52 protein-coding genes (2 of these 52 cut by a window edge) are annotated in these 55831 nt (G+C 70.6%); 31 read left to right on the top strand and 21 right to left on the bottom strand.

Annotation, left to right across the window (positions count from 1 at the left end):
- From recC to ACYVAQ_RS08025, 4 genes are all read left to right on the top strand, one after another.
- A protein-coding gene (recC, locus tag ACYVAQ_RS08040; RefSeq protein ID WP_460788039.1) for an exodeoxyribonuclease V subunit gamma crosses the window boundary here: on the top strand, positions 1–687 show its 3' end. The gene continues 2646 nt to the left of window position 1, outside the view; the window shows 687 of its 3333 coding nt (coding positions 2647–3333); its start codon lies off the left edge, out of view; its stop codon occupies positions 685–687.
- A complete protein-coding gene (locus ACYVAQ_RS08035; protein WP_460788036.1) occupies positions 684–4031 on the top strand; it encodes a UvrD-helicase domain-containing protein in 3348 nt (1115 codons plus the stop codon). The genes recC and ACYVAQ_RS08035 overlap by 4 nt, the downstream gene beginning before the upstream one ends.
- A 77-nt stretch (positions 4032–4108) precedes the next feature.
- The gene (gene recD / locus ACYVAQ_RS08030) at positions 4109–5890 is read left to right on the top strand and encodes an exodeoxyribonuclease V subunit alpha (protein ID WP_460788033.1); all 1782 of its coding nucleotides are present in this window, start codon (positions 4109–4111) and stop codon (positions 5888–5890) included.
- Positions 5891–5899: 9 nt separating this feature from the next.
- Positions 5900–6517 carry an ACT domain-containing protein gene (locus tag ACYVAQ_RS08025; RefSeq protein ID WP_460788030.1) on the top strand — a complete coding sequence of 206 codons (618 nt, stop codon included), beginning with the start codon at positions 5900–5902 and terminating at the stop codon, positions 6515–6517.
- Position 6518: 1 nt separating this feature from the next.
- Here ACYVAQ_RS08025 and ACYVAQ_RS08020 read toward each other — a convergent pair whose 3' ends face one another.
- Both ACYVAQ_RS08020 and ACYVAQ_RS08015 read right to left on the bottom strand, forming a co-directional pair.
- Positions 6519–6962, bottom strand: coding sequence for a nitroreductase family deazaflavin-dependent oxidoreductase (locus ACYVAQ_RS08020; protein WP_460788028.1), 444 nt, complete (start codon positions 6960–6962; stop codon positions 6519–6521).
- Positions 6963–7040: 78 nt separating this feature from the next.
- A complete protein-coding gene (locus tag ACYVAQ_RS08015; RefSeq protein ID WP_460788025.1) occupies positions 7041–7646 on the bottom strand; it encodes a malonic semialdehyde reductase in 606 nt (201 codons plus the stop codon).
- A 154-nt stretch (positions 7647–7800) separates the two neighbouring features.
- On the opposite strand from ACYVAQ_RS08015, the gene ACYVAQ_RS08010 reads away from it, so the two are divergent.
- Positions 7801–8202: a DUF4870 domain-containing protein gene (locus tag ACYVAQ_RS08010; RefSeq protein WP_460788022.1), complete on the top strand. Its 402-nt coding sequence runs from the start codon at positions 7801–7803 to the stop codon at positions 8200–8202.
- A gap of 34 nt (positions 8203–8236) precedes the next feature.
- Positions 8237–9181: a 1,4-dihydroxy-2-naphthoyl-CoA synthase gene (locus tag ACYVAQ_RS08005; RefSeq protein ID WP_460788020.1), complete on the top strand. Its 945-nt coding sequence runs from the start codon at positions 8237–8239 to the stop codon at positions 9179–9181.
- Between the two features lie 165 nt (positions 9182–9346).
- On the opposite strand, the gene ACYVAQ_RS08000 is transcribed toward ACYVAQ_RS08005, so the two are convergent.
- The 3 genes from ACYVAQ_RS08000 to ACYVAQ_RS07990 are packed head-to-tail and all read right to left on the bottom strand — an operon-like array spanning position 9347 to position 13142.
- On the bottom strand, positions 9347–10894 hold the full coding sequence (locus ACYVAQ_RS08000; RefSeq protein ID WP_460788018.1) for a long-chain-fatty-acid--CoA ligase: 1548 nt from the start codon (positions 10892–10894) through the stop codon (positions 9347–9349).
- The gene (locus ACYVAQ_RS07995) at positions 10888–12396 is read right to left on the bottom strand and encodes a flavin-containing monooxygenase (RefSeq protein ID WP_460788015.1); all 1509 of its coding nucleotides are present in this window, start codon (positions 12394–12396) and stop codon (positions 10888–10890) included. Before ACYVAQ_RS07995 ends, ACYVAQ_RS08000 begins: the two co-directional genes overlap by 7 nt.
- Before the next feature lie 53 nt (positions 12397–12449).
- Positions 12450–13142, bottom strand: a complete 693-nt coding sequence (locus tag ACYVAQ_RS07990) for a hypothetical protein (RefSeq protein ID WP_460788012.1) — start codon at positions 13140–13142, stop codon at positions 12450–12452.
- A gap of 163 nt (positions 13143–13305) precedes the next feature.
- On the opposite strand from ACYVAQ_RS07990, the gene ACYVAQ_RS07985 reads away from it, so the two are divergent.
- A complete protein-coding gene (locus ACYVAQ_RS07985; RefSeq protein ID WP_460788008.1) occupies positions 13306–13929 on the top strand; it encodes a TetR/AcrR family transcriptional regulator in 624 nt (207 codons plus the stop codon).
- A 25-nt stretch (positions 13930–13954) separates the two neighbouring features.
- Here ACYVAQ_RS07985 and ACYVAQ_RS07980 read toward each other — a convergent pair whose 3' ends face one another.
- Entirely contained in the window at positions 13955–15328 is a 1374-nt protein-coding gene (locus ACYVAQ_RS07980; RefSeq protein WP_460788006.1) for a flavin monoamine oxidase family protein, read from the bottom strand.
- A 98-nt stretch (positions 15329–15426) separates the two neighbouring features.
- Here ACYVAQ_RS07980 and ACYVAQ_RS07975 point away from each other — a divergent pair, with 98 nt between their 5' ends.
- Genes ACYVAQ_RS07975 through ACYVAQ_RS07965 form a run of 3 tightly spaced genes read left to right on the top strand, consistent with a single transcriptional unit; the run spans position 15427 to position 19608 of the window.
- Positions 15427–16674 carry a saccharopine dehydrogenase family protein gene (locus ACYVAQ_RS07975; protein ID WP_460788004.1) on the top strand — a complete coding sequence of 416 codons (1248 nt, stop codon included), beginning with the start codon at positions 15427–15429 and terminating at the stop codon, positions 16672–16674.
- Entirely contained in the window at positions 16674–18209 is a 1536-nt protein-coding gene (locus ACYVAQ_RS07970; protein ID WP_460788001.1) for a flavin monoamine oxidase family protein, read from the top strand. The genes ACYVAQ_RS07975 and ACYVAQ_RS07970 overlap by 1 nt, the downstream gene beginning before the upstream one ends.
- Positions 18210–18237: 28 nt before the next feature.
- Entirely contained in the window at positions 18238–19608 is a 1371-nt protein-coding gene (locus tag ACYVAQ_RS07965) for an MFS transporter (RefSeq protein ID WP_460787997.1), read from the top strand.
- Between the two features lie 409 nt (positions 19609–20017).
- On the opposite strand, the gene ACYVAQ_RS07960 is transcribed toward ACYVAQ_RS07965, so the two are convergent.
- From ACYVAQ_RS07960 to ACYVAQ_RS07940, 5 genes are read right to left on the bottom strand one after another with little or no spacing between them, the layout of a single operon-like run.
- A complete protein-coding gene (locus ACYVAQ_RS07960; protein ID WP_460787994.1) occupies positions 20018–20728 on the bottom strand; it encodes a response regulator transcription factor in 711 nt (236 codons plus the stop codon).
- A 5-nt stretch (positions 20729–20733) separates the two neighbouring features.
- Positions 20734–23331, bottom strand: coding sequence for an FtsX-like permease family protein (locus ACYVAQ_RS07955; protein WP_460787991.1), 2598 nt, complete (start codon positions 23329–23331; stop codon positions 20734–20736).
- Positions 23328–24008 (bottom strand): ABC transporter ATP-binding protein, encoded by a 681-nt coding sequence (locus tag ACYVAQ_RS07950; RefSeq protein WP_460787988.1) that lies wholly within the window; start codon positions 24006–24008, stop codon positions 23328–23330. Before ACYVAQ_RS07950 ends, ACYVAQ_RS07955 begins: the two co-directional genes overlap by 4 nt.
- Complete coding sequence (locus tag ACYVAQ_RS07945) at positions 24005–24730, bottom strand: ABC transporter ATP-binding protein (protein ID WP_460787985.1); 726 nt, start codon at positions 24728–24730, stop codon at positions 24005–24007. Before ACYVAQ_RS07945 ends, ACYVAQ_RS07950 begins: the two co-directional genes overlap by 4 nt.
- A complete protein-coding gene (locus ACYVAQ_RS07940; protein WP_460787983.1) occupies positions 24727–25419 on the bottom strand; it encodes a hypothetical protein in 693 nt (230 codons plus the stop codon). The genes ACYVAQ_RS07945 and ACYVAQ_RS07940 overlap by 4 nt, the downstream gene beginning before the upstream one ends.
- Between ACYVAQ_RS07940 and ACYVAQ_RS07935 the strand changes: the two genes are divergently transcribed.
- Positions 25418–26809 (top strand): sensor histidine kinase, encoded by a 1392-nt coding sequence (locus ACYVAQ_RS07935; RefSeq protein WP_460787981.1) that lies wholly within the window; start codon positions 25418–25420, stop codon positions 26807–26809. The genes ACYVAQ_RS07940 and ACYVAQ_RS07935 overlap by 2 nt on opposite strands.
- Positions 26810–26970: 161 nt before the next feature.
- Here the strand turns inward: ACYVAQ_RS07935 and ACYVAQ_RS07930 are convergent, their stop codons facing one another.
- The gene (locus ACYVAQ_RS07930; protein WP_460787977.1) at positions 26971–27831 is read right to left on the bottom strand and encodes a uracil-DNA glycosylase; all 861 of its coding nucleotides are present in this window, start codon (positions 27829–27831) and stop codon (positions 26971–26973) included.
- A gap of 121 nt (positions 27832–27952) precedes the next feature.
- Here ACYVAQ_RS07930 and ACYVAQ_RS07925 point away from each other — a divergent pair, with 121 nt between their 5' ends.
- Entirely contained in the window at positions 27953–28966 is a 1014-nt protein-coding gene (locus ACYVAQ_RS07925; protein ID WP_460788104.1) for a cytochrome c oxidase assembly protein, read from the top strand.
- A 3-nt stretch (positions 28967–28969) separates the two neighbouring features.
- Here ACYVAQ_RS07925 and ACYVAQ_RS07920 read toward each other — a convergent pair whose 3' ends face one another.
- Together ACYVAQ_RS07920 and ACYVAQ_RS07915 are read right to left on the bottom strand one after the other, a co-directional pair.
- Positions 28970–30052, bottom strand: coding sequence for a PLP-dependent cysteine synthase family protein (locus ACYVAQ_RS07920; protein ID WP_460787974.1), 1083 nt, complete (start codon positions 30050–30052; stop codon positions 28970–28972).
- A gap of 26 nt (positions 30053–30078) precedes the next feature.
- Positions 30079–30600, bottom strand: a complete 522-nt coding sequence (locus tag ACYVAQ_RS07915) for a hypothetical protein (protein ID WP_460787972.1) — start codon at positions 30598–30600, stop codon at positions 30079–30081.
- Between the two features lie 324 nt (positions 30601–30924).
- Between ACYVAQ_RS07915 and tuf the strand changes: the two genes are divergently transcribed.
- A complete protein-coding gene (gene tuf, locus ACYVAQ_RS07910) occupies positions 30925–32112 on the top strand; it encodes an elongation factor Tu (RefSeq protein WP_460787969.1) in 1188 nt (395 codons plus the stop codon).
- Positions 32113–32201: 89 nt separating this feature from the next.
- On the opposite strand, the gene ACYVAQ_RS07905 is transcribed toward tuf, so the two are convergent.
- Together ACYVAQ_RS07905 and ACYVAQ_RS07900 are read right to left on the bottom strand one after the other, a co-directional pair.
- Positions 32202–32399 carry a hypothetical protein gene (locus ACYVAQ_RS07905; RefSeq protein WP_460787968.1) on the bottom strand — a complete coding sequence of 66 codons (198 nt, stop codon included), beginning with the start codon at positions 32397–32399 and terminating at the stop codon, positions 32202–32204.
- A 93-nt stretch (positions 32400–32492) separates the two neighbouring features.
- Positions 32493–32822 (bottom strand): ArsR/SmtB family transcription factor, encoded by a 330-nt coding sequence (locus tag ACYVAQ_RS07900; protein WP_460787967.1) that lies wholly within the window; start codon positions 32820–32822, stop codon positions 32493–32495.
- Positions 32823–32917: 95 nt separating this feature from the next.
- Here ACYVAQ_RS07900 and ACYVAQ_RS07895 point away from each other — a divergent pair, with 95 nt between their 5' ends.
- The 5 genes from ACYVAQ_RS07895 (at position 32918) to ACYVAQ_RS07875 (ending at position 38228) form a co-directional block, all read left to right on the top strand.
- Positions 32918–34108: an MFS transporter gene (locus ACYVAQ_RS07895; protein WP_460787966.1), complete on the top strand. Its 1191-nt coding sequence runs from the start codon at positions 32918–32920 to the stop codon at positions 34106–34108.
- A gap of 212 nt (positions 34109–34320) precedes the next feature.
- Positions 34321–34545, top strand: a complete 225-nt coding sequence (locus ACYVAQ_RS07890; RefSeq protein WP_460787965.1) for a hypothetical protein — start codon at positions 34321–34323, stop codon at positions 34543–34545.
- Positions 34542–36068 (top strand): sodium:solute symporter family protein, encoded by a 1527-nt coding sequence (locus ACYVAQ_RS07885; protein WP_460787964.1) that lies wholly within the window; start codon positions 34542–34544, stop codon positions 36066–36068. Before ACYVAQ_RS07890 ends, ACYVAQ_RS07885 begins: the two co-directional genes overlap by 4 nt.
- A 31-nt stretch (positions 36069–36099) precedes the next feature.
- A complete protein-coding gene (locus tag ACYVAQ_RS07880; protein WP_460787963.1) occupies positions 36100–37440 on the top strand; it encodes a M20 family metallopeptidase in 1341 nt (446 codons plus the stop codon).
- An 11-nt stretch (positions 37441–37451) separates the two neighbouring features.
- Positions 37452–38228 (top strand): SDR family NAD(P)-dependent oxidoreductase, encoded by a 777-nt coding sequence (locus ACYVAQ_RS07875; protein ID WP_460787962.1) that lies wholly within the window; start codon positions 37452–37454, stop codon positions 38226–38228.
- A 24-nt stretch (positions 38229–38252) separates the two neighbouring features.
- On the opposite strand, the gene ACYVAQ_RS07870 is transcribed toward ACYVAQ_RS07875, so the two are convergent.
- Together ACYVAQ_RS07870 and ACYVAQ_RS07865 are read right to left on the bottom strand one after the other, a co-directional pair.
- The gene (locus ACYVAQ_RS07870) at positions 38253–39257 is read right to left on the bottom strand and encodes a helix-turn-helix transcriptional regulator (protein WP_460787961.1); all 1005 of its coding nucleotides are present in this window, start codon (positions 39255–39257) and stop codon (positions 38253–38255) included.
- Positions 39258–39434: 177 nt separating this feature from the next.
- A complete protein-coding gene (locus tag ACYVAQ_RS07865; RefSeq protein WP_460787960.1) occupies positions 39435–41030 on the bottom strand; it encodes an APC family permease in 1596 nt (531 codons plus the stop codon).
- Positions 41031–41261: 231 nt separating this feature from the next.
- Between ACYVAQ_RS07865 and ACYVAQ_RS07860 the strand changes: the two genes are divergently transcribed.
- The 10 genes from ACYVAQ_RS07860 (at position 41262) to ACYVAQ_RS07815 (ending at position 49234) form a co-directional block, all read left to right on the top strand.
- Positions 41262–42551: a class-III pyridoxal-phosphate-dependent aminotransferase gene (locus ACYVAQ_RS07860; protein ID WP_460787959.1), complete on the top strand. Its 1290-nt coding sequence runs from the start codon at positions 41262–41264 to the stop codon at positions 42549–42551.
- On the top strand, positions 42548–44125 hold the full coding sequence (locus ACYVAQ_RS07855; RefSeq protein WP_460787958.1) for an aldehyde dehydrogenase family protein: 1578 nt from the start codon (positions 42548–42550) through the stop codon (positions 44123–44125). The genes ACYVAQ_RS07860 and ACYVAQ_RS07855 overlap by 4 nt, the downstream gene beginning before the upstream one ends.
- Positions 44126–44128: 3 nt before the next feature.
- On the top strand, positions 44129–44728 hold the full coding sequence (locus ACYVAQ_RS07850; RefSeq protein ID WP_460787957.1) for a BMC domain-containing protein: 600 nt from the start codon (positions 44129–44131) through the stop codon (positions 44726–44728).
- On the top strand, positions 44728–45249 hold the full coding sequence (locus ACYVAQ_RS07845; RefSeq protein WP_460787956.1) for a hypothetical protein: 522 nt from the start codon (positions 44728–44730) through the stop codon (positions 45247–45249). Before ACYVAQ_RS07850 ends, ACYVAQ_RS07845 begins: the two co-directional genes overlap by 1 nt.
- Complete coding sequence (locus tag ACYVAQ_RS07840) at positions 45249–45503, top strand: EutN/CcmL family microcompartment protein (protein ID WP_460787955.1); 255 nt, start codon at positions 45249–45251, stop codon at positions 45501–45503. Before ACYVAQ_RS07845 ends, ACYVAQ_RS07840 begins: the two co-directional genes overlap by 1 nt.
- Positions 45504–45589: 86 nt before the next feature.
- On the top strand, positions 45590–45871 hold the full coding sequence (locus ACYVAQ_RS07835) for a BMC domain-containing protein (protein ID WP_460787954.1): 282 nt from the start codon (positions 45590–45592) through the stop codon (positions 45869–45871).
- Positions 45872–45951: 80 nt separating this feature from the next.
- The gene (locus tag ACYVAQ_RS07830; protein WP_460787953.1) at positions 45952–46599 is read left to right on the top strand and encodes a hypothetical protein; all 648 of its coding nucleotides are present in this window, start codon (positions 45952–45954) and stop codon (positions 46597–46599) included.
- On the top strand, positions 46599–47597 hold the full coding sequence (locus tag ACYVAQ_RS07825; protein ID WP_460787952.1) for a phosphotransferase enzyme family protein: 999 nt from the start codon (positions 46599–46601) through the stop codon (positions 47595–47597). Before ACYVAQ_RS07830 ends, ACYVAQ_RS07825 begins: the two co-directional genes overlap by 1 nt.
- 18 nt (positions 47598–47615) lie before the next feature.
- The gene (gene fabG / locus ACYVAQ_RS07820) at positions 47616–48389 is read left to right on the top strand and encodes a 3-oxoacyl-ACP reductase FabG (RefSeq protein WP_460787951.1); all 774 of its coding nucleotides are present in this window, start codon (positions 47616–47618) and stop codon (positions 48387–48389) included.
- Positions 48390–48454: 65 nt separating this feature from the next.
- On the top strand, positions 48455–49234 hold the full coding sequence (locus tag ACYVAQ_RS07815) for a GntR family transcriptional regulator (RefSeq protein WP_460787950.1): 780 nt from the start codon (positions 48455–48457) through the stop codon (positions 49232–49234).
- A 3-nt stretch (positions 49235–49237) separates the two neighbouring features.
- On the opposite strand, the gene ACYVAQ_RS07810 is transcribed toward ACYVAQ_RS07815, so the two are convergent.
- Positions 49238–49807, bottom strand: coding sequence for a hypothetical protein (locus ACYVAQ_RS07810; protein ID WP_460787949.1), 570 nt, complete (start codon positions 49805–49807; stop codon positions 49238–49240).
- An 81-nt stretch (positions 49808–49888) separates the two neighbouring features.
- Here ACYVAQ_RS07810 and ACYVAQ_RS07805 point away from each other — a divergent pair, with 81 nt between their 5' ends.
- Positions 49889–50578, top strand: coding sequence for an NAD-dependent deacylase (locus ACYVAQ_RS07805; protein ID WP_460787948.1), 690 nt, complete (start codon positions 49889–49891; stop codon positions 50576–50578).
- Here the strand turns inward: ACYVAQ_RS07805 and ACYVAQ_RS07800 are convergent.
- Entirely contained in the window at positions 50575–51336 is a 762-nt protein-coding gene (locus ACYVAQ_RS07800) for a TetR/AcrR family transcriptional regulator (RefSeq protein WP_460787947.1), read from the bottom strand. The two genes, ACYVAQ_RS07805 and ACYVAQ_RS07800, sit on opposite strands and share 4 nt — an antisense overlap.
- A gap of 141 nt (positions 51337–51477) precedes the next feature.
- On the opposite strand from ACYVAQ_RS07800, the gene ACYVAQ_RS07795 reads away from it, so the two are divergent.
- Together ACYVAQ_RS07795 and ACYVAQ_RS07790 are read left to right on the top strand one after the other, a co-directional pair.
- A complete protein-coding gene (locus ACYVAQ_RS07795) occupies positions 51478–53649 on the top strand; it encodes an MMPL family transporter (protein ID WP_460787946.1) in 2172 nt (723 codons plus the stop codon).
- A gap of 58 nt (positions 53650–53707) precedes the next feature.
- Complete coding sequence (locus ACYVAQ_RS07790) at positions 53708–54349, top strand: LuxR C-terminal-related transcriptional regulator (protein WP_460787945.1); 642 nt, start codon at positions 53708–53710, stop codon at positions 54347–54349.
- Here ACYVAQ_RS07790 and ACYVAQ_RS07785 read toward each other — a convergent pair.
- A protein-coding gene (locus ACYVAQ_RS07785) for a sensor histidine kinase (protein ID WP_460787944.1) crosses the window boundary here: on the bottom strand, positions 54339–55831 show its 3' portion. The gene runs 658 nt beyond the window's last position; only the last 1493 of its 2151 coding nucleotides appear in the window; its start codon lies beyond the right edge, outside the window — the gene reads right to left on this strand; its stop codon occupies positions 54339–54341. The two genes, ACYVAQ_RS07790 and ACYVAQ_RS07785, sit on opposite strands and share 11 nt — an antisense overlap.

The raw sequence follows: 55831 nt of genomic DNA, 5'->3' as shown, positions 1-55831 counted from the left end.
GTCCCTCCCGGCGAGCTGGGCGAGCGCCTCCTGCGCAAGGTCATCGAGCGCGCCAAGCCGCTGGCGCGCGAGGCCCTCGGCCACACCGCCTCCCCGCCGCGGGCGGTCGACGTGGACGTCGACCTCGGCGGCGGGCGGCGCCTGCGGGGCACCGTCCCCGAGCTGTACGGCGACCTCCTCGTGCGGGTCAGCTACTCCCGGCTCGGCCCCAAGCACCGGCTGCACAGCTGGGTGAAGCTGCTCGCCCTCGCCGCCAGCGACGAGGACCGGCCCTGGCGCGGCCTCACCATCGGCCGACCCGAGGGCTGGGGTCGCGCCGACGTCGAGGTGTCGCGCATCGCGCCGCTGGACCAACGCGCGATCACCTGGCTGCGCGACCTGGTCGCGATCCGCGACGACGGCCTGGTCGAGCCGCTGCCGCTGCCGCTGAAGACGTCGCTGCAGTACGCCCGCGCCCGTCGTACCCGCACCGACGCGGACGCCGCCCTCGACCGCGCCGGTTTCCTGTGGCGCAAGGACGGCAGGTTCGAGGGCGAGATGGGCGACGCCGAGCACGTCCTGGTGTGGGGTGCCCGCGCCCCGCTCCCGGGCCGGGAGCCGGTCGACGGGCCCGAGACGAGCCGCTTCGGCGACCTGGCGATGCGGGTCTGGGGACCGCTGCTCGAGAGCGAGGTGGGGAGCTGGTGATCGACCCGACCCCGTTCGACATCCGCGGCGCCCTCCCCACCGGCACCACCCTGCTCGAGGCGAGCGCCGGCACCGGCAAGACCTTCACCGTCGGCGCCCTCGTCACGAGGTACGTCGCCGAGGGGCTCGCCACCCTCGACGAGATGCTCGTCATCACCTTCAGCCGCGCCGCCACCCAGGAGCTGCGCACCCGGGTCCACGAGCAGCTGACGAGCGCCGAGCGGGCGCTCGCCCGGCAGCTGGCCACCGGCGACGCCGCGGCCGACAACGAGCTGCTCGAGCACCTGCTCGATGCGACGCCCGCAGAGCTCGCCACCCGTCGGGAGCGGCTCGGCGACGCGCTCGCCGCCTTCGACAGCGCGACCATCGCGACCACCCACCAGTTCTGCCACGTGGTGCTGCGTTCCTTGGGCGTGGCCAGCGAGAGCGACACCTCGGCCACGCTCGTCGAGAGCCTCGACGAGCTCGTGCTCGAGGTCGTCGACGACCTCTACCTCGCCGACAACGGACGGCAGCAGGCCACGCCGCTGATCGACCGCGCCACCGCCGCCGCGATCGGTCGCGAGGCCGTCAACCACCAGAACGTCGACCTCGCCCCCGCCGACCCCAGCCACCCGGTCGCGGCGGCCCGCACCGACTTCGCCCGACGCGTGCGCGAGGAGGTCGAGCGGCGCAAGCAGCGCCTCGGCATCCAGTCGTACGACGACCTGCTGGCCCGCCTCGCGCACGCGCTCGAGGACGAGGCGGCCCCCGCCCGTACGCGGATGCGGACCCGGTGGCGGATCGTGCTCGTCGACGAGTTCCAGGACACGGACCCGGTGCAGTGGCAGGTCATCGAGCGCGCCTTCCACGGCCACTCCACGGTGATCCTGATCGGCGACCCGAAGCAGGCCATCTACGGCTTCCGCGGCGGCGACGTCGACACCTACCTGGCGGCGGCCGACCGCGCCACGAGCCGCTACACGCTCGCCACCAACCGGCGCTCCGACGCCGACCTGGTCGCCCGGCTGAACGCCTCGATCGGCAACGCCGGCCTGGGCAGCAGCGAGATCGTGGTGCATCCCGTCGAGGCGTTCCACCAGGAGAGCCGGCTCGTCGGCGCCCCGCATCCCGCGCCGTTCCGGCTCCGCCGGATGCCGCGCGCCGACCTCAAGCTGACCCAGGGCAAGGTGTCGTGGTGGGCCGCCCGCGACCGGGTCGCCGACGACCTGGCGGCCGACGTCGCCGAGTTGCTGAAGGCGCGGCCGTGCTGGTCCGACGTACCTCTCGAGGCGCACCAGGTCGCCGTCCTCGTCTCCGACCGCACCCAGGGCGAGGTCGTCCAGAGCGCCCTGCAGAAGCGGGACGTGCCGGTCGTCCTCAACGGCGGCGGCGACATCTTCCGCACGCCGGCGGCCGACGACTGGCTCACCCTGCTCAAAGCGCTCGAGGCGCCGCACCGCGCGCCGCTGGTGCGCTCCGCCGGGCTGACCTGCTTCTTCGGCCTCGGTGCCGCCGATCTCGTGGCGGGCGGCGACACGCTCACCGGGGAGATCGCCGACGCGCTGCGCGACGGGGCGATCCTGGTGCGCAGCCGCGGCGTCGCGGCGCTGATGGAGGCGTTCGAGGAGCGCGGCCTGAGCGACCGGATCCTCGGCCGGGTCGGGGGAGAGCGGCTGCTCACCGACGTCCGGCACCTCGGCCAGGTGCTCCACGACCGCGCGGTCCGCGACCGGCTCGGCCTCACCGCGCTGCTCGAGTGGTTCCGCGACGAGCGGCTGCGCACGGCCGCGGGGGAGCGGCCGCGGCGGCTCGACTCTGACGCCAAGGCGGTCCAGATCGTCACGATCCACGGCAGCAAGGGCCTGGAGTACCCCGTCGTCTACCTGCCGTACGCCTTCAACTTCTACGACCGCCCGACCACGACCGCGCTCTTCCACGACCGCTCCGACCCGGCCGCGCTGCGCCGCGTCATCGACGTCGCCGGCAGCGGCCGGCAGTGGAACGACAACCTCGAGGCGCACCGCTCCGAGGAGGCCGGCGAGGACCTCCGCAAGCTGTACGTCGCCCTCACCCGCGCCCAGTCCCAGGTCGTCGCCTGGTGGGCGCCGGCCGACGGTTCCGAGCGCGGCGCGCTGAGCCGGATGGTCTTCGGTCGCCGGCCCGGCGACCGCGACGTGCCCGCGACCGCGCAGGTCTACCCCGACGACCGGGCCGGCGAGATCCTGCACCTCATCGAGACGCAGTACGCCGGACCCGCGGCCGAGGTCGCCGCCCCGACCCGTGCCCGGCTGGATCCGGCTCCGCCCGACGACGAGGTGCTGGCCGCCCGGGTGTTCGGCCGGTCGATCGACACCGAGTGGCGGCGCACGTCGTACTCGGGGCTGATCCGGGTGGAGGAGCAGGCGATCGCGACGAGCGAGCCGGAGGTCAGCCCGAAGGACGACGAGGGTGACGACGACGCGGTCGTCGAGGACGTGGCGCCCCCGCCACCGCGCGAGGTCGAGGGTGACCTGCCGTCCCCGATGTCCGACCTCCCCGCCGGCGCCGGCTTCGGCTCCCTGGTCCACGCGATCCTCGAGCACGCCGACCCGTCCGCACCCGACCTGCGCGCCGAGCTCGCGCTGCGGGCCGAGGAGCAGCTGCGCTGGTGGCCGTCCGAGGCGACGCCCGAGCAGCTCGCCGACGCGCTGCTGCCGATGAACGCCACGTCGCTCGGCCCGCTCGCCGACGGGCTGACCCTCGCCGACGTCCCGCTGTCCGACCGGCTCCGCGAGCTCGACTTCGAGATCCCGTTGGACGGCGGCGACCTGGTCCGCGGAAGCCATGACGTCCGGCTCGGTGACCTCGCCCCGCTCCTGCGCGGGCATCTCGGCGACGACCCGTCGCCGAAGGCGCCGGGGAGCGCAGCGACCGACGGCATGGCGGCGTACGCCGACCGCCTCGAGCAGCAGCCGCTCGCCGACCAGTCGCTCCGCGGCTACCTCTCCGGCAGCGTGGACGTCGTGCTGCGGCTGCCGAGCGGCCGGTTCGTGGTCGTCGACTACAAGACGAACCGGCTCGGCGAGATCGGCCGGCCGGTGACCGCGGCCGACTACGCGCCGGCGTACCTGACTGAGGCGATGCTGCACTCGCACTACCCCCTGCAGGCGCTGCTCTACTCGGTCGTCGTCCACCGTTACCTGCGCTGGCGCGTGCCGGGCTACGACCCGGACACCCACCTCGGCGGCGTCCTCTACCTCTACGTCCGTGGCATGTGCGGTCCCGAGACGCCCGAGGTCGACGGGGTGCCGTGCGGGGTGTTCAGCTGGCGGCCGCCCGCCGCGCTGGTGGTCGCGCTCTCGGAGAGGTTGGCGGGCCGATGACACAGCCGGCAGCGCGGCGGGAGCAGCGCGATGGAAGCTTGCTTCCCCCTCATCGCAGCGGAGACGCGCTCGGCGCGATGGTGGAGCTCTTCGAGGCGGAGGCGTACGACGCGCGGATCGCCCGCGGCGCGACCGGGCTGCTGGCGACCTTCAACGCGGCCGGCCTGCTCACCGCGGCCGACGTGCACACCGCCGCCCGGATCTGCTCCCTGGCCGGCGAGCGCGACGACAGCGTCGCCCTCGCGGTCGCCGTGACGGTCCGCGCGGTCCGGCACGGGTCGGTCTGCGTCGACCTCGCCGAGCTCGCCGCGAGCGAGGGCGTGCAGGAGCTGCCCTGGCCCGCCGCTCCCGCGTGGCGGGAGGCGATCGCGGCCAGCCCGCTGACGACCACCGGCGTCCTGCGGCGGGAGGGCGCCCTGCTCTACCTGGATCGGTTCTGGCGCGAGGAGGGCCAGGTCCGCGACGACCTGCTGACCCGGCTGACGGTGCCCCCTCCGCCGGTCGACGAGGCCGCGCTCGCCACCACCGCCGACCGCCTCTTCCCCGAGGGGTACGACGAGCAGCGGGCTGCCGCCCTGGCCGCGGCCCGGCAGTGGACGACCGTCCTCACCGGCGGCCCGGGCACCGGCAAGACCACCACGGTCGCCGGTCTGCTGGCCCTGCTGACCGAGCAGTCCGACCGCCCGCTGCGCATCGCGCTGACCGCGCCTACCGGCAAGGCCTCGGCGCGGCTGCAGCAGGCGGTGGAGGAGGTGCAGCGCGAGGAGCGCTTCACCGACGCCGACCGGGCCCGCCTCGACGGGCTGTCCGCCTCGACCCTGCACCGGCTGCTCGGCTGGACCCCGGACGCCCGCAACCGCTTCCGGCACCACCGGCGCAACAAGCTGCCGCACGACGTGGTCGTCGTCGATGAGACCTCGATGGTGTCTCTGACGATGATGGCGCGCCTGCTCGAGGCGGTGCGTCCTGATGCCCGCCTGATCCTGGTCGGCGACGCCGACCAGCTCGCCAGCGTCGAGGCGGGCGCGGTGCTCGCTGACCTGGTCCAGGGTCTCGCCGAGCGCGCGCCCGGCGCCGTGACCGGCCTGCGCACCACCCACCGGTTCGGCGAGGGCATCGGCGCTCTCGCCGAGGCGCTCCGCGTCGGCGACGCCGACGAGGTGCTGACGATCCTCACCAAGGGCGGTGACCGGGTCAGCCTGGTCGACCCTGTCGAGCACGCCGAGGCGCTCCGACAGCGGCTGCTCGAGCACGCGATCGCCGTACGCACGGCGGCGCTGACCGGTGATGCCGACGGCGCGCTGCAGGCCATGGATGCCCATCGTCTGCTGTGCGCCCACCGCGACGGCCCGTACGGCGTCAGCCACTGGAACCGGCTCACCGAGCGGCTGCTCACCGACAGCCCGGTGGGCGATCCCACCGTCTGGCAGGAGTGGTACGCCGGACGCCCGATCCTGCTCACCGCCAACGACTACGGCCTCGGCCTGTTCAACGGCGACACGGGCGTGGTCGTGCGGGACGGCGACCGGCTGCGGGCGGTCATCGCCGGGGTCCGCGAGCACCTCTGGCTGGCCACGGCGCGGCTGGGCGCGATCGAGACCCTGCACGCGATGACGATCCACAAGAGCCAGGGCAGCCAGGTCGGCGAGGTGACCCTGCTGCTGCCGCCGGAGGACTCGCCGCTGCTCACCCGCGAGCTGTTCTACACGGCGGTGACGCGCGCTAAGGAGCGGGTGCACGTGGTCGGCACCCCGGAGTCCGTGGTGGCCGCTGTCGAGCGGCGTGCGCAGCGGGCGACGGGCCTGCGCGCGCGGCTCAGCGACCGACCGCGGAATGCCGACGTAACACGTCCGGGTTAGGTTGGGCTCATGTCGTACCTGATGCGCGTCGAGCTCCCCGACGTCCCCGGCTCCCTCGGCCGGGTGGCGTCGGCGATCGGTATGGCCGGAGGCGACATCGAGGCCATCGAGATCGTCGAGAAGCGCCCGAACGGCACCGCGCTCGACGACGTGCTGCTCGAGATCCCCAACGGCACGATGCCCGACTCGGTGGTCTCCGCCTGCAGCGCTCTCGAGGGCGTCAAGGTGCTCTGGATCAGCCACTACCCCTCGGGCGGCAACCTGGTGCTCGACCTCGAGGCGGTCGAGGAGATCACGGGCAATCCCGAGCAGGCCTTCGACCGGCTCGTCGACCTCCTGCCGGCCACCTTCCGCGCGGACTGGGGCATGCGCGTGCACCGCGCGAAAGGCGTCGACTACGGCACCAGCGCGGCGCCGGAGGAGTTCGACTTCATCGAGCTCGAGAACGCCGAGCGGATCGAGGTCGACGGCGACGAGAACACGCTCTACGCCGCCGCCCGCCTCGACGGCAACGACATCGTGGTGATCGGCCGCCGTGGCGGGCCCGACTTCCTCGACTCCGAGCTGGCCCGCCTCGGCCACCTGGCCGCGCTGGCGGTCACGATCTCCACCGCCCGGGCGCGGTAGGTCACTCCACCGGCTCCAGCAGGAACACCGGGATCTCGCGGTCGGTCTTCTCCTGGTACGACGCATAGGTCGGCCAGGTCGCGACGGCGTGCTCCCACCACTCCCGGCGCTCCTCGCCGCTCAGCTCGCGCGCCCGGTACGACCGCGGCTCGGGGCCGTCCTGCAGGTCGACCTCGGGATGGGCGCGGAAGTTGTCGGCCCAGGCGGGGTCCTCGGGCGCGCCGCCCTTGGAGGCGATGGCGACGTACTTCCCGTCCTTCTCCACCCTCATCACCGGGTTCTTGCGGAGCTTGCCGGACGTCGCGCCGACCGAGGTGATGACCACGATCGGGTCGCCGGTCGCGCGGAGGGTGTTCGCCTCCGCACCGCCGGAGGCCTCGTACGCCGCGACCTGGTCGCGGACCCACTGCTGGCTGCTGGGGACGTATTCACCGAGAAGAGTCATGCCTTCCACAACAGCACACCGCCGCGGGCTGTTCCAGGGAACGGCCTGCGGCGGCGGTTGATGCGGTGGGAGCGACGATCAGGCGAAGCTGACCGCGTCCTCCTGCTCGAGGCGGGGGAGCCGGTCGAACCAGGCGTTCTCGCCCGGGTGACCGATGTTCACGACGAGCAGCGACTTCCAGCGACCGTCGGCGAAGAACTCCTCGTCGATGCCCTGCTTGTCGAAGCCGGCCATCGGGCCGGCGGCCAGGCCGGCGGCGCGGGTCGCGAGGATGAAGGCGCCGACGCCGATCGCGGCGGAGAAGTTGCCCCACCCGTCGCGCATCTCGGCGTTCTGCTCGAGGACGTCCTCGAGGCCGGGGCTGATCGGGAAGACGGTCGGCACGTGCTCGTGGAAGCGGGTGTCGAGAGCGAGGATCGCGCTGACCGGCGCCGCCTCGGTCTTGTCACGGTTGCCGTCGCCCATGTGCTTGAGCAGGCGCTCCTTGCCCTCCGGCGTACGGACGAACAGGATGCGCAGCGGCTGGGTGTTGGCCGCGGTCGGCGTCCACTTGACCAGCTCGTAGATGTCGGCCAGCTCCGCGTCGGTGACGGGCTGGTCGGAGAAGGAGTTGGCGGTGCGGGCGCCGGTGAAGACGATCTGGCGGCCGCGCTCGTCGAGCCGCTCGAGGGTGGAGGAAGTCATGCAGATTTCAACTACAGCGTCGGTACGCCGATTCCGGCCGCCGCTGTGGTCCGGCTCACGTCGTCCGGGGCGATCTCAGGGGCGGATCAGGTGGCTCCCGGATGTGTCGACGGGTCCGGTCGGGGAACCCTGGAGACACGAAGGAGGACCACCCATGTCCCAGAACATCCACGGCGACCACCCCTACGCGCCGCCCGCCCCCGCTCCGTTGACCCCCACCGAGGAGCGCACCTGGTCGACGCTGACCCACGCCGGCGTCGCGGCCGCGACGGTGCTCAGCGCGGGCACGCTCGGCTTCATCGCCGCCCTGGTCGTCTACCTGCTCTACAAGGACCGCGGCCCGTTCATCCGCCACAACGCCGCGAACGCCATGAACATCCAGCTCAACATGCTGCTGTGGGCCGTGATCAGCGTCGTGCTCATGCTCGTCCTCGTCGGCTTCGTGCTGCTCGCCCTCGTGCCGATCGTCGGGGTCGTCCTGCACGTCGTCGCGGCGATCAAGGCCAACCGCGGCGAGTGGTGGAACCCGCCGCTGACGATCCGCTTCATCCGCTGAGCGTCTCGCTGGGCGCCCTCGATAGCCTCGCCCCATGAGTGCGATCGAGGGCGTCAGCGAGATCTTCGACCCGGCGGACTGGGACGAGGTGCCGGGGTTCGAGGACCTCACCGACCTCACCTACCACCGGGCGCGCGAGCACGGGACCGTGCGGATCGCGTTCGACCGGCCCGACGTGCTCAACGCGTTCCGTCCGCACACGGTCGACGAGCTGCTGCGCACCCTCGAGCACGCGCGGACCTCCGCCGACGTCGGCTGCGTGATCCTCACCGGCAACGGCCCGTCCGCCAAGAACGGCAAGTGGGCGTTCTGCACCGGCGGCGACCAGCGGATCCGCGGCAAGGCGGGCTACCAGTACGAGGACAAGACCATCGGCGCCTCGGACACCGGCGCCGAGGAGCCGAGCGTCATCGACAAGGCGAAGCTCGCCCGCCTGCACATCCTGGAGTGCCAGCGGCTGATCCGCTTCATGCCGAAGGTCGTCATCTGCGTGGTGCCCGGCTGGGCCGCGGGCGGTGGCCACTCGCTGCACGTCGTCTGCGACCTGACCCTCGCCTCCCGCGAGCACGCCCGCTTCAAGCAGACCGATGCCGACGTGGGCTCCTTCGACGGCGGCTACGGATCGGCGTACCTCGCCCGCCAGGTGGGCCAGAAGTTCGCCCGCGAGATCTTCTTCCTCGCCGAGGAGTACGACGCCGAGACCATGCACCGGATGGGCGCCGTCAACCGCGTCGTCGAGCACGCGCAGCTCGAGAAGGTCGCGCTGGAGTGGGGCCGCAAGATCAACGGCAAGTCCCCGACCGCCCAGCGCATGCTGAAGTACTCCTTCAACCTCCTCGACGACGGCCTGGTCGGCCAGCAGCTCTTCGCCGGCGAGACCACCCGCCTCGCCTACATGACCGACGAGGCCCAGGAGGGCCGGGACCAGTTCCTGGAGAAGCGCGAGCCCGACTGGTCGCCGTACCCCTGGTATTACTAGGAGCGCCATCCGCGCAGGTCAGAGTGCTGAAGGGTCGCCCATTGTGCACAGCAGGTGCGCCTGGCCCGGAGGACGCGTTCGGCGGCGGAGGCGATCGAGGGTGCTCAGAAATGCCGCTGAAGCAGGAACCATTGAAGCGACGCGGGACGGCAGAGGCTGGTGCGGTCAGGCGAGCTGGCGCTTGAGGATCTTGCCGGTGGCCGTGGTCGGCAGGCTCTCGACGAGCGTGACGAGCCGCGGGTACTTGTACGGCGCCATCTGCTCCCTGCTCCAGGCGATCAGGTCCTCGGCGACGAGGTCTGCGCCCGGGCGGGGGATGACGAAGGCCTTGACCTCCTCGCCATGGCTGTCGTGCGGCACCCCGATGACCGCCGCGAGGCTGACGTCCGGGTGGGTCAGCAGCACCTCTTCGACCTCACGGGGATAGACGTTGAAACCACCGCGGATGATCAGGTCCTTGGCGCGGTCGACGATGAAGTAGAAGCCATCGCGGTCGCGGCGGGCGAGGTCCCCGGTCCGGAACCAGCCGTCGCGCATCACCTGCGCCGTCGCGTCGGGGCGCCGGTAGTAGGCCTTCATCACGTTGTGGCCCTTGACGGCGATCTCGCCGGCGCCGTCCTCGGTTGTGATCTCGTTCCACTCCGGATCGATGAGCTTGAGCTGCACGCCCCAGATGGGTACCCCGATGGACCCCGGGCGCGGCTCCTGCGCGGGGTCGTTGAAGGTGCAGACCGGAGACGTCTCGGAGAGTCCGTATCCCTCGAGAACCGTTACCCCGAGCCTGTCCTTGATCTGGCGGTGGATCTCCAACGGCAGGGCGGCCCCGCCCGATACGCCGACGCGCAAGTTGGCGGCGATGCGCCGCACGTCGATGCCGTCGCCGAGCGCGTTGAGCAGACCCCACCACATCGTGGGCACGCCGGCGAAGAACGTGACCTCCTCGCGTGTCATCAGCTCGATCACGGGGTGGGCGTCGAACCTCGGCACCAGGTGCAGCGTCGCGGCCATCGAGAAGCCGGCGTGCATCTGCACGGTGGCACCGAAGGTGTGGAACAGCGGCAGGCACACCAGGTGGCTGTCGGAGGCCGATTCGCTGCGGAAGAGCCGGTTGAGGGCCGTCACGTTCATCATCGTGTTGGCATGCGTGAGCTCCGCGCCCTTCGGCTGCCCGGTGGTGCCGGAGGTGTAGAGGATGACCGCGGTGTCGCCCGGTTCTCGCACCAACGAGTCGAACCGTGTACTCATCCTCGCGAGCGCCTGCGCAACGGTCTCCGTGCCGTCGACCGGGCTGGGGGCCAACGGATCGGAGGCGATGACGAAAAAGTGCTCGACGCCCCGGGTGCGCTTCAGGCCCGCGTGTCCCTCCGCGGCCATCGCCAGCTCGTCGGTGCCCTCGAAGCAGAAGTAGGCACGCACGTCGGCGTCGTCGAGGTGGTAGGCGATCTCGCGGGCCCGCAACAGCACGTTGAGCGGTACGACGACCGCGCCAGCCTTGAGGATGCCGTAGTAGACGACGGGGAACCACGGCAGGTTCGGGCAGCTCAGTGCGACCCGATCGCCTGGTCGGATGCCGCGCGACACGAGCAGGTTGGCGACCCGGTTCGCGGCCGAGTCGACCTCGGCGTACGTCATCCGGGTCTCGCCGTGGACGACGGCGTCGCGGCCCGGATACCGGCGAGCGGAGTCTTCGAGCAGGATGGCCAGGTTCAGCACGGCAGACGCTGTTCCCGGACCGCGGACGGTGCCGGCACCCGGCTGAAGAGCAGCTGCGGATCGTCGACCGGGGCGGTGCGCAGGCGCTCGACGTCCTTCTCGTAGGCCTGCTCGACCGTCCAGGGTTCTTCGTCGCCGGCATGGGGGAACGCGTCGATGCGCCGCTGCACGTAGCCGGAGGAGAGCTCGAGGATCGGGCGCCGGCTCATCCGCGGGTTCGTGGGGGTCGGCGTCACGGTGTCGTACCCGTGTGTGTCCATGAACCGGATCAGGCGGCTGAAGTGCTCGGCGACCAGGTCGAACTTGAGGGTGGCCGAGATGTTGCTGTAGCCGATGGCGTAGGCGAGATTGGGGATACCGGACACCATCATCGACTTGAAGGCGAACCGCTGGCTGAGGTCGGCAGCCTCCCCGTCGACGCGGATCGGGATGCCGCCGAAGGGCAACATGTTGAGACCGGTCGCCGTCACGATGATGTCGGCATCGAGGTGCCGGCCCGAGCGGAGCCGGATTCCGGTCGGGGTGAAGCGTTCGACGTGGTCAGTGACCACGGAGGCGTCGCCCGCGGAGATGGCCTTGAACAGGTCACCGTCCGGCACCACGCAGAGGCGCTGCTCCCACGGGTTGTAGGAAGGGGCGAAGTGGGTCGCGACGTCGAATCCGCGGGGCAGCTGGAGCCGTGTCTGTATGAGCAGGAACCGGCGTACGAGCTTCGGGGCGCGCTTGCTCCACTTGTAGAGCGATCGGTTCATCCAGATGTTCTTGCGGCGGACGTAGCCGTGTGCGCGGCGCGGCCCGAGGACCTTGCCGAGCACGCGCGCGAGCGGGTCGGTCGCGGGTATCGACAGGACGTAGCTCGGCGAGCGCTGCAGCATGGTGATGTGCTCGGTCGACGGGGCCATGGAGGGGATGAGGGTGATGGCGGTGGCCCCGCTGCCGATGACCACGACCCGCTTGCCGGCGTACTCGAGGTCTGCGGGCCAGAACTGCGGGTGGACAACGATTCCACGGAAGTCCTCTACTCCGTCGAAGTCGGGGGTGAAGGCGGTGTCATAGTCGTAGTAGCCCGCGCCGAGGAACAGGAACCGGGCGGTCACCCGTGTCTCGGTGTCGTCGTGGACGACATCGACGGTCCAAAGTCCGGTGGAGCTGTCGAAGCTCGCCGCGCTCACCTTGTGGCCGAACCGGATGTGCCGGTCGAGGCCCTCGTCGGTGACGGTCTTGCGCAGGTAGTCGAGGATGTCGGGCGCCTGCGCGATGGCGAGCGGACTGGTCCACGGCTGGAAGCCGTAGCCGTAGGTCGCCATGTCGGAGTCGGACCGCAGTCCGGGGTAGCGGAAGAAGCTCCAGGTGCCCCCGAGCTCCTCGCGTGCCTCGAGGACCGCGAAGGTCGTCGAGGGCAGGGAGGCGAGGTGGTGTGCGGCGCTGATGCCGGCGATCCCGGCGCCGACCACCAGGGCGTCGACGTGGTCGGGGAGTGTGGAGGTACGTCGGTGGGGCATGAGTTCCTTCTCGTGCGAGCGGTCGTCGGTCGCGGGGTGTTGCTGGCGTGGTCTCAGGGCCGCGCGGTACGGATGGCGTGGCCGCTGGCTTCCGTGGACGCTGTCGTACCCGACGCGTCGAGCGCGCGGTAGGCGTAGTAGGTCACGTACATCTGCGTGCCCCAGGTGGCGAGAGCGAGGATGTAGAAGATCGTGCGGTTCGCGTCGTCGCCCGGGATGGGGAAGAAGTCATACATGAGAGCGATCGCGAGGCCAGCGAGGACGACGCCCGCAGTGGCGACGGCTTCCCTGCGCGCGCCGGCCTGCCAGACCCGGCCGGTGAAGTAGGCCAGGAAGATCGTGGTGAGGACGTTGACCGCCAGGAAGAACGTTGCCGGGCCGACGTGGAATGAGGAGTGGAACTGCTGGAGGTACAGGCCAGAGACGGCCGCCAGGGCGAAGGCGCCCACGTCGACCGCCACCGACGGCTTGTACCCGTGCGTTACCCGCATCAGTCCGAGGACGACGATCAGCGTCACGCCCACCGACCGGGAGAAGGCGTCGAAGAAGTAGGCGATGGAGTACATCGGGCTGTGCGTGTCCCCGCCGAGGAGGGCCCACAGCAGGAAGTTCGTGCCTGAGGTGGCGACGACGATCCACTCCAGGCCGAGCAGGTAGTTGTTATAGCGGCGGATGAACCGCCACCCGTAGCGGAAGCCCGCGTAGATCATCCAGGCGTCCGCGAGGAGGAAGAGCACGTTCTTCATGAGTGGGCTCCAGTCGTGGTGCGGGTCGTGGTGGGGGCGGTTCCCGGCGTGCCCTCGGCGGCGATGACGGGATCCTGGGCCATGGCGGCACCGTACGGGCCAAACTTACGAAGTGTCAATGACGAAGTGTCAGTGAACCTCGGGGTGGGCTAGGCTCCAGCACATGGCAAGGCGTCCCAAGCACGATCCACAGGAGTCCGCCCGCGAGATCCTGGACGCGGCAGAGGACTTCTTGCGCGACCACGCGTTCCGCGAGCTGACCGTCGAGGCGGTCATGAGTCGCACCGGGTTGAAGCGTCCGGCGTTCTACGTCCACTTCCGCGATCGCCACGACCTGACGCTGCGGGTCGTGGAGGACGTCGCCCAGGAGGTCGCGGCGCTGAACGAGCAGTGGCTCGCGTCCGATCACTTCTCCGCCGCGAGCCGGGAGGCGATCCGCGGCATGGTGGACGTCTTCGTGCGGCACGGGCACGTGCTCCGGGCGCTCGCCGACGCCGCGGCGAGCGACGCCGCGGTGGAGGCTGCCTACACCGCAGTCGTCGACGGCTTCGTCGAAACCAGCTACAAGCGGATCGTGGCCGAACAGGCCGAGGGGCGCATCCGCGCTGACCTGGATGCAGAGGAGACGGCGCGCGCGCTGGTCAGCATGGACGAGCGCTACATGACCCGAGCGCTCACCGCGGAGCCGGTCACGGACCCCGATCGTGTCGCCGATGTTCTGTTCCAGATCTGGTCGGCAACGCTGTACGGAGTGGTGCCCGAGACGGCGGAGACGTCGATGGAGTGACGACGTCGCCGACCCGGGCCCCGGGTCAGCTCAGTCGGAGTGCTCGGTCGACCTCCTCGGCCGCGCGCTCTGCGGCGCGGACGGCTCCTTCGAGGTAGGACTCGAACTCGACCGACGACTCGGCGCCGGCCCAATGGATGCGGCCGACCGGAGTGACGCCTGCGTCGGTGCAGGTCGTGATGACGCCGGGCGCACGGATCCCGGCCACGCCGGCGATCCAGGGCTCGTCGACCCATGACTGCTCCACGTACCGGTCGATGTCGCGGGCGCGGGGCCCGAACAGGGTGACGAGATCGCTGACGAAGGCCTGCTGTCGGGCTTCGGCGTCGTCGATGACACTCCTGCTCCAGGTGGGGCCCGGGCCGTTCTCGGCGATGCCGACGAAGCTCACCAGGATCCCTACGCTCCCGTCGGGCGGGGAGTTGTCGGCGACGAAGTGCGCGACCGGAAGATCGGTCAGGGCCGAGCCGTTGAGGCCCTCCTCGCGCCAGAACGGGCGGTCGTACACGGCGAAGACCTTGCGCTCGCGGCCGTTGCGCCACAGGCGCTGGAGCTGCGCGCGACGCATCGGGAGCTCGGGCCTGAACGCGATGCGCTGGGCGTCCGCGGGTGTCATCGCGACGATGACTCGCTGGCAGTGGATGGTGTCGTGCGCCGTACGCACGGTGACGACGTCGCCATCTTGATCGATGGAGTCGACGGGGGTATCGAGGACGACCCGGTCTCCGAGCCTGTCGGCCAAGGTGTGGGCGATCTTTGCCGTGCCGCCGACGACCCGCATGTCCTGGGCGCCGTCGGCGACGTTCATCATGAAGTCGATCCCGCCGGAGGTCGTGATCTGATGCAGGGCCTTCAACAGCGAGATCTGGTGCGCGGACTCGGCGAAGATCAGGGCGAACCCGAGCAGGAATACCTTGCGAGCCTCTGCGGTGCGGACGTTGCGGTCGAGCCAGCTGCCGAGGGTGATGGCATCCCAGCGCTCGGCCCTGCGCGCCGCCCAGGGTGCGGCAGCGGGAACGCTGCGCGCCATCCAGCCCAGGCGCAGCTGGGCTTGGGCGAAGTCCGCCAACGCCCGCGGTGACATCGGAGGGATCGTCCCCTCGTAGGTGCGCCGGTTGCCGTGGCGCAGGTAGATCGTGCGCCCGTCGGTGAAGGTCTTGAACGTCGTCAGCCCGAGCTCGTCGATCAGGGAGAGGAGCCGGGTGTGCAACGGGCCGATCCACTGTCCTCCGCCTTCGGTGATGACGCCGCCGCCGACATCGAGGTTGATCGTGCGTCCGCCGACCCGGTCGGACGCCTCCAGCACAACCACCTCGTGGCCGCGTTGGGTCAGCCGGTGAGCCGTGGTCAAGCCGGAGATCCCGGCTCCGATGATGGCCACCTCGGTGGTGCGTGTCATGGGTGTTCCTTTCGGTGGAGGGGCGGGAGTACGCCGGGCGAGCAATTACTTACACTACGTCATTGACGCAGCGTAATCTTCGATCTAAGGTCGCCCGCATGACCACTTCTGCTCGCATCGTGTTCGTCGGGGCCGCCGGAGAGATGTGCCGCATCGCCATCGAGCGGTTCGCCAAGGCCCCCGGCGCCTGGGAGCTGCTCCTGACCGACATCCGCCCCGAGCTCCTCGACCCGCTGGTCGCCAAGCTCCCGCGTGGCATGGCCTCCACCCAGCGCCTCGACCTGTACGACGCCGCCGACTTGCGTCGTACCATCGCGGGCGCCGATCTCGTGGTGCTGGGTGCAGGCCCGTACCTGCGCACGTTCGGCCCCGTGATCGAGGCGTGCCTGGAGCTGAAGGTGCCCTACCTCGACATGGACGACGACGTGGAGAGCACCGAACACGCGTTGACGCTGGACGCGAAGGCGAAGGCCGCAGGCATCCCCATTTACGTCGGGTGCGGCACCTCGCCGGGCCACTCGAACATCCTCGCCGTCGACGCCGCGCGCGACCTCGACGTCGTCGAGGGCATCGATGTGTGCTGGCTGATCGGTGAGGAGCGGCCGGTCGTCGGGCGCGCCGTCCTGGAGCACATGCTCCACATCTCTGGTGGTGACTGCCTGACCTGGGACGACGGACGACGCGTCACCCGGGAGAGCTTCGTCCAGACCGGGCGATTCCCCATCCTCGCCGACGAACCCGAGCTGTTGCTCTACGAGACCGCTCATCCCGAGCCGGTCACGCTGCCGCGGCGCTTCCCCGAGGCGCGCCGGATCAGGTGCTTCGGGGGCCTCGACCCCGCCCCTCTCAACGGCATGTTCCGCGGACTCGCCCGCGCGATCGAAGCCGGCAAGATGAGCCAGAAGGACGCCGTCGACTTCGCCTACGACGTCGCCACCGGTGGCATCGGACGTCCGATGCGCGGCTGGCTCTTCGCCGGCGGCGGAACGCTCGGCCAGGTTCGCCGGGGCGAGACCCGCGCCGCGGTACTGGCGCGCTACGTCACGCGCGAGGCCCTGGGTAGGCAGGACGACTTCAAGGGCGGCATCCTTGCCACGGCGTACGGGACCAAGGACGGCAGGCCGGCCAGGTCGACGCGCCGCACCCGGTTGGCGCACGACCGGGCGTTCAGCAGCATGGGCGAGGCGACGGGTACGCCGTGCGCGGCGATGGCCCTTCTCGCGCTGCAGGACGCCGGCACCCGCGTCGGGGCCTTCGCTCCGGAGGACTGGATCGATCCCGCCAAGTACTACCAGGCGCTGGAGGCCGTGGGCATCCCGCGCGCGGAGATCGTGGAGATCGTGTGATGGCACGCGGTGACACGAACCTGAGGCCGTCCGTCGTCGAGGCCACACGGCGCAACCTGCTGACGGCCGGCGCAGCCGGTGCCGCAGCGAGCTTGTTCCTCGGTGCCGAGCCGGCGCTCGGCGCAACGGCTGCGGTGGAGCGCACCGCGGACGTCGTCGTGATCGGAGCTGGCATCTCCGGCCTGACGGCAGCCCGCCGACTGGTTCAGGCGGGCAAGTCGGTGGTGGTGCTGGAGGCCAACAACAGGGTGGGTGGCCGCACCTACGAGCTCGATCTGGGCAGCGGAGTCACGACCGAGGGCGGTGGGGAGTGGATCGCCCCGAGCCAGGATCACGTCCTCGCGCTCATCAAGGAGCTCGGTCTGAGCACGTTCCCGACATACGACGAGGGACAGGCCATCTACTACCGGAAGGGCCAACGTGCCCTGTTCACCGGCACGCTCCCCCCGATGCAGTCACCGCTCGGACTCGCTGACTTCGCCCAAGCAGAGGCGAAGCTGACCGCGATGGCGGCGACCGTGCCGGCGGGCACGCCGTGGCAGGCCCTGCTCGCGAAGACCTGGGACCACACGACCTTCGGCGACTGGCTCGACCAGAACATGCTCGACGAGGAAGCGCGCTGGCTCGTCGGCCTCGCGTACACCCTCGTCGTCTGCAAGGACCCGCACGCTGTGTCGCTCCTCTACATGCTCAACTTCTTCAACACGGCAGGCGGCTTCGAGGAGCCCATCACGGTGAAGGGAGGCGCCCAGGACTCGCGTGTCGTCGGCGGCTCGTGGCTGATCTCCCAGCGACTGGCCGCGGGTCTCCCGAAGGGTGCGTTGGTCCTCGGGTCGCCGGTGTCCGAGGTGCGGCAGTGGGGCACCGACGAGGTCACCGTGGTCTCCGGCCGCGCCACCGTCCACTGCCGCCAGGTCGTCGTGGCGATGTCTCCTACCGAGGCCAGCCGCATTGTGTACACCCCGGATCTGCCCTCCCGCGTCACGGGCGCGCAGCACAACGGCGGCAGCGGCACGATGAGCAAGCTCTTCATGGAGTACGACACCCCGTTCTGGCGCGAGGGTCTGAACGGGGGGCCGCCGCTGAGCGGACTGGTGATCAGCGACCGGATGATGACCCCGGTCGTCTCCGACAACTCCCCGCCCGATGGCAGCAAGGGGGTGCTCGTCACCTTCATGATCGCCAACGCCCCGGTGGCGAACCCGTATCTGCACTGGACCGACGACGTGGTCAACGACCGCTCCGTGCGGGCGCAGCGACTGGGGGAGGACCTGGCAGTCGTCTTCGGAGACGCCCGCTTCCAGCAGGGCCGGTACGCCGAGAAGCTGTGGACCAACGAGCAGTGGATCCACGGCTGCGTCAACATGAACGCCCCCGGCGTGCTCACGACCTACACCGACGCACCCACGACTCCCGACGGGCGGCTGCACTGGGCGGGGTCGGATACCTCGCTCGCGGACCACCCGTCGTACATGGAGGGTGCCGTGATCGCCGGCGAGCGGGCCGCCAGCGAAGTCATCTCAGCCCTGACGTGACCTTGTCCACCACCTGAAAGCAGCCGCCATGAGATCGTCCATCCTTGCCGCAGCGGGCGGCGTGACCGACCGCCTGGGACAGTCCCGAGCCGCCGCCTACCTCGCGTACGGCGCCCTCCTGGGCAGCTCCCAGATGCTGTTCCTCACCTATGCACCGGTGGCGTCACGGGTCCACGGCTCGCTGGGTGTCTCCGAGGCGAGCGTGGGGAACCTGGCGATCGTCGTACCCATCGCCTGCGTGGTGCTCGCCTCGTGGTCGGGACGTCTGCTCGACAAGGACTTCCCACGCGCCCTGGCGGTCGGCGCGGTCTTCACCGCCGCGGGAGCGATGACGCGTGCTGTGGCGGTCACGTCGTACGACGTGGCGTTGGCCGGCCAGGTGCTCGTGGCGATCGGGCAGCCCTTCGCGATCAACGGCATGACCAAGTTCGCCGTGCGCAACACCGCGCCGTCCAGGAGGACCGCGGGCGTCTCCTTCCTCAGCGCCTGCGTGTTCTTCGGCATCCTGGTCGCGGCGGCGGGTGGCGGACTCCTGCTGGACCGGGGTGGCCTGGCCATGCTCGTCAGGGTGCAGAGCGGCCTCGCGCTCCTCGCCTGCGTCGGCGTGCTCGTCACGGTCAAGGTCGCGCCACGCGAGGTGAGCGAACCGGTGGGCAGGATCCGCTTCAGCTCACTGCCCAACCGGGGGACGCTCGGCCTGCTCGGAGGTGGCATGTTCCTCGGTTTTGGTCTGTTCACGGTGCTGGTCACCTGGCTCGACACCCTCGAAGGAAACGCCGGTCACCCGAACCTGGGGCAGGCGCTGGTCATCGTCATCACGCTCGCCGGCATCGCCGGTGCAGCGATCCTGCCCAGCGTCGCCCAGAGCACGAGTCGGCGGCGGGAGACCGCCGCCTGGATCTTCGCCATATCTGGGATCTGCCTGGTCGGGCTGGCGATCTTCCATGCCGTCCCGATGCTCGTGATCTGCGCGACGGGACTCGGGTTCTTCCTCATGGCCGGACTGCCCCTGATCTACGACTGGTCCGAGCTCATCGTGGGCCCCGAGCTTGCGGCGACCGCCATCGGCTTCTTGACGCTGGTGGCCAACCTCGGCGGAACGATCCTCGCCACCCTGGCCGAGGCCATGCTGGCGCACCCGACGATCGCGTTCCTCGTACTCGCGGCGCTCTGCCTCGTCGGCGTCGAGCTGAGCCTCCGGATCGCACCGTCCGCTCGCGCTGAGCTGATGTCGGTCGAGTTGGCGCCGACGGCGCCGCAGCGCAAGAAGGACGTACGGACCCGCCCGACCGGCGATGCCGGCGACGCGGGGCACCGCAGCTTCCTCTGGGTGATCGCAGGCCTTGTCGCGTGTACCGTGCTCGTCCGCCGCATGCTGCCGCAGACGTCGCCGCGGTGAGCGCTGCTGTGCACATACTGCGCACAGCGTGATCATCACCAGCCGCCGGCCATCGTCAATGATCGAGCCGTTTCCGCAGGTCACATGCACATCGACCGCACTCGACGGTTGCTGGCGTCAAGCGTGCACAGGTCCCCTGGTATTGCTGAGACTTCAGCGTTTCCGCAGGTCAGGGCGGCAATTCGTCTCGTCGCACGGCATCTACTGTGCACAGCCCCCCGGATGCCGTGGTGTGCACGGACTCCCCGCGCCGCAGTGATGCCGGACAAGACCGCCGCCGCCATCACTGCGATGCCCGGCAAGGGTGGTGAACGTCGCGGACATTCAGACTCCTGAGGACGACGGGGCCGAATGGTTCCCAGGACCGGCCGCTGCGCGCGTTCCCTGATTCGGGACGGCGCGATTGGTATCAGGTCGTGCTTGAACTCATGTCGAGCCGGTATCCGTGCCCCCGCACGGTAATGATCGCGGGTAGTTGTGGTTGCCCGCGCTCGGCTTCAGCAGTGTCGGCGAGACGACGGCGGAGTGCTGCGATGTGGACGTCGAGGGTCTTGGTGGAGCCGTACCAGTTGGTGTCCCACACGTCGCTGATCAGTGCTTCTCGACTGACCGCGCGATCGGGTTCGAGCGCGAGTCGGGCGAGGAGGTCGAACTCTTTGGGTCGCAGCGCGATCTCCTGCCCGCGGACGAGGGCCCGCCGGGCAGCGGTGTCGATGGTGAGGTCGCCGTACTGGTAGGTCTCGCGTACGCCGGCGATGTTGGCGCGGCGTAGGTGGGCTCGGACGCGGGCGAGGAGCTCGGTGAGCCGGAACGGTTTGGTGAGGTAGTCGTCGGCTCCGGATTCGAGTCCTTCGACGACGTCCATCTCGTCCTTGCGGGCAGTCAGCACGACGATGACGCAGTCGGGGTGGCTGCGCCGTAGCTCGCGGCACACGTCGATGCCGTCGAGGTCGGGCAGGCCGAGGTCGAGCAGCGCGAGGTCGATGTGGCCGGAGGCGGCGGCCTTGAGCGCGCCCTCGCCGGTTGTCGCATGTCGTACGTCATGGCCGTTGGCAGTGAGCGCCGAGGTGAGCAGTTCCCCGATGCGCTGTTCGTCCTCGACCACCAGCAGCCGTGCCACGATCCCTAGCCTAGGGCGCGTAGCAGGTCGCGAGCGCGGGTGCGGGCCCGGTTGACGATGACCAGCGTGGCTGCCCAGACCGTGGCAGCGGCACCGACGAGGACGCCGATGAGGTAGGTCCATGGGACGGCGAGCGATGTCGGTGGCGGGTCGAAGACTCCGGTGAGGACCTTGACGGTGAGTTCGGAGATGACGGCGCCGCTCAGCAGGCCGCCGACGGCGCCGATCAGGAACACGAAGCAGGGTTCTGCGCCGAAGAGCCGCCTGATCTGGCGGGGGCTCGCCCCGAGTGCGGTGGCGACGGCCAGCCCGCGGCGACGTTCGGCCAGGCCCAGGCCGAGGACGAGGCCGCCGGAGAGAGCGGCGATGATCAGGGCGAAGGTCAGTTCCAGTCGGGTGAGCCGGCCGAGGTCGACCGAGGTCAGGCTGGACCCGACCAGGGCGCGTGCGTCGAGGAGGGTGATGACCTCGCCGTTCGTGCCGACGGCCTGACTGATCCGGTTGGCGGTCGGAGCGATCGACTGGCCGCCGGTGTCGATCAGGAAGCTGCCGACGGCATCGGAGTGGCTCTGCTGAGCCAGGTAGCTGGTGTTGGTGAGGATGAAGCTGTCTTTGGGGGCGGTCGGGAACTCGTTGACGACGCCGATGAAGTGGAACGGCACTTCGCGGTACTGGTGAGTGGTGGCGTCCTGGATCCGCAGCCGGAGCAGGTCGCCGGGGTTGAGCTGGTAGTCGTTGACCGTCTCTGCGCTGACGAGTGCCCCGTCGGGGTGGGTGCGCAGCAGGTCCATCGCTTCGGTGGCGGTGATCCCCTGGAAGTAGGAGTCCTGCAGGTGGGTGGCGCTGGGCAGGGCAGCCGGGTCGATGCCGTACATGTCTTGGAGGTCGGCGCCGACGTAGGCGTAGCGGTGCAGCATCGGTTGGACGTGCTGTACGCCAGGGACCGTGGCGAGCGTCGCGGCGTAACTCGGCGGAACGTGCGCACCGGGTGAGGTGTTGACCGTGATGTCGGCACCGTTGGTCAGTTGAGCGTCGACCTCGGCCTGCTGGCGGTAGGTGGCGTTGAACGTCGAGGACGAGACCGCGTAGGCGAGGGCGAGCGCGAGCAGCACGGTTGCTCGGGCGATCGTGCCGCGCCGGTGGGTGAGCATCGATACGGCGGCCGGTGCCAGGGCCCCGAGCGCGGGCCGGGTGAGGTGCGTCAGGAGTCGGCGTCCGTGGAGCAGCATCGCGTCGGCCAGGCGCCAGCACAGCATGCCCAGACCGAGCCAGGCGAGCATGGGGCCGAGGAAGGCCCAGTAGCTGGCTGTCACGGTGGGCACCCCTTCGGGAGCCAGCACGAGCGTGTACTTGTTCTGGCCGGCGAGGAGGTAGACGCCGATGCCGGCGGCAATCAGCAGGACGTCGAGGCCGAAGCCGAGCCAGGCTGGACGGTTCCGTCGCGAACCGTCGGGGCGCGCGGACAGTGCCCGGGCGTCACGGATCGCGGGTCGCGCGACGACACCGCAGGCCACGCCGAGCCCGACCGCGGCGGCAAGCGTGTCCCAGAACAAGGTCGGCCGGGATCCGGTCGCCCATGCGATCAGCAGTCCGACCGCGCTTCCGACGACGCCGGCGAACAGTGATTCGGTCAGGCTCAGGGCGATGATCTTGCCGGTCGAGGCACCGCGGGCCCGCAGTGCGGCTTGTTCGGTACGGCGGCGTGCGGCGCCGGCCTCGACCACGGACCCGGTCAGGCCTGCAGCCAGCAGGGCGCCGGGCACGGCGAGGAACAGGAAGAGGATCCGCGCGTAGGCGGCGTCCTCGCGTGCAGCGCCGAGCGCGGCGCCGAGGTTGCTGCCGACCGTCGCCGCTCCGGCGGTGCGGGCCGAGAGGTTGTTGGCGGCTCCCAGGTCGTCGGCGTAGGCGGCGCTCGGTGAGTGCGGGAGCGCTGCGTGGTTGCGTGCCACATGCAGCTGGGTCACGGTGGGTTGACCGGCATAGGCCTGGGCGAACTGTCGGTCCGGGAGCAGGACGACGTTGTCCGGCGGTGCGACCGGTTGGGCGGCCGAGCCGACCTGTTGGAACAGAGAGTCTGCCTGTGGGAGCTCGACGACGCCGGACACGGTGAACCGGTAGTGCTTGCCTCCGGCCACGTCGATCGTGACCGTGTCGCCGGGGGCGGCGTGGAGATTGGCCGCGGTCTGCTGGGCCAGCAAGGGGCCGTCGATGGAGCCGACGAGCAGCCGCATCTCGCCGGGGAAAGTGGCGTTGTAGCCGGGCGGTAGACCGAGGACCTTGCCGGCTCCGGTCTGCTGTCGGGTGCCGCCGGTCGTCGCACGGAGTCCGGCAGCGTCCCCGAAGGTGACAGGGAGGGCGGAGCTGTTGCGGGGATCGGTCTTGAGCTGCGCAGCGACGGCGGTCGGGGCGCCGCCGGGGTTGACCTGCACCTGCCAGTCGACGGCGACGCCGGCTGCCGCGCGGGCCGTCATGGTCTGCTCGGAGTCGACGAGGAACCCTCCGAGGCCAGCCAGGAGCGCGACCGCGATGGCGATGCCGACGCTGGTCGCAGCGAGGCGAGCCGGCCGGCGCCGGATGAGGCCGGTGAGCCACCGGGCGATCATGCGACCATCTCACCGTCGCGGAGGGTCCACTGCTCGTCCAGGATCGCCGCGATCGCGGGGTCGTGGGTAGCGATGACCAGTCCCGCCGCCACGTGCTCGGCCGCGGCCACGAGCTGCTCGACGACGAGAGACCCGTTGTGGCGGTCGAGCTTCCCGGTCGGTTCGTCGGCCAGGATCAAGGCCGGGTGCGAGGTGATCACCCGAGCCACGGCGACACGTTGGGCCTGCCCGCCGGAGAGCTCGTCGGGTGTGTGCTGCTCGACCGGAGACAGCCCGAGCAGCCGCAGCGCTGCCGCGGCCTGTTCGAGCGCAGGTCCAGGGGCCTCGCCGCGGATCAGGAGTGGGAACGCCGCGTTCTCCAGCGCGGTCAGCGATGGGATCAGGCTGGGTTCTTGGAACACGAGGCCGGCCCGCTCGGGGTGGCCGAACGGGCTCGTTCCCCATGCCGGCCAGTCGAGCACGCCGGACGTGGCGTGGTCGAGTCCCGCCATCAGTTGCAGGAGGGTCGACTTGCCCGAGCCGGACGGCCCGGTGAGGGCGACCCTGCTTCCGGGCGTCACGCCACAGGTGACCGCGTGGAGGGCGACGACGGCACGTTCTCCGCGTCCGTAGGTGCGTCCGACCCGGTCGCAGGAGACCAGCGGAGCTGTCGGTGGGGCAACGGCGGACGTGGTCATGCGAGTCGACCTTCTGACAGTCGGAGGTTGCGGTCCGCTGTAGCGGCGACCGCCGCACTGTGCGACGCGACCAGGACGGCGCATCCGGCGTCGGCCTGCCCGCGCAGCAGGCGAAGGAGACGTTCTTCGGTGGCCTGATCAAGTTCCCCTGTCGGTTCGTCGGCGAGCAGCACCCGAGGCTTGTTCGCCATCGCCACGGCAAGGGCGGCGCGTGCCCGCTCTCCCCCGGAGAGCTGGTCGGGGTAGGCGTGTGTACGGCGTTCCAGACCCAGCTGCGCAAGGAGCGCCGATGCGTCGGGGCTCTTGCCGCGGACCAGGCTCTGCGCGAGGCGGATGTTGCCGAGCATGGTGAGGTGGTCGAAGAGATCGCCTGACTGAGACATGGTGCCGATCGAACGGGCGCGCAGCGACGCGCGCGCGGCCTCGGAACGGCCGCTGATCCGTTCTCCGGCGATCCAGACGGTCCCACCTGAGGGCTCGTCGGTTCCTGCGAGGCAACCCAGCAAGGTCGACTTTCCCGAGCCTGACGGTCCCGAGATCGCCACCAGTTCCCCAGCATGGATCTCCAGGGTCACCCCTTGAAGCGCGAGCGTCTCCTCCTCCTCGGCCCGGTAGAACCGGTACAGGTTCTTGGCCTCCAGGACCGGCGACCGGTCGGCGGTTGCAGCCCCAGTCGCCGCGGCAGTCATGGTGGTGGTCGCGGAAGGGTGCGTGGTGGTCACTTCCAGGCCACCGAGTCGCTGACGATCTGCCACGGGTCCACGTTGTCCGCGTTCTGCGGACCGGTGAGGGTCAGTACCGCTTCCTGTCCCCGGCGCCAGAACTCGTAGCGCTCGACCGCATCACGGACGACCTTGTCCGTGACCGGGTCGGGCTTGGAGTCGATCAGGTAGCGGATCCGTACCGCCGTCCCGGCGCCCTTGCGGGTGACGGTGTCGACATCGGTGAGCTGGAACTGCGGCTGGCTGCCACGCAACTGCGGAACGTCTGTACTCCTTGCCGAGGCAGGGGTCGGGGCCTGGGCAGCCGAGAGGACCTGTATCGCGATGCTGTTGAAGTGGTCGGTGAACGAAGCGACACCACCATGGGTGGACTGCGCCCATCCTTCGGGCACGCTGAAGTGGACCCGAGTGCCTGCCACGACGTGGTCGACGAAGACCGCGTTGTCGGGGATGTCGCCCGGAGGGTTGAACTCGGTGGGGTGCGTGGCCGGTGCGGGGTTGGAGGTCGTCGGCGCCGGAGAGGTGTCCGGTGCGCCCGAACCGGTCGCAGTCGACGCAGGAGTGGTCGCCGGCGGGGGTGCCGTCTGCCCGCCCGGTGACGAGTTCCCCGAGCCACAGGCCGCAAGAGCGGCGGTGAGGACCCCTGCGAGGGACAGGCCGAGGATGACGCGAACAGGCGTTGAGGACATGGCACCGACGCTAGGTCGAAGGCCGTCAGCGGCAGGCCAGCGTGAGGTTAGCGTTCGGCAATACCGCGCTCGCGCCGATCATTGGCGCGCCTGCTGGTGGGAGGCTGTCGTCATGAGTCGGCGGATTTCGCTCGTGGCCATCTCGACGCTCGTGGTCGCCGCCGTCCTGTTCGGCGTACCGCTCACGATCGCCACCGTGCACGACGCGAACAACACGCAACGCAGCCTGCTCGAGCGCTCGGCGCTGCGGGCTGCGACCGCGCTCGCTCCGACCCTGCAACACGGCGATCCGGCTGAGCTCCCGCCCGCCCCGTCGGGAGTCACGATCGCCATATATGAACCGAACGGCACGCTCATCCAAGGTGACGGACCGGGCAGCTCGGAAGCCGCGGTCCGGGCAGCCCATGCTCACGCGGCGACCGACGCCGACAACCCCGGGACGATGGTCGTCGCGATCCCGGTGAGCAGCAACGAGAAGGTGTACGCCGTTGTGGTGGCCTCGTCCTCGACATCGACGGTGCGCGCGAGCATCACCCGGCGCCTGCTGGGGCTCGCCAGCCTGGCCGCTGTCGCGCTCGCGCTCGCCGGAGGCTTCGCGTTCTGGCAAGCACGTCGCCTGGCGCGGCCGATGGCTCGGTTGGCCTCCGCGGCAGCAGCGCTCGGCGACGGCGACTTCGCCGCCCGAGCTCCGCGCTCCGGCGTACCCGAGATCGACAAGACCGCAGCTGCTCTCGCCACGGCCGCCGATCAGCTCGGTGCCCACCTGGAACGGGAGCGGAACTTCGCCGCCCACGCTTCCCACCAGCTGCGTACGCCGTTGACGCGACTGATCCTCGAGCTCGAGACAGGCCTCCAGGGCACACCGGATGACTTGGCGCCGGCGGCAGAGCGGGGGCTGTCGATGGCCGAGCACCTCTCCGAGACCGTGGACGATGTGCTCGCGATCGCCCGCTCGCCCCACAGCACCGCGGGGGTGTCGGCCGGGCCGGTTCTCGACGCACTCGCTGACCAGTGGCGCGGTCCGCTCGCCGCCCACGACCGGCCTATCCGGGTCCGCGCTGATCCTGTGCTCCGAGCCGCCGCATCGCCGGCCGCCCTGCGGCAGATCTTGCAGGTGCTCCTCGACAACGCCTACCGCCACGGAAGCGGAGTCGTCAGCCTGGTCGCACGTCCCGCTGGCGGCACCATCGCCATCGATGTCACCGACGAAGGAACAGGGGTGACCACATGGCCCCCACCCGAGGGAGCCAACCTTGGCCTTCCCCTTGCGCGGTCCCTTGCCACCGATCTGGGTGGCCGCCTCATCTACGCCTCAGCGCCCACAACCAGGTTCACGCTACTGCTTCCCCGACCGCACGACGACGAGTCCAGTGCAACCGGAATCGAGTAGCCGTCACCCGCGGCAGCCTCGCTACTGCGCACAAACTGTGCACAGCAGGATCATCACCGGCCGTCAGGGCTCGTCATCGAGTGAAACGTTTCCGCAGGTCAGACGGACATCGACGTCAATCGCTGACTTCGAGCGTCAAGCGGGAACGCGATCCCCTGGTACTACTGAGAGGTGTCGGCGTCGGACCCCGCGCCCAGCACGGCGGCGCGGTGGAGCACGGCGTCGAGCATCGGCTCGGTGAGGCGGCCGGTGAAGGTGTTCTGCTGGCTGGGGTGGTAGCAGCCGAGGAGGGTCACCGATCGTCCGTCGCCGGTGAGCGTGGCCTCGGCGCCGTGGCCGAAGCGCGGCTTCGGGCGGGCGACCTGCCAGCCGAGAGCGGCGTACGCACGCAGCGTGGCGTCCCAGCCGTAGCCGCCGAGCGCCACGACCACGCGGACGTGGTCGGCGAGAAGGCGGAGCTCCGCCTCGATCCACGGTGAGCACGTGTCGCGCTCGGTGGTGGTCGGCGCGTTCTGGGGCGGCGCGCACCGCACGGTGGCGACCATCCGGGTGTTGATCAGCTCGAGGCCGTCGCCGGCGTGCGCGCTGGTGCCCTGCGTCGCCAGCCCCACGCGGTGGAGCGACGCGAACAGCCAGTCGCCGCTGCGGTCCCCGGTGAACAGCCGGCCGGTGCGGTTGGCGCCGTTCGCAGCCGGGGCGAGGCCGACGACCAGGATGCCGGCGCTGGCCGGGCCGAGGCCGGGGACGGGACGTCCCCAGTAGGGCTCGCCGGCGTACGACGCCCGCTTGGTCCGCGCCACGTCCTCCCGCCACCGGACCAGTCGCGGGCACGCGCGACAGACGCTGATCCTGGCGTCGAGCTCGGCCAGGTCGGCGCCGCGCGCGAGGCGGCGTACCTGGGCCGCGGTCCTCGCCACGGGCGTCTGCTCGGTGGCCGGCTCGTCCGGCCACCCGGTGCCCGGCGTCACCGGCGAGTCGAACAGCTCGCCCGTGATGGGGTGCGGCAGCAGGGGTTCGCTCACTGCTCCATCCTGCAGCAGGCGCCCGGGTCGGTGACGTCACACGCACGCCGGCGAAGTGATCGCCAGCGCCGGGGGAGATGCTGGTCGCGAGCACGAGTGAGGCGGAGGCGCAGTGGACGGCATGGATATGGGCGGCATGGACATGGGTGGCGGTCTGCCGCAGCTGACCTGGGGCCGGTTCGCCGGCACCTGGCAGCTCGAGCCCGGCTGGCTGGCGGCCTGCCTGCTGCTGGTCGCGGCGTACCTCTACGCCCGCCGCCGCGCGGGCGCCGCGTCCACCGTGCGCGGCTGGCGAGTCGCCTGCTTCATCGGGGGCGCGGCACTGCTGTGGGTGACCGTCGCGTCGGCGGTCGGCGCCTACGCCATGTCGCTGTTCTGGATGCACATGGTCCTGCACCTCACGTTGATCATGGTGGTGCCGGCCCTGCTCGTCCTCGGGCACCCCGTCACGGTGATCGTCGAGGCGCTGCCGCCCGCGCGCCAGGAGCGGCTGCGCGCCGAGCTCCGTCGCTTCCCGCTCAGCTGGATCTCCCAGCCCGCCACCGGCATGGTCGTGTACGCCGGCACGATCGTCGCCACCCACCTCACCGGCTTCATGGACCAGATGGCCCAGCACGCCTGGCTGATGACCTCCGAGCAGGTCCTGTACGTCGTCGCCGGGTTCCTGTTCTTCCTGCCGCTGATGGGCGAGGAGCCGATCGGGTCGAACCCGTCGTACCTGTTCCGGCTGATCCTGCTGTTCATCGCGATGGTGCCCGACACCCTGGTCGGGGTGGTGCTGCTGCAGACGAACCACGCGCCGTTCCCGGTGATGCTGGGGATGCGGCCGGACTGGGCGCTGGCCGCGGTCGACGACGTCCACGTCGCCGGTGGGCTGATGTGGGCGGCGGGTGACGGCCTGATGATGATCGTCGCCGTCGGCATCATGATCAGCGCGGTCACGTCGCCGTCGAAGCGGCAGAACATGACGGGCAGCTGGATGGAGGGCGCGCGCCGCGCCACGCTGATCAGCCACGTCGAGCAGAGCGGCGCCGACGTCGACGCGGGCCTGGTGGACGCCGACAGCGACGAGGCGCTCGAGGCCTACAACCGGATGCTCGCGCGGCTGCGCGACCACGACGCCCGCGACCGCTGACGGCTACGGAACGGCCAGCTCGCCGCTCGCGTCGTACGCCGCCAGCGCGGTCGCGTACGGCGCCAGGTCGATGCCCTTCGCCGCCACCCACGCGTCGTCGTAGTACGACGACAGGTAGCGCTCGCCCGCGTCGCAGAGCAGCGTGACCACGGACCCCTCGACGCCGCGCGACCGCATCGAGGCCATGACGCCGAGCGCCGCCCAGACGTTGGTGCCGGTGGACGGGCCGACCTTGCGGCCGAGCCGCTCGGAGAGCCAGCGCATGGTTGCGATCGACGCGGCGTCGGGCACCCGGACCATGTCGTCCACGACCCCGCCGACGAACGAGGGTTCCACCCGGGGGCGTCCGATTCCCTCGATCATCGAGCCACGCGCCTCCGCGGTCGAGGTGTCGTCGAGCCAGCCCTGGTAGAAGGCCGAGCCCTCGGGGTCGGCGACGAGCAGCCGGGTGGGGAGCCGGCGGTAGCGCAGGTAGCGGCCGATCGTCGCGGACGTGCCGCCGGTGCCGGCGGACACCACGATCCAGGCCGGCACCGGGTGCAGCTCGCGGGAGAGCTGGTCGAAGATCGACTCCGCGATGTTGTTGTTGCCGCGCCAGTCGGTCGCCCGCTCGGCGTAGGTGAACTGGTCCATGTAGTGGCCGCCGAGCTCGGCGGCGAGGTCGCGCGCGGCGTCGTACACCTCGGAGGGGGTGTCGACGAAATGGCAGCGGCCGCCGTACCACTCGATCAGGCCGACCTTCTCCGGCGACGTCGAGGAGGTCATCACGGCCACGAACGGCAGGCCCAGGAGCCGCGCGAAGTAGGCCTCGGACACGGCGGTCGAGCCCGACGACGCCTCGACCACCGTGGAGCCGGCGTGCAGCCACCCGTTGCAGAGCGCGTAGAGGAACAGCGACCGCGCGAGCCGGTGCTTGAGCGATCCGGTGGGGTGGACCGACTCGTCCTTCAGGTACAGCTGGACGTCGCTGCCGCCCGGCAGCGCCACGGCGTGCAGGTGGGTGTCGGCCGACCGCTGCGCGTCGGCCTCGACCCGGCGTACCGCCTCGTCGATCCAGGCGCGATGCTCGGCGGTCAGGTGCGGCATGGCCGCACCCTAGCCTTCTCCGCTCGTCAGGCCTGCGGCCCGTTCTTCCGTACGTCGGCGACCGACTGCATCGCGGTGCGCAGCTGCTCCAGCCACTCGTCCTGGTGCTGGCCGACCAGGCGCACGCACCACGCCAGGGCGTCGGCGCGGGACTTCGCGACGCCGGCCTCGACCAGGGTGTCGAGCACCAGCCGCTGGGGCTGCCGAAGCCGGGTCATCACCGGCGCCGCGACGTGGGTCCACAGCTCCTCGTGCTCCCCGACCACGACGCCCCACGACACCTTGCGCTCGAAGCGGTGCTGGGCCTCGCGGGCGATCTCCATCCGCGCCTCGCGGGTGTTCTCGCGGAACGCCCGCGCACGTCCGGCCCGCGTCTCGGCCGCCTCGGCGGGCGAGGCGTCGTCCGTCACGTTCGCGTCGGCGATCGTCAGCACCACCGTGATCTCCTCGCGGTCCACGGTGATCCGCGGTGCCGCGCTCGTCCAGTCCTCGGGGAGGCGGCCGGTGAACCAGCCGCGCACCCGCTCCGCGAGTTCGTTTGTAATCATGTAATCATCATTACACCGCTGGTCAAGGGCGCGCGCAGGAGCCGCAAAACCGGTGGCGAGCCGGCCGGCCGTCGCCGTACCGTCCTGGCCATGCACGCCGCCCGCACCGCTCTCCCGGCAGGTCTCCTGTCGGGCGTCGAGCCCTGCGCGGATGCGGCCATCGCGATCATCCCGGCGGCCGGCGCGCGACGCTGACCCTCCTCCCGTTCCAGCGGGGCTGAAGGAGGAGGGTCGTCCTTCCTCCGGCCCCGGGCGGGCGGCACCGTCGGCACGCCGCCGCGCATCCGTCGTACGCCGACGTACCGACTCACAGGAAGCACCACCATGGCCAAGAGCCAGTTCGTGCGCACCAAGCCGCACCTCAACATCGGGACGATGGGACACGTCGACCACGGCAAGACCACGTTGACCGCCGCGATCACCAAGGTGCTCGCGGACGCCGACCCGGACCAGAACACCTTCGTCGCCTTCGCCGGCATCGACCGGGCGCCGGAGGAGGTCCAGCGGGGGATCACCATCAACATCGCCCACGTCGAGTACGCGACGGCGACCCGTCACTACGCCCACGTCGACATGCCCGGGCACGCCGACTATGTCAAGAACATGATCACCGGCGCCGCCCAGGTGGACGCCGCGATCCTCGTCGTGTCCGCGCAGGACGGCGCGATGCCGCAGACCCGCGAGCACGTGCTGCTCGCGCGGCGGGTGGGCGTGCCGTACCTGGTCGTCGCGCTCAACAAGTCCGACGCCGTGCAGGACGCGGAGCTGCTCGACCTGGTCGAGCTCGAGGTGCGCGAGCTCCTCGGCGAGTACGGGTTCCCCGGCGACGAGGTGCCCGTCGTCCGCGTCTCGGCGCTTCAGGCGCTCGAGGGCGACCCGCGGTGGACGCAGTCCGTCCTCGACCTGCTCCAGGCCGTCGACGACTACGTGCCGCTGCCGCAGCGCTCGGTCGGCGACCCGTTCCTGATGCCGATCGAGAACGTCCTGACCATCAGCGGTCGCGGGACGGTCGTGACCGGTGCGGTCGAGCGCGGCACGCTGCGGGTGGGCGACGCGGTCGAGGTCGTGGGTCTCGGCCCGACCGTCGCGAGCGTGGCGACCGGGCTGGAGACGTTCGGCCGCACGCTCGACGAGGTCCAGGCCGGCGACAACGCTGCGGTCCTGCTGCGTGGCGTCCGCCGCGAGGACGTACGCCGTGGCCAGGTGCTCGTCGTCCCGGGCTCGGTGACGCCGCACGCGCGCTTCGCCGCGGACCTGCACGCGCTGAGCGCGGCGGAGGGTGGCCGGCACACGCCGTTCGCGGCCGACTACCGTCCGCAGTTCTTCATCCGGACGACCGACGTCTCCGGGGCGATCGAGCTGCAGGACCGGGACGTGGTCATGCCGGGCGACACGGCCGCGGTGGTCGTCCAGCTCGGCAAGGCGGTCGCGATGGAGGTCGGTCTGGGGTTCGCCGTCCGTGAGGGTGGGCGCACCGTCGCCGCCGGCACGGTCACGGCCCTGCTCGACTGATGCCGACGTACCCCGCAACGCGCCGATCCCCGGTCCTCGTCGAGGGCCGGGGATCGGTGGTGTTGCCGGAGGGAGCGGAGTCTTCGGGGTCAGCCGGCGATGAGCAGGTCGGCCGCCGAGCGCAGCGCGGCGGCCGCGTCGCGGTGGCCGACGACCGTGGCCGGCGTCGAGGACCAGTACGGCGTCGCCGCCAGCTCGTCCGCGGCGAGGGCCTCCTCGCTGCGGGCGAGCTCGAGCAGCATCGTGCGGATGCGGCTGACCGTCGTGGTGTCGGTCTGGGTGCTCATGACGGTCCGCCTTCCTGGGTGCTCGGGCGCGTCGTGCCGAGTCAACGAGGGAAGGACCCCGGAGGTCACCGGGTTGATACGTAATTCGTGCCGTCAGTCGGCGGCGCGGACGATCGCGGACAGCACGCCTGGGTACGCCGCCTCGACGTCCTCGCGGCGCAGCCGCTGGTGGGTGTTGCCGCCGATGACGACCCGCTGGATGACGCCGGCCTCGCGCAGCGTCTTGAAGTGGTGGCTCGCGGTGGACTTGCCGATGCCGTCGTAGAGGGCGCTGCAGGCGACCGGACCGTCGGTGCCGGCCAGGCGGCGCACCATCTCGAGCCGGACCGGGTCGGCGAGCGCGGCGAGCACGTCCTGCAGGCCGGCGACCGGGGTCAGCTCGCTGTCCCTGCTCAGGTCGCTGGCCGGATCCGTGGCACGCATCATGCCCTCCTCGGAATAGTTCGATGGTGATCGAACTTGTCGTCTGTGTCGTGGTTCGACACCCATCGAACACCATCCGGACGAGAGGCATTCCCATGAGCACGCTCTCCATCCGCCGGGCGCGGGCTGTTCCGGCGTACCCCCTGTTCATCGCGCTGATGGCCGTCGCCCTGGGCGTCTCCGGTGCACCGGCGCCGCTCTACGGGCTCTACGAGGCCAAGTTCCAGCTCGCGCCGATCACCACGACCGTCGTGTTCGCGGTCTACGCCTTCGGCGCCCTCGCGGCGGTCCTGCTCGCCGGCGTCGTGTCCGACCGGGTCGGCCGCAAGCCGCTGCTCGTCGGTGCGGTCGTCGCGATGATCGTCGGGCTGGCCGTGTTCATGACGGCCCACGGCGTGGCCGCGCTCATCGTGGCCCGTGCCCTGCACGGCGCCGCCGTCGGTACGACGGTCGTGGTCGGCTCCGCCGCTCTCCTCGACCTGCGTCCGGAGCACGGAGCCCGCAGCGGCCACCTGACCGGGATCATGTTCAACGTCGGCATGGCGGTCACGATCCTCGGCGCCGCGCTCCTCGCGCAGTACGCGCCCGACCCGCTCGTGACGCCGTACGCCGTCGTCGCGCTGGTCGTCCTCGTCCTGCTGTTCGCGCTGCTGGGCGTCCCCGAGCCGCACGCCGGGCGCGGGTCCGCGCCGCTGCGGATCGCCCGCCCCGGCGTACCGGCGAGCATCCGGGCGGACTTCCGGTTCTCGGTGCTCGGCGTGATGGCGGCGTGGTCGGTGCTCGGGGTCTACCTGTCGCTGTTCCCCGCGTTCGCCGGGCAGAAGACCGGCATGCACAGCCTCGTCTTCGGCGGCCTCGTGGTCGCCGCGATGGCGGGCGCCGCCGCGGTGAGCCAGGCGTTCGGAGGCCGGCTCGTCCCGCGCCGGGCCGCGATCATCGGCGACTTCACCACGGCCGCCGCCCTCGGCCTGAGCGTCGCCGCGCTCGACACCCACCGGCCGGTGCTGGTGGCCGGCGCGGCGGTGATCATGGGGCTCGCGTTCGGACTCGCGTTCGGTGGATCGCTGCGCCACCTCGGCGGCGTCGTGCCGGCCGGCCGCCGCGGCGAGGTCATGTCGGCGTACTACCTGCTCGCGTACGGCGCCATGGCCGTCCCCACTATCCTCGCCGGCTGGGCCGCCACGACCTGGGGCCTGGCCGCGGTGTTCCCGTGGTTCACCGCCGCCGTCGCCCTGGCCTGCATCTCGGCGGGGGTGCTGGGGCTGCGGTCGCGCACCGACGGCTGAGCCCACCAGGAGAGCCCTGCATCGAATCACCCGTCGACCGCCTCGCGGCATCCGTCAATTGACGGATTCCCGAGGGGCGGAGGGCGGGTGATTCGCGCATTCCGACCGATGCCGGAGCGGGGTCGCCGGAGCTTACGTTCGCAGGAACTCAGTTCCGTGCTTCGGAGGTTCCAATGACATCAGCCATCAGATCAATGTCGAGCAGGACGAAGATGGGCATCTTCTGGGCCCTCTTCGGCACCAGCATCCTGCTGGCCGTCGCGCCGCCGTTCTACCTGGCCGGCAGCGGCCACGCCACGCTCGTCCTCGGGGTACCGGTCAGCGTCCTGTACTGGATCGTCGACGCCCTGCTCGCGGTGGCCGCAGTGAGCCTGCTGTGGGTCTTCGAGAACATCCGCGGCGAGGTCGGCGACGAGTACGACGAGGTCGCGCGATGACCACCATGCACGGCTCGATGGCCGTGACCCTGGGCCTGCTGGCCGCGTTCTTCGTGCTCATCATCGGCGTCCTCTACGCCACCAACCGCGGCGCCAAGTCGTTCACCGACTACGCGGTCGGCGGCCGCTCCTTCGGCAGCTGGTTCATCGCGATGTCGTACACGAACTCGTGGTGGCCCGGCGCGACGTACACCGCCTTCTTCGGCCTGAGCGTGTCCGCCGGCGTGCTCGGCTTCTACGCGCTGGCCTACTCGCTGCTCGGCGTCACCGCGATGTACCTGATGGCGGAGAAGGCCTGGCTGTGGGGCAAGCGGTACGACCTGCGCACCCAGCCCGACATGCTCGGCCTGCGCTACGACTCCAAGGCGGTCCGGGTGATCGCGAGCGCCATCGGCGTGGTCTGCCTGTTCCCGTGGATCGTGCTCGGTATGCAGGCGATGGGCCTGATCTTCCGGTTCGCCAGCTTCGGGCATTGGTCCGTGACCACCTGCCTGATCGTGGGCGTGGCGGTCATCGCGGTCCGTCAGTTCTGGACCGTGCAGATGGGCATGCGCGGCCTGGTCATCACCGACCTGGTGCAGGGCCTGGTCGCCTACGGCCTGTCGGCGCTCGTCTGCCTCGGCATCCTGTTCGGTCCCGCCCACTCCGGCGGTTTCGGCGCCATCGGCCACCTGTCCGACGGCCTGCTCCGGGTTCCTGGCGACGGGGGGACCTATGGCCCCTGGTACCTCTTCTCGCTCATCGCCACCGGTGTCATCGGCTCGCTCTGCTGGCCGACCAGCTACCAGCGGATCTACACCGCCAAGGGCGTCCGCAGCGTCAAGAAGGGCACCCTGCAGACGATGTTCGTCGCGGGCGGTTTCTACCTGATGCTGACCCTGGTGGCCCTCGCTGCCGCGTCCGTCGTCGACGTCGCGGCCGCGCCGCAGGACGGCTGGTTCAGCGTGCTCTACGACCGCGGCGGCCAGTGGCTGCTCGGCATGGCGCTGGTGATCGTGCTGGCCGCGAGCATGGGCTGGATCGACGGATGCGTGCAGGTGTGCGGTGCGCAGATCGCCAACGACATCGTCCACGTCATCTCGCCGCGCAGCGACTTCCAGCTGAAGGTCCTGGCCAAGGGCTCGATGGTCTTCTACATGGGCGCCTCGGCCGTCGTGGCCTACCTCGCCTTCAACTACCCGCGGCTCCAGCTCCTCGCGCAGATGTCCTACCAGGGCATCGTCCAGCTGGCCGTGCCGATGTTCCTCGGCCTGTTCTGGAAGCGGGGCACGCGTCTGGCGGCCCTGTCCTCGATGGTCATCGGATTCGTGACGGCCGCGGTGCTGACGTGGAAGTACCCCGACGACATGCCCGGCCTGGGCAGCCTCACCAGCGGTGTCCTCGCCCTCGGCGTGAACCTCGTGGTGTACGTCGTCCTCAGCCTCGCCCGGCCGAACGACCGCGTCGAGAGTGCTCGCATCGACGAGCTCTTCGAGGCCGGCCGGTCCGGCTCGAAGCGTCCGCTCGCCGCCGCCCAGCGCTGATCGACCGACCATCTCGAGAAAGGAATCTGTCATGACCGAGACAACCCACGAGCGCACGACGGCCGACCGGGTCCTCGACGCCGTCGACGCACTCAAGGAGGACATGGTCCGCACCCTCTCGGAGGTCATCGCAATCCCGAGCGTCAACCCGAAGTACCCCGGCCAGGTGTACGACGACGTCGTCGGCCTCGAGGGGCGGGTGTCGCGGCTGGTCGCGGAGGTCTACCAGGACGCCGGCGCCGACGTCGAGACCTGGGCGGTCGAGCCGGGGCGTGACAACGCGGTCGGCACGCTGAAGGGCTCCGGCGGCGGCAGGTCGCTGATCTTCAACGGGCACGTCGACGTCGTACCTCCGGGCAACCCCGACCGTTGGGAGAGTGGTACGCCGTTCTCCGGGCGGATCGACGGCGACCGGATCTGGGGCCGCGGCGCGAGCGACATGAAGGCGGGTCTGGTCGCCCAGGCCTTCGCGGTCAAAGCCCTCGAGCGGGCCGGTGTCTCGCTGCGCGGCGACCTGATCATCCAGGCCGTCGTGGGCGAGGAGGTCATGGACCACGAGTGCGGAGTGAGCTCCACGCTGGATCACGGCTACCGCGCCGATGCGGCGGTCTTCGCCGAGCCGAGCGGGCCGACCACCCTCGGGGTCATACCGGTGACGCCCGGCCTGCTCTGGTTCTCGGTCACCGTGCGTGGCAAGGCGACGCACTCCTCCATGCGCGGGCAGACCATCCGCGCCGGCGGTGGCGGCAGTGCCGTCGGGGTCAATGCGATCGACAAGGGGATGCTCGTCTTCGAGGCGATGCGACGGCTCGAGGACGAGTGGGCCTTCACCAAGACCCACCCGCTGTTCGCCCCGGGTCACTTCACGATCCACCCGGGTGTTGTGCAGGGTGGCCCGCACGGCGTGCTCGTGCCGTTCATCCTCTCCGAGTACATGACCATCGAGTACTGCATCTGGTACCCGCCCCAGGACGACCCTGAGGTCGTCAAGGCGGAGGTGCAGGCCCAGATCGACGCGATCGCGCGCACCGACGGCTGGCTGCGCGAGAACCCGCCGGTCGTGGAGTGGAAGCTCAACTGGCCGGCGAACGACCCCGGTCCGGCGGCCCACGACATCACGGCTGCGGTCGCGTCGGCGCACGAGCTGGTCGCCGGGAACACGCCGTACCAGGGCCCGGCGCAGGTGGCGGGTTTCTGCGCGGTCGAGGACTGCAGCTTCCTCACCGCCGCCGGCATCCCGTCGATCAGCTACGGGCCCGGCGACCTCCGGGTGGCGCACGCCGACGACGAGTACTGCCTCATCGACGAGGTGCACACCGCCGCCCGCACCTACGCAGCGCTCGCACTCGACTGGTGCGGCGTCAACGAGTGAAAGGAACTCCCATGATCGACCTCAACGAGAAGTTCGCGGTGGTCACGGGCGGTGCATCGGGCATCGGCCGGGCGATCGCGCTGACACTGGCCGAGGCGGGTGCCACGGTGTACGTCGCCGACCTCACCGAGGAGGCGCGCGAGGGCGGCGACTCGACCGTCGACCTGATCGGCGCCCAGGGCGGCAAGGCCGAGTTCGTCCGGCTTGACGTCACCTCGAGCCGCAACGTCGACGCGGTCTTCGCCGACCTCGTCGAGCGCACCGGTGGTCTCGACATCCTGGTGAACAACGCGGGCATCCTCCGCGAGGGCTCGGTCGACGAGACCGACGACGACACCTGGCACTCGCAGTTCAACGTCAACGTGCACGGCACCTTCTACTGCACGCGGGCGATGGTGCGGGGGCTGCGAGCGGCGCACCGCCCGGGCAAGATCGTCAACATCAGCTCGATCAGCGCGTTCCGCGGCAACCCGGGCTTCGCGGCGTACTGCGCCGGCAAGGGCGCCGTCGCGAACTTCACCCGGCAGGTCGGCCTCGACTACGCGGCCGAAGGCATCAACGTCAACGCCGTCGCGCCCGGTTTCGTCGAGACCCAGATGACGGCCCTGTACGACGAGGCGACGCACAGCGCGCTCGCCGCGCAGACGCCGCGCGGGCGCTGGGCGGTACCCCAGGACATCGCGAACGCGGTGCTGTTCCTCAGCAGCTCGCTCGCCGACCACATCTGCGGCGAGAACCTGATGGTCGACGGGGGCTGGTCGATCGGCACCCCGGTCACGGTCGGCTGAGCCGCTCGTCCGGACGCGGGAGGATCAGTGGAGAGGGCGGTGGTCGAGGACCGGGATCGGGACGATCCCCTCGGCCACCGCCTTGCTCGCCGCTGCCACACGGGTCGCGCAACCGAGCTTGGCGAGGATGTGCTCGACGTGGGTCGCCACCGTTCGCGGGCTGAGGGACAGGACCCGGGCGATCTCGGGATTGGCCAGCCCTTCGGCGAGGAGGCTCAGGACCTCGACCTCGCGCGGGCTGAGGCTGTGCGGTGCTCCGGCGCGGCGCACCGTCACGACGGTGCCTCCCGCCAACCGGGTGAGCCGGACCTCGTGGCAGCGCCCGTCCCGACTCGTCCAGAAGTAGCGGTGCGGAAGGCCGTCGGGGCCGAGGGCGACGAGCTCGCGGGCCAGCGGTGCTCCGTCGGCCAGGATCTCCCCCCGCTGGCCGTCGTCGAGGTCGACCAGGTGCCCGTCGAGGGTCATCATCGCGGACGCGTCCGCGTCGGCGACCAGCTGTCGCCAGCTCGGGAGCGCGGCCGGGGCCAGCGCGTCGACGACCGGCGCGATGACCCGCTGCAGCGCCGCGAGCACGTCGACGGCACTGTCGCTGATCGGGAGGGGAGTGTCGGAGTTGAGGTGCAGCGCGCCCGTGTAGCGGCCGTCGCGGGTGAACATGCAGGTGGTGCTGCCCTCGCGGAACCCTGCCGGCATGAGCACCTCGTGGGCGCTGAACATCGCCTGGTAGCCGGGGATGTCGCACCAGCGCAACGGCGTGGGGTTGCGGTAGCGCATCGTCTGCCACGCGGGGTCCTCGGAGACGAAGCCCTCGTTGAGGTAGGTGAGGACCGTGTCCTCGTAGTTGACTGCCGAAACGGTGACGTGGGTGCGCTCGACCGGGTCGTACGCCGCGAGCGCGGCCGCCTCGAAGGGGATCGCCCTGTGCAGCCGCTCGAGCACCGCCGCTGCGCGGTCGGCGGCGGGCGCGGGCTCGGCGCAGATCGCCGCGATGTCGGCGATCAGGTCGACGGGCGAGACGACGTTGCCCATGGGACGCTCCTCCTGACGTACTCCAGCGTACGCGTCGAGCAGGGTGCCGCGAGCTCCTGCGATCTGTTCATCACGACGGTAGTGCTGCATCGCCGCGTTGTCGCGCGCAACGTCCGACACGACGTGCGCCCGCGGCCCCGGGAAGGGGCCTGCGGGCGACGTACGAGCGCTTCCTGGTCAGATGCGTTCCTGGGTGTCGTCGAGAACGACGCGACCGATGATCTCGAACCGTTCGGGGGCGAACTTGCGTGCCCACAGGGCGAAACCGATGCCGCCGATGCCGGCCACGCCGACGACCCACGGGGACATCTTGAAGATGATGTCGTTCGCGGCGCTGCCGGCGGCGAAGCCGGCGTTCTCGATGAGCAGGTAGATCACGTAGACCATGCCGATGCCGCCGATCAGCGGCGCGACGAGGGTCCGGAACCAGTTCGCCGTCTCGGGGTGCTTCTTCAGCACGTGGAAGTACGAGACGCAGGAGAACGCGGCCAGGGCCTGCACGATGAGGATCGCGGTGGTGCCCATGATGGCCATCAGGCCGTACAGCTGACCGTATGGGTCGCGGCCGGTCAGGAAGAAGAAGCCGACGATGGCCGTCGCCATCGCGGTCTGGGTGAAACCGGCGAAGTACGGCGAGCCGTGCCGCGGGTGCGCAGCCCCGAGCGTGCGGCCGAAGCCGGGGATCAGGTCCTCGCGACCGATCGCGTAGATGTAGCGGGACGCGCAGTTGTGGAAGGCCATGCCACAGGCGTAGGAGCCGGTCATCAGGAGGAACTGGAAGACCACGACGGCCCACTCCCCGAGGTGCTGGCGTACCGGGCCGAAGAAGATGTCGCCCGCCACGTTGGTGTCCTGGGCGAGGGCCACCGCGTTCTGCGGGCCGGTGCCGACGATGGCGGACCAGCTGACGATGACGTAGAAGATCCCGATGCCCAGGACCGAGAGCATCGTGGCACGGGGGATGATCTTCTTCGGGTTGCGCGACTCCTCGCCGTACATCGCGGTGGACTCGAACCCGACCCACGACCAGAACGCGAAGAACAGGCCGATGCCCGCCGAGCCGGCGACGGCGATCGTGGCTCCGGGGTGGCTCACGTCGGCGACGTTGCCGGACAGGCCGTGGAAGGCGTTGACCGGGTTGAGGGAGCCGAGCGACCAGCCCTGGGGACCGCCGCCGTTGACGAAGATGGAGACGGCCATTGCGCCGAGCATGACGATCTCGGTCACCAGGAAGACGCCGAGGACCTTCGCGGTGAGGTTGATGTCGTAGTAGGTGAGCAGCGCGTTCACCCCGAGAGCCAGCAGGGCGTACCAGATCCACGAGATGTCCATGCCGAGGTGCTCGGCGAAGAACCCCTTCGCGAAGAACGAGAAGATGCCGACCAGCGACGCCTCGAAGACGACGTACGCGAGCGAGGTCAGCGCTCCTGCGCCCATGCCGACGATCCGGCCCAGTCCGTGGGAGATGAAGCCGTAGAAGGCGCCGGTGGCCGTGATGTGCTTGGCCATCGCCGAGTATCCGAGGGCGAACAGACCCAGCACGATCGTGGCGACGAGGTAGTCGGCAGGTGCGTTCGCGCCGCTGCCGAAGCCGATCGCGATCGGCACGTTGCCGACCATGGCCGTGATCGGCGCAGCTGTCGCGACCGCCATGAAGATGACTCCGACGAGCCCGACCGCGTTGGGTTTGAGCCGCTGCACGCCGGCCTGGCTCGTCGGGTCGGACGACCCCGCCGGCGCCGTGGGCACCTGCGCCTCCTCCTCGATGGACATGGGTTCTCCTCTCGGTCCCGCGCCCGCACTGTCGCGGACGTGAGCTGGCTCACTGGGCGGTCGCATCGTGGTCCCTTTGGACCGACCAAATCAAGACCTTTGGCAGGAAAACATTTTCTTGTAACAAACCATTGACAGGAATGGTCAGACCAAATCAGGATGATCCTCGAATGAAGCGCCCGAACCGCCGGGCCGAGCGATCGGCCGGCGGCAGACCTGGTGGGATGGCGAATGCACGACTACGACGTGTTCAGCTTCGACTCCAAGGCCGAGGTCTTGGAGAAGTCGAAGCAGTACTGGAACCCGGACAAGACACAGTTCTGGACCGACAGCGGCATCGATCTGGTGATCGACCGCCGTGAGGACTACCTGCTCTGGGACATGGACGGGCGTCGGCTGATCGACGTCCACCTCAACGGGGGGACCTACAACCTCGGCCACCGCAACCCGGAGGTGATGGGCGCGGTCAAGGCGGCCATGGACCACTTCGACGTCGGCAACCACCACTTCCCCTCCATGGCGCGCGCCGCGCTCTCCGAGGCCCTGGTCGAGAGCGCTCCGGCGAGCATCACCAAGGTCGCCTTCGGCTCCGGAGGCGGCGAGGCCATCGACATCGCGCTCAAGAGTGCTCGGCACGCGACCCAGAAGCGCAAGATCGTCTCGATCATCAAGGCCTACCACGGCCACACCGGCCTGGCGGTCGCGACCGGCGACGACAGGTTCGCGAAGCTGTTCCTCGCCGACCGGCCCGAGGAGTTCCCGCAGGTCCCGTTCAACGACCTCGAGGCCATGGAGGCGGCGTTGCGAGGACGGGACGTGGCCGCGGTGATCATGGAGTCGATCCCGGCGACGTACGGGTTCCCGCTGCCGGAACCGGGCTACCTCCGCGCGGTCAAGGCGCTCTGCGAGAAGTACGACGCGCTCTACATCGCCGACGAGGTCCAGACGGGGCTGATGCGGACCGGTGAGCTCTGGTGCATCACCAAGGACGACATCGAGCCGGACATCATCGTCACGGGCAAGGGCCTCTCCGGCGGCGTCTATCCGATCACCGCCGCGCTGCTCAGCGAGCGGGCCGGCGCTTGGCTGTACGAGGACGGCTTCGGGCACATCTCCACGTTCGGCGGCTCCGAGCTCGGGTGCGTCGCTGCGCTGAAGGTGCTGGAGATCAGCCAGCGACCTGCCGTCCGCTCGATGGTGCACTACATCGCGGACGCGGTCGGCACACGGCTGCGCGAGATCCAGGCCGAGCTCCCCGACTGGTTCGTCGGCATCCGGCAGAACGGGGTCGTGCTGGGCCTGGAGTTCAACCACCCCGAGGGCGCCAAGTACGTCATGCGTGAGCTCTACGACCTGGGCGTGTGGGCGATCTTCTCGACCCTCGACCCGCGGGTCCTGCAGTACAAGCCCGGCATCCTCATGACACCCGACCTGGTCGAGGAGCTCCTCGACCGGACGGCGATCGCCATCGCGCGCGCCGCCGAGGCTGCATCCAGCTCACGTCGGAAGGCGACTCGATGACCACGACAGACGCCACGGGCATCGCCGCGGCCGGCCACCTGCTCGAACGTGCCCGGTGGGCCGCTCGTGCCTACGCCACCTACTCGGCAGCGGACGTCCAGCGGATCGTGCGGGCGGTGGCCGATGTCGCCTACGACCACGCGCGCGAGCTCGCCGAGGCCGCGGTCCGTGAGACGACCTTCGGCGTGGTCGAGCACAAGGTCCGCAAGAACGAGGCGTGCTCGCGCGGCATCCTCGAGCAGTACGCCGGCGACGACTTCGTCTCCCCGCGCATCGACCTCGACGCGAAGATCGTCGAGGTTCCGCGGCCTGCCGGCGTGGTCCTCGCGCTCACGCCATCGACGAATCCCGTCGCGTCGGTCTACTTCAAGGTCCTGCTGGCGCTGATGACACGTAATGCGGTCGTGATCAGCCCCCACCCGATGGCCAAGCGCTGCTGCAGCGACGCAGCGAGCCTGCTTGCCGAGGCCGCTGTCCGCGCCGGTGCGCCCGACGGTGTCGTCCAGTGGGTCGCCGAGCCGACTATCCCGCTGGTCGAGGCGCTGATGGCGGACGAGCGGACCGACGTCGTGCTCGCCACGGGTGGCACCGGGGTGGTGCGTGCGGCGTACGCCTCGGGCAACCCGGCCCTGGGTGTCGGGCCCGGCAACGTGCCGGTCCTGGTCGACGCGACGGCCGACGTCCGAGCCACCGCGCGGCGGATCGTCGACAGCAAGGCATTCGACAACTCGGTGCTGTGCACCAACGAGTCGGTGCTCGTCGTCGAGGACGCGGTAGCGGACAAGCTGCTGCGGGAGATGGAACGGGCAGGCGCCGCGCTGCTCGACGCTCCGGCCGCCCAGAAGCTGCGCGACTACATGTTCCCCGGCGGCCACTTGAATGTCGAGGTCGTCGGCAAGGACGCGGCCTGGATCGCGCAGCAGGCCGGCGTCCGGGTCGGGCCGAGCACGAAGGTGCTGCTCGCGCCCTTCGACGTGGCCGTGCCCGAGGAGCCGCTGACGCACGAGAAGCTCTCCCCGGTGCTCGGCGTGATCCGCGTGCCCGACGTCGCGTCCGGCATCGCCACGGCTCGTGCCGTGGTGAGGATCGCAGGCGCCGGCCACAGCGCCGCCATCCACTCCGAGGACCCCGCCACGATCATGCGGTACGCCGCGGAGGTGCCCGTCCTGCGTGTCGCGGTCAACGTCGGCAACAGCACCGGCAGCTCGGGCCTGGACACCAACCTGGCGCCGACGATGACGATCGGCACGGGCTTCGTCGGCCGCAGCGCGCTCGGCGAGAACCTGCAGCCGAAGCACCTGGTCGACTGGACCCGGATCGCCTACAACGCCGATCCGTCCGAGGTGATGGCGCGGTTCGACGGCGTGAGTCCCTGGCGCGACCACGGCACGCCCGTGCCGGCGTACCCCATCGCCTCGAACGACCCGCGGGGCGTGGCCGGTCGGAGCATCGACGTCGAGCGCGTCGCTGGACGTGTGTCTGCCCGTGCCGCGTCCCGCGGCGAGGACGCCGTGTTCCGCGACGAGGTCCGGCGGCTCGTCCTCGAAGAACTCTCTCAACTGATCAAGGGCTGACCCATGGCAGAACTGCGTTCCTTCATCTTCATCGACCGGCTCCAGCCGCAGACGATGTGCTACCTCGGCACCTGGATCAAGGGCACCCTGCCCCGCGCGCACATGGCGGCGCAGATCATCGAGGTCGCGCCCGGTCTGGACATCGAGGCCATCACCGACACCGCGCTGAAGCACGCCGAGGTGGCCGCCGGCATCCTCGTCGTCGAGCGTCAGTTCGGCTATCTCGAGTTCCACGGTGAGACCGGATCCGTCAAGGCGGCCGCCGAGGGCGTGCTGGACGCGCTGGACGCGGACCCCGGCAACGTCGTCGCGCCCCAGATCCTCGCCAGCAAGATCATCTCCTCGATCGACCACCAGCATGCGTTCCTGGTGAACCGCAACAAGATCGGCTCGATGGTCCTGCCGGGCGAGTCGATGTACGTCCTCGAGGTGCAGCCCGCGTCGTACGCGATCGTTGCGTGCAACGAGGCCGAGAAGGCCGCTGACATCAAGGTCGTCGACTACCGGATGATCGGCGCGACCGGGCGCGTCTACCTGTCCGGCAAGGAGGCCGACGTCCGCCAGGCGGCCGCAGCCGCCGAGGAAGCCCTGCGAGGCCGTTGATGTCGCAGCTGGGTCTCGATCTGCGTCCGCTGATCGCGGATGCGGTCAAGGACGTGGTCCGGGAGCTGGTCGCGGAGACGGTCGCTGCCGAGCTGCGTGCTCCTGCCCGACCCGCGGGCGCACCTCAGGCGCCTCCTCCGGCGGAGGCGCACGAGACCGGCGTCGCGGGCAGTGAGTACGTCACGGCGCCCGCGCTGCGGACCCGCGACGAGACGGTCGAGCTCACCACCGATGCCGACCTGGACGCGTTCGTACGGCGCCTCCTCGCGCTGTTCGAGAACCCGAAGAACCGTCAGGACATCCGGGCGGGGAGGTTGCGGTTCCGGCTGCGCACCCGCCGTACGCCGGGTGCCCCGGCCGGCCCGGCGCTGCTGGTCCGCAGCGGCGCGGTGACCGAACGGCAGGTCGCCGCGGCCCACGAGGACGGGAAGCGGATCGTGCTCGGTGCACGTGCCGTGCTGACGCCCCTGGGGCGCGAGAAGGCTCGCGCCCTGGGGGTCACCATCGAGAAGGAGCGCTGATGCAACGAGCAGTCGTGACCGGCAGTGTCTGGTCGACCAAGCGGATCGAGGGCCTGCCCAGCGGTGCGTTCCTCGAGGTGGAGGTCGACGGCGGCGGACGTCTCGTCGCCTTCGACGTCCTCGGCAGTGGGATCGGTGAGTCCGTCCTCGTCGCCCAGGGCTCGGTCGCCGCGTCCTGGTTCCCGGGCAGCGCGCCGCCTGTCGACGCGCTGATCATCGGCTCGATCGACGGTCCGTCCGGGCCGGCGTCCTGAGCCATCCGCAGCTGTCCCGCGTCGCCGACGCGCGGCACCAACCCGAGTCCCGTCCCGGGGACTCGTCACCACACAAGGAGGACCACATGTCCAGCACCGCCATCGGCATGATCGAGACCAAGGGCTTCGTGGCCGCGCTCGCCGCCGCCGACGCCATGGTCAAGGCCGCCAACGTCACGATCACCGACCGCCAGGAGGTCGGTGACGGTCTCGTGGCCGTCATCATCGCCGGCGAGGTCGGCGCCGTGAAGGCCGCGACCGAGGCCGGCGCGGAGACCGCGTCCCAGGTCGGCGAGCTCGTCAGCGTCCACGTGATCCCTCGCCCGCACGTCGAGCTCGGCAACCACTTCGACGTGAGCGCGAGCTGACGGGCGCACGCTCGGCCCGCTGACCCACCACCGCACCTGTCTCGCGCCCGCGCGAGGACGATGCCGACTGAGGAGTCGACATGACTGACACCGCATCCCGCACCGAGCTGCGGGTCTACCTCATGGTCGAGGACCTGCAGCAGCAGTTCGCGGCGTACCTGGGCACGCCCACGCGTGCCCGCGGCTACCCGCCGTTCGCCGGCGACCATGCCCTCATCATCGAGGTGGCTCCGGCGCTCGCGATCGAGCGGGTCATCGACCTGGCGCTACGAGCGGTGCCGGACGTCGAGCCCGGCATCCTCTTCGTCGAGCGGCAGTTCGGAGTGCTCGAGCTGCACGCCAGCTCGCTCGCGGACGTGGTCGCGGCCGGCGAGGCCGTGCTCGCCGGCACCGGCAGCTCGGCGGCCGACCAGCTCCGACCGCGCATCCTCTATCACGACATCATCGAGGACGTCAGCGACCAGCACGCGGTCATCCTGAACAGGAACCGGTCCGGGTCGATGGTCATGCCGGGACAATCTCTTCTCGTGTACGAGATGACACCTGCGCTCTTCGCCGCCGTCGCCGCCAACGAGGCGGAGCGCGTCGCGCCCGGCATCACGGTGGTCGACGTGCAGATGATCGGCGCGGCCGGACGGCTCTACCTGGCCGGGACCACCGCGGACGTGAAGGTCGCGCGCGACCGCATCACCGAGGTGCTCGAAGCGGTCGAGGGGCGGGACCACTGATGGCCGGGCCCACGGTCGCAGGCGTCGAGGACCGGGTCGCTCGGGCGACGCTGGAACGGCACGGCTTCGCCGAGGACGCACAGCTTCGAATGATCAACCTTTCCGAGAACGCGACGTACCTCGTGGAGGAGGGCGCAGGTGATCGCCGTGCGATCGTGCGCGTCCACCGGGAGGGCTACCACGGCCTCGACGCCATCCGCAGCGAGCTGGAATGGATGGCCGCACTGCGGCGCGACGCGGGGATCGCCACGTCGACCGTCGTACCCGCCCCGGACGGCGAGCTGGTCGTGAAGGTCGACGTCGACGGCACCGAGCGGTACGCCGTGGTCTTCGAGGTCGCTCCCGGCATCGAGCCGGACGACACCGTCCTGCGTGCGACGGACTTCGAGACCCTGGGTGCGATCACCGCCCGGATGCACGAGCACGCGCGCAGTTGGCGAGCTCCGGAGGGCTTCACCCGGTTCGCCTGGGACTGGGAGCACACCCTCGGTGACACGCCGCGCTGGGGCCGGTGGCGGGACGGGATCGGCGTCACCGACGAGGCACGCGTCGTCCTGGGTCGCGCGGCCGAGCTCGTGGGTTCCCGCCTGGCCGAGTACGGGCAGGGCCCGGACCGGTTCGGGCTCGTGCATGCCGACCTCCGGCTGGCGAACCTGCTGGTCCACGACGACACCACCACCGTGATCGACTTCGACGACTGCGGCTGGTCATGGTTCATGTACGACTTCGGCACGGCGGTGTCCTTCCTCGAGCACGACCCGCGGCTGGGTGAGTGGCAGGAGGCGTGGTTGCGGGGCTACCGCACCGTCACCGAGCTCGGTGCCGAGGACGAGGCGATGCTCGCCACGTTCACGATGTTGCGGCGGCTCCTGCTGGTCGCCTGGATGGGTTCGCACTCCCACTCACGCGAGTGCCAGGAGCTCGGTCCCGACTACACGGCGGGCAGCATCGAGCTCGCCGAGCGATACCTCGCGAGCGCCGGGCGCTCGCTCCTCTGAACTGGAACGGAGCAGCACATGTTCACCTCCATCGCCGGCCGATCCGTGATCGTCACGGGTGGTAGCAAGGGGATCGGCAAGGGCATCGCCACGGTGTTCGCCCGCGCAGGAGCACAGGTCCTGATCACGGGCCGCGACGCGACTGCGCTCGAGGCGGCGGTGGCGGACATCGGCGGAGACACGTCGTACGTGGTGGCGGACGTGAGCTCGCGGTCCGCCTGCGTGGAGATGGCGGCTACCGCTGTGGAGCGGCACGGCGGCATCGACGTCCTGTGCGCGAACGCCGGGGTGTTCCCGTCGGCGCGGTTGGAGGAGATGACCGAGGACGACCTCGTCGGGGTGATGCGCACGAACCTGAACGGCAGCATCTTCGCGGTGCAGGCGTGCCTGGACTCCCTGACGGCGTCGCGCCGGGGCCGGGTGGTGCTGACCTCGTCGATCACGGGCCCCCTCACCGGTTACCCGGGCTGGTCGCACTACGGGGCGAGCAAGGCGGCGCAGCTCGGCTTCATGAGGACCGCAGCTCTCGAGCTCGCCCCACGCTCGATCACGGTGAACGCCGTCCTCCCGGGCAATATCGCCACCGAGGGGCTCGACGGGCTCGGCTCCGACTACCTGGCGGGCATGGCGGCCAGCATCCCGCAGAAGCGGCTGGGCTCCGTAGCTGACATCGGCAATGCCGCGCTGTTCCTCGCGACCGACGAGGCTGCGTTCATCACGGGGCAGACCATCGTGGTCGACGGTGGGCAGACGCTTCCCGAGTCGCAGCAGGCCCTCGAGGAGATCGGCTAACGTCGGCTCTGGTCGGACCGTGAAGGATTTCCGGCCGGACCGATCCACCTTTGAGGAGGGTGTCGATGGCGATCGAGCACGCCGTGGCGGAGAACCTCCGTCGCCGGATGTTGACCGACATCGGCGCCGGGTCCCTGCCTCCCGGCGCCCGGCTCGGCAGCGAGCGTGAGCTCGCCGAGCACTACGGAGTGAGCCGCGCGACCCTTCGGCAGGTCCTGGCGGCCCTCGAGGAGGCCGGGCTGGTACGCCGAGCGGCGGGCCGCGGCGGCGGCACGTTCATCAGCCACGCCAAGGTGGAGCACGACCTCACCAAGGTGGTCGGAGTCCCGGCGTACCTGGCCCGCCAGGGGTATGCAGCCGGAACCCGGGTGCTGGCGACCCGGATGGGCGTGTGCGACGCCCCCACCCGCCGTGCCTTGCAGCTCGCCGAGGGCGAGCTGGTGCTCGACATCCAACGGCTTCGCCTCGCCGACGGCATGCCGTTCTCCCTCGACCACGCGCGGCTGCCGGCGGAACGCTTCCCGGGGCTGCTCGACCTCCCGCTCGGCGGCTCGATCTACGAGCTGTTGGAAACGACCTTCGACCTGCACATCGCGGACGCCGAGGAGACCATCGAGGTGGTGCATGCGACCGATGAGGAGGCCGCTCTGCTCGGCGTCTCGCCCGGTGACGCGCTCGTGAGCGTCACGAGGACGACGTACGACGATGCAGGCGTGCCCTTCGAGTTCTCCACGGACCTGTTCCGGTCCGATCGGGTGCGGATCACCCTGCGGACTCCGGGTCGCGGCATGCGCGACGACCGACAGGGCGAACCGCACTACGCCAGGATCGCGCCGGTCTCCTGACGATCAGCCTTCGCAGGTGAAGCGCTCGATCTTCCAGCCGCCCTGGTCGACCATGTGGAACACGATGTCGGTGGACTTCCCCTCGACGTCGACCTTCACGTCGGCCGAGCCGTCGTCCTCCTTGCTCGACTTCGGGATCGTGAACTTGGACCACGACTTGTCGGCGAGGAAGTTGCCGCACTGCCGGTCGGTCACGGTCGCGAGCGTGACGCCGGACGCCAGGTAGGGCTTGACGTCGTCGGCGGTCGCGGACTGGAGCACCGTCTGCACGACGGTCTCGGCGTCAGGCACCTTGTGCTCGACCTTGTCGTGCGCGAAGCCGAGCGCGCTGCCGAGGCCGAGGGCGAGCGCGATCTTGCCGCCGACGACGAGCACGACGGCCGCGAGCGCGCCGAGCCGTCCGAACCTGCGCGCCTTGGTGGGCGCCTGCGGCGGAGGGCCGCTGGTGTAGGTCGGCGGGGCGGCGTACGTCGGAGCGCTCGGCGGCGGGGTGCCGGGCTGGGCGGGGTACGAGCTGTACGTGGGCGCGGTCGGTTCCTGCGAGGGCTCCGAGCTGCCGGGAATCTGCGTCACAGCCGAACCCTAGGTGGTTCTTGGTGTTTCCGGGCCGAGACGCGTGATCCGGGTCACCGGTGCTCCGGGTAGCCTCCCAGCGTGCCTCGCGTCGTCGTCCTCACCGGTGCCGGCATCTCCGCGGAGTCGGGGGTGCCGACGTTCCGCGACTCCGACGGGCTCTGGGAGGGCCACCACGTCGAGGACGTCGCCACGCCCGAGGGGTTCGCGCGCGACCCGCAGATGGTGCAGAAGTTCTACGACGAGCGCCGGGCCGCGATGGAGCACGTCGAGCCGAATGCCGCGCACCTCGCGCTGGCGCGGCTCGGTGAGGCCATCGGCGACGACCTGGTGCTGGTCACCCAGAACATCGACGACCTGCACGAGCGGGCCGGCTCGGTCGGTGTCATCCACATGCACGGTGAGGCCTACAAGGCGCTGTGCACCGAGTGCGGCCACCGCTACCCGTGGCGGACCACGCTCGTCGACGAGCCGCCGTGCCCGGGGTGCGGTCTCCGCGCGCTGCGTCCGGACGTGGTCTGGTTCGGCGAGATGCCCTACGAGATGAACCGGATCGAGGCCGAGCTCTCGCGGGCCGAGCTGTTCGTGTCGATCGGCACCTCCGGCGCGGTCTACCCCGCCGCCGGTTTCGTCCAGCAGGCGCGTCGGTACGGCGCCCGCACGCTCGAGCTCAACCTGGAGCCGAGCGAGGGCAGCTTCTTCTTCCACGAGGCGCGGCAGGGTCGCGCCGGTGACCTGGTGCCCGCCTGGGTGGACGAGCTGCTCGCCTAGGACCTCGCCAGCTCCCGGTCGAGGACCTTCGTGAGCCGGTCGCGCTCGGCGTCCAGGCCGAGGGGTTCGAGCCAGTCCAGGAGGGTGGCGCGGAACAGCGCCCCGGACTCGATGACGCGCGGGTCGCAGTGGCCGGTCGACTCCAGGGTGACCACGCCGTACAGCGCCGACCAGGACCGCATGTAGACCCAGAGCAGCCCGCGGTCCTCGGTCGGGATGTGCTCGGTGGTGGCCGGGATCAGCGGGTCGAGCACGGCCTCGCGCACCACGTCATCGAGCTCGTCGAGGGCGGGGAACGGGAACTGGTACAGCTCCCAGATCCGGTAGAGCAGGTCGGTGAAGTAGTTGCCCGACGTGGACACGGTGAGCAGCTCGCGCCGCTTCGACTCCTGGGTCGCGACCGGGTTGGCGAACACGAGCCGGAACTCGGCCGGCCTGGCGAGCGCCCACCGGCGGAACGCGCAGCACGCGATGCAGAGCTGGGCAGCCACGTCGTCCTTGTCGACGCGGGACGCCTCGCGCTGCCACTCCAGCGTCGCGGCCTTGTCGAGCTCGAAGGCGACCAGGTCGATGAGCTCCTGGTAGTTCGCCACGTACCGGTAGAGCGCCGGTGCGGTCATGCCCATCCGGGCGGCGACGGCGCGGAGCGAGAGGTCGGCGCCCTCGGCGAGGAGCTCCGCCGACACGCGCACGATCTCGTCGTACGTCGCCTCGCGCTGACGCTCCCGCCGGGTGGGCGGGGCCTGCAGGTGCGGCATCGCTGTCCTTTCGCCGCCGGGTGATCGCAGTCTAGGGGCGGCAACTTTCGTGAACACTTGACTACTGGAGTTTACACCGTTTACGGTTAACGGTGTAAACGACACTGATGGTGTGTCACTTCAGCGAAGCAGGGGATCGACATGATCGAGCGTTGGGCGGGCGTCGTCGTACGCCGAGGAGTGGTCGTGCTTCTCGTGGGCCTGATCCTGACCGCGGCGGCCGCGGTCGCCGGGACGGGCCTGGAGAACAAGCTCTCGGCCGGTGGGTTCGACGACCCCTCCAGCCAGTCGGCGAAGGAGCTCGACGTCGAGCGCGCCACCTTCGGCAACCGCTCGGTCGACGTCGTCGCGATCTTCACCGACCGGGACGCCGTCGTCTCCAGCCGCGCCTTCCGCTCCGCCGTCGAGGCGACGCTGAGCCGGGTCCCGGCCGCGGACGTCACGTCGGTGGCGAGCTACTACCAGACCCACGACCCCGCGATGGTCAGCCGGGACAGGCACGCCACGGCGGTCTACATCTCGCTGGCGGGCACCGACCAGAACAGCTTCATGGACAGCTTCCACGCCATCAAGCCCTACCTCCAGGACAGCACCCTCGATGTCGCCCTGGCCGGGTCCTACGCGGTCTACGACGACGTCAACCAGGCGACGAAGACCGACCTCGCCCGCGCCGAGATGATCTCGCTGCCGTTCGTCCTGCTGCTCTCGCTGATCATCTTCCGCAGCGTCGTGGCCTCGCTGATGCCGCTGCTCGTCGGTGTCGTGGCGGTCCTCGGAGCGCGCGCTGTCATCGCCGGCCTCAACAGCCTGGTCTCCGTCTCGATCTTCGCCCCCAACATCATCACGCTGATCGGCCTGGGCCTGGCGATCGACTACGCGCTCTTCGTCGTCTCCCGCTACCGCGAGGAGGTGGTGAGCACGCCCGACGACACCAACGGCGCGCTGCTCCGGACCATGGGCACGGCCGGCCGCACCGTCATGTTCTCGGCGCTGACCGTCGCCGCCTCGATGAGCTCGCTCCTGGTCTTCCCGCAGACCTTCCTCAAGTCCATCGGGTACGGCGGGATCGCGGCCGTCCTCGTCGCGATGCTGGCCGCCCTCACGGTGCTCCCGGCGACCCTCGCCCTGCTCGGCACCCGCATCGACGCGGGCCGGATCCCGTTCCTCGACCGGGCCGCCACCACCGAGGACGACCGCGGCGCCTGGGCCCGCCTCGGGCACGCCGTGATGCGCCGCCCCGTCCTCGTCGTCGCCGGAGTCGTGGTGCTGCTGCTCGCCGTCGCGTCGCCGTTCCTCGGGGTGCGCTGGGGCAGCGTCGACTACCGCGTGCTGCCGGCGAGCTCGGCCGCCCACCAGGCGACCGAGCGCCTGAACACCGAGTTCGGTGCGGAGCGGTCCATGGCGAACGTGGTGGTCGATCAGGCGAGCGGGGCGCGGGTGGCGACGTACGAGCGCTCGCTCCGCACGGTGCCCGGCGTGACCGACGTCCGCCCGGTCGCGAGCAAGGGCGGCGTCACGCTGCTGCGCGCGACCTGGGACGGCAACACCCAGAGCGGCACCTCGCAGGCGGTGCTGAAGAGCATCCGTGCCGTCGAGGCACCCGCGGGCAGCCAGGTCCTGGTCGGTGGCTCCACGGCCCAGACCGTCGACCTCGCCGCCTCGGTGAAGCACCACCTGCCGCTGATGGGTGCCATCGTGGTCGTGGTCATGCTGGCGCTGCTGTTCATCGCGTTCGGGTCGGTCGTGCTGTCGGTCAAGGCGATCGTGATGAACGCCTTCTCCATCACCGCCGCGTTCGGCGTGGTCACCTTCATCTTCAGTGACGGCCACCTGGCGAACCTGCTCGGCTTCACCCCGGCCGGCTTCCTCGACATGACCAACCCGATCGTGATGCTGGCGGTCCTGTTCGGCCTGTCGATGGACTACGAGGTGTTCCTGCTCAGCCGGATCCGCGAGGAGTGGGACCGCACCCGCGACCTCGGACTGAGCCCCGGCGAGCGCAACGCACGCGCGGTCGCCGTCGGCCTGCAGAAGTCCGGCCGGATCATCACCAGCGCGGCCTTGCTGCTGGCCGTCGTGATCGGCGCGTTCAGCCTCGGCACCGTGGTGTTCATGAAGATGATGGGCATCGGCATGCTCGTCGCGGTCCTTGTCGACGCGACCGTCGTCCGGGCGCTGCTGGTGCCGGCGACGATGAAGCTGCTGGGCGGCCTCAACTGGTGGGCGCCCGCACCGCTGGCCCGCTGGTGGGAGCGCCACGGGTTCCGTGAGGAGGCCGCCGCGCCGGAGGTCCGGGAGCTGCAGTCGGTCTAGACCGCCGAAGATCCGCATCTGGCGGCGGTGGGCCGCCGGCGGGCACATAATCAGGGCTGTGCCAGCCGCCGGGGTCATCCACGTCGGGGCGATCGACAACCACCCGGTCGTCCTCGAGGGGGTGCGTGCGGCGCTGGCCCGGGTCGCCGTCGACCTGGAGCTGGTCGCGATCGCGGCGTCGGCGGACGAGCTCCTCGCCGGGCCGGTCGTGCCGGACGTCGTGCTGCTCGACCTGCACCTGCCGGGCGAGCCGCCGGCCGAGGAGACCGTGGTCCGGCTGCTCGCGGCCGGGTGCGTGGTCCTGCTGTTCACGGCGGAGGAGCGCCCGGTCCCGGTACGACGTGCCATCCAGGCCGGTGCTGCAGGCCTGATCCTCAAGGTCGATCCCATCGAGAGCCTGGCCCAGGCGATCCGCGACGCCGCCGCCGGGGAGGTCGCCTGCTCGGGCCCGCTGGCATCGATGCTCCTCACCGACGAGCACCTCGGCACCCGCCTCTCCCAGCGCCAGATCGAGATCCTCCAGGCGGTCAGCCAGGGACTTCCCTACCGGCTCGTCGCCCGTCAGCTCGGCATCGGCGAGGCCACGGTCCGCGAGCACCTCGCCCGTGCGGCGGAGGCCTACCGGGTGGGTGGTGTCGACCCGGGGAACGTCCACGGCCTCATCACCCGGGCGCGCCAGGAGGGTCACCTCACGGAGTGAGGGGCGGGCCCACCGTCGCGTTGATGACCGTCGCGTCGTCGTCCTCGACCAGGCCCCACCCCAGCCGGCTCACGCTCGCCCGCAACGGAGCCGCGCGCGGCCCGACGATGCCGGGCACCACCACGACCGAGGCCCGTCCGGCGGACGTGGAGAGGGTGACCCGCTGGGCCGTCGTACCGTCCAGGGCGCGCAGCACCCCGGCGAGCGCGTCGCTCGCGAAGGGCTCCTCGCGGATCGTCGTCTCCACCGCGGCGCCGCGCCGGCGCAGGTCGTCCAGGGCGTCGCGCAGCCGGGCGTGGGCCGGGCCGGGGAGGTAGAGGCAGTCGCGTACGGCGTGGGCGAGCCGGCCGACCTCCGGGCCGAGGGCCTGTCCTCGTGCGCCGGCGAGCAGGGCAGCGACGACCGCTTCGTACCGGGCGCCGAGGACCTGCCGGGTCGCGGCCGCCCGCGCCGCGGCGACGTCGAGCAGGGCGGCGTCGTCGACCACGCGACCCGCCCGGCGGCAGACGAGCGCGATGACGCCGACGAAGACGGCGTTGAGCGGCTGCACGAGCAGCAGGTGGGGGAGGACCGAGACGGGCAGGTGGTCCCGGTGCGCGGCGGAGGCGATGACGACGGCGTTCGGGACCAGCATCAGCAGGGTCACCCGCAGCGACTGCTGCCACACCGCGGCGAGGGCGGGCAGCGCGGTCGACTCGATGATCCACGACTCCAGCCCGCCCAGACCCGCGGGCGAGACCGTGGGCAGGACCAGCGCGAGGATGCCGGCGGTCGCCAGGGAGGTCAGCGCGATGCCCCACCAGGGCACCTGGCCGCTGCGCATCCGGAGGAGCAGGACGGCGACGAGTCCGGCGGCGCCCACGAAGCCGGCATACGTCGCCGGTTGCGGGTGGTTCTGGACGGCCAGGATCACCGCCGTCGCCAGGTAGCCCGCGGCGAGCGCGACGATGGGGCCGAGGGCAGGGCGGGCGGGGTCGCCGAGCGCCAGGCGGATCAGTCGGTCGTCCTCGCGCGTCCAGCCGACCACGCGGGCCAGCAGGGGCCCGGTCTGCCAGCCGATCTCCACCGAGGTGCCGCTCCCCGGGCTGCTCACGATGTGCGCCGTACCGCCGACGGCGCGGACGCGTTCGGTCACCGCCACCCGCAGACCGACACCGGTCGTGCCGTCGAAGCCGACACCGTGGTCCACGATGCTGATCCGGACCCGGCCGGGCAGGCGGCTGACGTGCACCTCGGCGGTGCGCTGCCCGCTGTGCCGGGCGACGTTGCGCAGGGCCTCACGCACGGCGCTGGCGAGGGCCTGGCGGACGACCTCGGAGAGCCGGATCGACGGCCCGCTGGTGGAGACCGACACGTCGAGGCCCGTCCCGGCGGCCAGCTCGAGGATCTGCTCGGCCATCCCCTGGGGGCCGGGTGTCTCCGGCCGGGTGCCCATGGCCTCGAGGCCGTGGCCGGCCGCGGACCGCGTCGACGGCGTGCTCT

Source organism: Nocardioides maradonensis, assembly GCF_054777115.1.
Note: the sequence above shows the minus strand (reverse complement) of the source record. Positions and strands in the feature narration are given on the sequence as shown.

Excerpts from the sequence above, each read along its gene's own strand:
- recD (WP_460788033.1), top strand. The coding sequence starts at position 4,109 with ATGGTGGAGCTCTTCGAGGCGGAGGCGTACGACGCGCGGATCGCCCGC.
- ACYVAQ_RS08025 (WP_460788030.1), top strand. The coding sequence starts at position 5,900 with ATGTCGTACCTGATGCGCGTCGAGCTCCCCGACGTCCCCGGCTCCCTC.
- ACYVAQ_RS08020 (WP_460788028.1), bottom strand. The coding sequence starts at position 6,962 with ATGACTCTTCTCGGTGAATACGTCCCCAGCAGCCAGCAGTGGGTCCGC.
- ACYVAQ_RS08015 (WP_460788025.1), bottom strand. The coding sequence starts at position 7,646 with ATGACTTCCTCCACCCTCGAGCGGCTCGACGAGCGCGGCCGCCAGATC.
- ACYVAQ_RS08010 (WP_460788022.1), top strand. The coding sequence starts at position 7,801 with ATGTCCCAGAACATCCACGGCGACCACCCCTACGCGCCGCCCGCCCCC.
- ACYVAQ_RS08005 (WP_460788020.1), top strand. The coding sequence starts at position 8,237 with ATGAGTGCGATCGAGGGCGTCAGCGAGATCTTCGACCCGGCGGACTGG.
- ACYVAQ_RS07995 (WP_460788015.1), bottom strand. The coding sequence starts at position 12,396 with ATGCCCCACCGACGTACCTCCACACTCCCCGACCACGTCGACGCCCTG.
- ACYVAQ_RS07990 (WP_460788012.1), bottom strand. The coding sequence starts at position 13,142 with ATGAAGAACGTGCTCTTCCTCCTCGCGGACGCCTGGATGATCTACGCG.
- ACYVAQ_RS07985 (WP_460788008.1), top strand. The coding sequence starts at position 13,306 with ATGGCAAGGCGTCCCAAGCACGATCCACAGGAGTCCGCCCGCGAGATC.
- ACYVAQ_RS07980 (WP_460788006.1), bottom strand. The coding sequence starts at position 15,328 with ATGACACGCACCACCGAGGTGGCCATCATCGGAGCCGGGATCTCCGGC.
- ACYVAQ_RS07975 (WP_460788004.1), top strand. The coding sequence starts at position 15,427 with ATGACCACTTCTGCTCGCATCGTGTTCGTCGGGGCCGCCGGAGAGATG.
- ACYVAQ_RS07970 (WP_460788001.1), top strand. The coding sequence starts at position 16,674 with ATGGCACGCGGTGACACGAACCTGAGGCCGTCCGTCGTCGAGGCCACA.
- ACYVAQ_RS07965 (WP_460787997.1), top strand. The coding sequence starts at position 18,238 with ATGAGATCGTCCATCCTTGCCGCAGCGGGCGGCGTGACCGACCGCCTG.
- ACYVAQ_RS07955 (WP_460787991.1), bottom strand. The coding sequence starts at position 23,331 with ATGATCGCCCGGTGGCTCACCGGCCTCATCCGGCGCCGGCCGGCTCGC.
- ACYVAQ_RS07950 (WP_460787988.1), bottom strand. The coding sequence starts at position 24,008 with ATGACCACGTCCGCCGTTGCCCCACCGACAGCTCCGCTGGTCTCCTGC.
- ACYVAQ_RS07935 (WP_460787981.1), top strand. The coding sequence starts at position 25,418 with ATGGCACCGACGCTAGGTCGAAGGCCGTCAGCGGCAGGCCAGCGTGAG.
- ACYVAQ_RS07940 (WP_460787983.1), bottom strand. The coding sequence starts at position 25,419 with ATGTCCTCAACGCCTGTTCGCGTCATCCTCGGCCTGTCCCTCGCAGGG.
- ACYVAQ_RS07925 (WP_460788104.1), top strand. The coding sequence starts at position 27,953 with ATGGATATGGGCGGCATGGACATGGGTGGCGGTCTGCCGCAGCTGACC.
- ACYVAQ_RS07920 (WP_460787974.1), bottom strand. The coding sequence starts at position 30,052 with ATGCCGCACCTGACCGCCGAGCATCGCGCCTGGATCGACGAGGCGGTA.
- ACYVAQ_RS07915 (WP_460787972.1), bottom strand. The coding sequence starts at position 30,600 with ATGATTACAAACGAACTCGCGGAGCGGGTGCGCGGCTGGTTCACCGGC.
- tuf (WP_460787969.1), top strand. The coding sequence starts at position 30,925 with ATGGCCAAGAGCCAGTTCGTGCGCACCAAGCCGCACCTCAACATCGGG.
- ACYVAQ_RS07905 (WP_460787968.1), bottom strand. The coding sequence starts at position 32,399 with ATGAGCACCCAGACCGACACCACGACGGTCAGCCGCATCCGCACGATG.
- ACYVAQ_RS07900 (WP_460787967.1), bottom strand. The coding sequence starts at position 32,822 with ATGCGTGCCACGGATCCGGCCAGCGACCTGAGCAGGGACAGCGAGCTG.
- ACYVAQ_RS07895 (WP_460787966.1), top strand. The coding sequence starts at position 32,918 with ATGAGCACGCTCTCCATCCGCCGGGCGCGGGCTGTTCCGGCGTACCCC.
- ACYVAQ_RS07890 (WP_460787965.1), top strand. The coding sequence starts at position 34,321 with ATGGGCATCTTCTGGGCCCTCTTCGGCACCAGCATCCTGCTGGCCGTC.
- ACYVAQ_RS07885 (WP_460787964.1), top strand. The coding sequence starts at position 34,542 with ATGACCACCATGCACGGCTCGATGGCCGTGACCCTGGGCCTGCTGGCC.
- ACYVAQ_RS07880 (WP_460787963.1), top strand. The coding sequence starts at position 36,100 with ATGACCGAGACAACCCACGAGCGCACGACGGCCGACCGGGTCCTCGAC.
- ACYVAQ_RS07875 (WP_460787962.1), top strand. The coding sequence starts at position 37,452 with ATGATCGACCTCAACGAGAAGTTCGCGGTGGTCACGGGCGGTGCATCG.
- ACYVAQ_RS07870 (WP_460787961.1), bottom strand. The coding sequence starts at position 39,257 with ATGGGCAACGTCGTCTCGCCCGTCGACCTGATCGCCGACATCGCGGCG.
- ACYVAQ_RS07865 (WP_460787960.1), bottom strand. The coding sequence starts at position 41,030 with ATGTCCATCGAGGAGGAGGCGCAGGTGCCCACGGCGCCGGCGGGGTCG.
- ACYVAQ_RS07860 (WP_460787959.1), top strand. The coding sequence starts at position 41,262 with ATGCACGACTACGACGTGTTCAGCTTCGACTCCAAGGCCGAGGTCTTG.
- ACYVAQ_RS07855 (WP_460787958.1), top strand. The coding sequence starts at position 42,548 with ATGACCACGACAGACGCCACGGGCATCGCCGCGGCCGGCCACCTGCTC.
- ACYVAQ_RS07850 (WP_460787957.1), top strand. The coding sequence starts at position 44,129 with ATGGCAGAACTGCGTTCCTTCATCTTCATCGACCGGCTCCAGCCGCAG.
- ACYVAQ_RS07845 (WP_460787956.1), top strand. The coding sequence starts at position 44,728 with ATGTCGCAGCTGGGTCTCGATCTGCGTCCGCTGATCGCGGATGCGGTC.
- ACYVAQ_RS07840 (WP_460787955.1), top strand. The coding sequence starts at position 45,249 with ATGCAACGAGCAGTCGTGACCGGCAGTGTCTGGTCGACCAAGCGGATC.
- ACYVAQ_RS07835 (WP_460787954.1), top strand. The coding sequence starts at position 45,590 with ATGTCCAGCACCGCCATCGGCATGATCGAGACCAAGGGCTTCGTGGCC.
- ACYVAQ_RS07830 (WP_460787953.1), top strand. The coding sequence starts at position 45,952 with ATGACTGACACCGCATCCCGCACCGAGCTGCGGGTCTACCTCATGGTC.
- ACYVAQ_RS07825 (WP_460787952.1), top strand. The coding sequence starts at position 46,599 with ATGGCCGGGCCCACGGTCGCAGGCGTCGAGGACCGGGTCGCTCGGGCG.
- fabG (WP_460787951.1), top strand. The coding sequence starts at position 47,616 with ATGTTCACCTCCATCGCCGGCCGATCCGTGATCGTCACGGGTGGTAGC.
- ACYVAQ_RS07815 (WP_460787950.1), top strand. The coding sequence starts at position 48,455 with ATGGCGATCGAGCACGCCGTGGCGGAGAACCTCCGTCGCCGGATGTTG.
- ACYVAQ_RS07800 (WP_460787947.1), bottom strand. The coding sequence starts at position 51,336 with ATGCCGCACCTGCAGGCCCCGCCCACCCGGCGGGAGCGTCAGCGCGAG.
- ACYVAQ_RS07795 (WP_460787946.1), top strand. The coding sequence starts at position 51,478 with ATGATCGAGCGTTGGGCGGGCGTCGTCGTACGCCGAGGAGTGGTCGTG.